Here is a 56822-nt window from a genome sequence, read left to right on the forward strand (position 1 = left end):
GCCTTGGCCTGGTCGTCGACGTAGACGCTCGTGATATTGATCCGCAACATTATTCCTCCAGCCAGCGGTCGGTGAGACCGCGCAGGGGTGCGCGGTCGAGATAGTGGAATTTGTGCCGCCCGTCGCGACGGGCGCGAACCAGGCCCGCGGCGGCCAGCTGGTCGAGATGCTGGGAGATCGCCTGCCGGGTGGACGAGAGTCCGTGTTTCATGGTGAGCCGCCCGCACAGTTCGAACAAGGTCTGCCCATCGCGGTCGGCCAGCTCGTCCAGTATCGCCCGCCGGGTCGGATCGGCGAGCGCTTTGAAGACGAGTCCCTGGTCGGCGTGCACACACCGACTATAGGCAAGTGAGTGCTTGCCTATCAAGTGGCTGGGTAGCGCACCGGTTTCGGCGACCGATCCGCCCGCCGGCGCCGCGCGCGCTCTGCTGTTCGAACAGTCCGGCGGCGAAACCGGTGAAGTGAGCCGAGGCGGGCGGAGCAGTTCCGGGCCGTTCGGTCGCGGGTGTGGTGAGGACGGGGCCGTGCGCCGACCGCCTCGGTGCGGGCCGGGCGGGCGCCCGGTTCACGTTCCCGGGTGGAGACGGCCGCCGTGGGGCAGCACCCAGGACGCTCCCAGCGCGACCCCGGTGTGTGGGTCGGTGACGTCCACCGCGTAGAACCACTCCATCCGAACCCGCTCGGCCGCGATATCGACAACGCCGTAACCGTGCGAATCGAGTTCGGCGTAACGGATATGCGGGTTGAGCGCCCGGATCGAGTCCTCCAGCGCGACGGTGGTGGTACGCGGCGGGCCGGGCAGCAGATCGCCGATACCCGCGGAGGTCACCGACGGCACCACGAACTCCGCTCCCGCGGTGGGACCACCGGGGTAGCTCGCGGCTTCGAGCGGCACATCCGCTGCCCAGGAACTGTGGATATCGCCGGTGAGGTAGACGATATTCGTCAGGTTCCGCTCGACGAGCGCCGACAGCAGGCGCCGGCGGTCGGCGGTGTAGCCGTCCCACTGATCCGTATTGGGTGCCACACCCTCCCGCGGTATCCCGAGTACCGCGGTGACCGCGGCCGCCGCGGCCGGATCCAGCGGCGGAAACGCCAGGGGCGAGAGCATCACCGAATTACCCACCAGCTGCCAGCGCACCGAACCCGACAGCAGTCCGGCGGTGAGCCAGTCCATCTGGGCCGCACCGGTGATCGTGCGGTGGGGGTCGTCGCCCGCACGGGAACCGAGCTGTGGCGCGGCGTCGCGATAGCTGCGCAAATCGAGCATGGACAGTTCCGCGAGGGTGCCGAACCGTAGCCGGCGGTACATCCGCGGTGCTGCGGCGGTGCCCGCCACCCGGACGGGCATCCATTCGAGATACGCGCGGACCGAGGCGGCGCGGCGGGCCGGCCAGTCGCCCTCGGTGGCCGGATCGTGGTTCTCGGCCCCGCCCGACCACGCGTTGTTGGCGGATTCGTGATCGTCCCAGGTGCAGACGAACGGAACCCGGGCGTGCAGGGCCATCAGGTCCGGGTCGGTTTTGTACTGCCCGTGCCGGATCCGGTAATCGGTGAGCGAGACGATCTCGTGGGCCGGCTCGTGCGCCCGGACCGGACCGGAGCCGTCGAACGAACCGGCCGCGTACTCGTAGAGATAATCGCCCAGATGCACGACCGCGTCGAGATCGTCGCGGCCGGCCAGCTGCCGGTACGCCGCGAAGTAGCCGTCTTCCCAGTTCGAGCACGAGACCACCCCGAAACGCAGGCGGCCGGGATCGGTTCCGGGGTCCGGTGCGGTGCGGGTGCGACCCACCGCCGAGACCTCGCCGAGGGCGGTGAACCGGTACCAATAGTCTTGTGCGGAAGCCAAACCCCGCACATCGACCTTCACGGTGTGATCGCTCGCCGCCGTGGCGGTCACCGAACCGGACGCCGCGAGGGTGGTGAAACCGGCGTCCGCGGCCACCTCCCAGCGCACGGCGACCGGACCGCCGATCCCGGATCCCGGCACCGCGTCGGCGTCCACCGTCACCCGTGTCCACACGATCACCCCGTCGGGGAGCGGATCACCCGAGGCGACGCCGTGGCCGAAAACCGGTGTGGCGGCGCGGGCGGCGGGCGCGGCCAGTACACCCGCCGCAGCGACGGCGCCCGCCTGCAGTACCGCGCGCCGGCCCAGCGCGGCCGGTGCGCCGGATGTCGAAACGAATCTGTTTCCGCTCACGTGCACCGATCACAGCCGACGCCGGGCGAATCGGCAAATCGAATCGCGGTAGCGGAGTGCTATGGTTTCGCCCGCCGGACCGCGTGCCGGCCGTGCCGGGCGGGTGTCGCGTACGACGACAGTGCTCACCTCACCACCTGTACCGGGCAGATCATCGAGATCCCGCACGCGGTGCTGCGGCCCGAACAGCCGTCGTCACGAGCACTGGCCGTCGCGGACACAGGCGAGCAGGAGGCGGGTGACATCGGCCCGCGGCGGGGCGGTGGCGCGCGGCTGGGCGGCCAGGGGGATCTCGGCGAAATCCGCCGTATCGGCGGCACCGAGCTGGGTGGCGGAGCGGAAACCGTAGCGCTTCCAGGCGATGTCCTGGATCGCGGGGTCCTGGAGGGCTGTGATCAGTGTGTGCGCGGGCGCGGTGAGGGTGAGTAGCGGGTTGCTGTTGAAGATCGTGGGGTCCGGGTACAGCAGGCGGGTTTTCGCCAGCAGCTCCCCGGTGGAGGCGGTGTCGTCGCGGTAGGCGACCAACTGCTGCAGTATCTGGTTTTCATAGCCCGCGTACAGCGAGGTGGCGCCCTGCACCAGCCATTCGCGGAACCCGCCGTCGGAACTGTCGGACTGCAAACCCTGCGCGTCGTACAGCCCGCGCACCGTGGGCAGCCCGGCCCGGGCCTCGGCGACCGTCGGCGGCTGGAAGACATCACCGGAGGCCACCACCGTCAGTTCGAGTTGCAGCAGGGTGAAACCGGAATTCGAGGATTTCGGGTCGGTGCTGGTGATCCGGACCGGGCCCGCGGGGTTCGTGGTCCCCAGTTCCGCCCACCGGCGTTCGGGCAGCACGTACTCCAGCAGCAGCCTTTTGAAATCGACCACGTGGTAGGCGTTGTCGCGTAGTGCGACGATACCGGCCCGGACCAGAGCGTCGGTGGCGGCGGCGCCCGCGTAGATCACCTCCGGCGTCTCCAGCACGGCTTCCGCGCGGTAGTCCGGGAAATCGGTGAGGTCGTGTTCCTCCTCGAAAATACTGCGGGCACTCGCCGAGGACGGCCACAGACAGTCGATCCGCTGCGCGCGCAGCTGATCGGTGGGTATCTGCACCAGATCGTAGGAGCCCCGTGTGTCGAAGCGCACCTCGAGCCCGTACTCGTCGCGCAGCACCGCGCGGACCCCGGGATCGTCCATCAATGCCGACTTCTCGGATCCGCCCAGGCAGACGAGTTGCCGGAGGGCGGCGGGTGCCCGGTTCTCGCGGAGGATCACCAGCACACCCACGACGAGGACGACCACGGCGAACAGCACCGCGAGGAGGACGGGGAGACGGGATCGCTTCATAGTTCCTCGCTCGGGGGCAACCGGGGCGGATTCATCAGTTCCAGGTGTGCCAGGTCCCGGAAGAAGGATTCGAGATTCGCTTCGCCGATCTGTTCGGCGGCGTGGCCGGCGAAGGATTCGAAGCCGGTGAGCGTCCGGCGACTGTTCGCCAGGAGCCGGTCGGCGTCGCGGTAGGAAGCGGGGTACTCCTGGATCTCGAGATACCGGCGCAGCACCGATTCCACACTGCCGAGATAGCCGGACAATTTGTGCAAGGTCGAGGGCAACGCCGCGGGATCGATTTCCTCGGTCCGCGCCAGCAGTCGCGGCACGGTATCGCAGGCATGCAGCAGGGATGCGCGGGTGGCGGGATGCGATACCTGCGTCGCCAATGCCGCCACCCGGCCGTTCGCCTCGGCCACCGCCCGGGCCAGGCGGCTGCGCCGCATCCGCTGCGAAACCGCCTGCCCGGCAATCCCCGCCAGCACGGCCGCACCCACCGCGACCAGCGCCGCACCCACCGGAGTGCCGAGTACGGCGTAGAGACCGAGGAAGGCGGGAACGAATACCACCAGCGCCGCGATCACCGCGGCATTGTCCGGCACCGCCCGGCCTACCGGTAGCCGGTGGCCTGGCGCAGGGCCGCGACCATATCGTCGCTGGTCGAATAGGAACCGCCGGTGCGCTCGGCGATCTCGCGCAGGGCGTCCTGCTCGATATCGGTACCGAACCCGATCACCACCACGGGGATTCCGGTGGCGGCGGCGACCTCGAGCCCCGGGCCGCCCACGGTATCCGCACCGTCGGTCATGAGCACGATCATGCGTTTCCGTCCCGGCTCGGCCGTGCCGGCGAACCGGTCGGCGGCCGTGCCGAGGCAGCGATAGATTCCGGTGTCGCCGCCGGGCGCCCGGGAGTGCACCTGGTCGCGCAGCGACCGCAGCACCGCCTCGGTATTGCCGCCGGCCCAGGGCGTGGTGGCGGTGTCCTGGTTGAACAGCAGGATCGCGGTCCGGTCCTTCGGGCCGGTCTGCAACAGGTATTTCTTCGACTGCGCCGGGTCGAACAGCAGGTCCGCGGCATGCAGCACCCCGGTCCAGCCGCCGTTGCTGTCCATACTCCCGGACGCGTCGATGCAGTACACCAGGTCAGTCGGGGTGCGATAGACGGTCTGGTAGTCCTCCAGCACCCGGGCGATCACCGGCGCCGCGGGATAGGTGATCGGCTGCTCGTCGAGCGTCGGCCGCACACCCCACGCCGGATCGAACACCTCGGGCGGGGCGTCGGGCAGGGAGAGCCCGATACTGGATATCGGTCGCCGGCCCAGCTGCACCAGCCGCTGCTGGGTATCGGCGGAGAGCAGGAAATCCTGCAGCTTGCGGAAGTTGTTCAGTTTCGCGGGGTTGTCGCCGTGTGGCAGGAAGCCCAGTGGCGCGTCCGCGATCGCCAGCACACCCTTCGGGTAGATCACGTGCAGCGGTTCCCGGCCGGCCGCCACCAGCTGCTTGTTCCGTTCGATCACCAAGTCCTCGTAGGTGAACATCGTCCTGCACTGCTCCGGCGCGGCCAGGCATTCGTCCATGAGCAGGCCGGTGGACGGCGGTGTCCGGGTGACGGCGCGGGCGAACCGGGTGAAGCCGGTGCGGACGGGTTCGGAATCGAGTTGCGCTCGGGTGAGCGGTACGCCCGGGCCGTTCCCGGCGAAATGGTTGAGGAAGCCCAGCAGCGCTGTCGCACCGGAGTTGGACTGGGTGGGGTTGGTGGTCCACACCGTGGTCTTCTCCGCTTCGGCCGCGGCGAGGATCTCCTCGATCCCGACCTCCCGGCCGAGGAAGCCCAGTGCCTCCAGTTCGCTGCGCCGCCCGGCGTACACCACTGGCGTGCTGAACATCGGTTGCACCTCCTGCAGCCGGTGCGTGGTATCGCCGAACTGCTGGAAGACGCTGCTGGCGAACCAGAACGCATCGTAGGGCGCGTCGCCGGTTTCGAGCAGCCGCGCCTGATCCACCGACCCGAGTTTCGTCATGGTGCAGGTCAGCTCCTGGTCCGCGCACCACGGCTGCACGATCTGCTGGAATACCGCTTCGTGCTCGGAACCGGCGACGATGTTCAGCACACCGGCGTCCGGCTCGTACTCGGTGACGGGTTCGGTCCCGGTGCCCGCCCCGCAAGCCGCCAGCACGACACTCAGCGCAACGACTACGGCGGCCGATAACGACCCACGGCGATAAGACAATTCGCCACCTTCCCCTCGATGGGAAGATCGTAGTCACAGAGGCGGGTGGGGCAGGGTGAACCGGTGGTGACGAACCGGCGAATCCTCGGCGAGGCGTGGCGGTTTCGCGATGTCCGGGCTTTCAGCGGTGGGCGTCGCGGATCTCGCGCGCCTGTGTGTGTTTGGGTTTGCGCCGGTAGCTCTTCCCGGACGGGATGGGCTGGGCGGCACTGGAACGGCGCAACTGCTGGCGTCGGCGCCATCCGGTGAGGTCCGGACGTTCGGGTTCAACGGGGGTGGGCATCGGTGCTCCGGGTCGGTGGGGGAGTGCACTGGTTATCGTTCGGGTAGCGGTTCATGCGGTGAATCATGACGACTGCGCCCCGATTACGCCCGTGAATTTCCGCGGCGCCGAGTCGAGCGCCGACGCCGTGCAAAGACCGGCAGCATCGACGCCGGGGCGATCTCCGGCGTTGCGGCTCGACGGAGCGCGCGCTCAGTCCGGGGCGTTCTCCGTGATCCAGGCGGCGATCTGGGCGCGCGAGGTGAAACCGAGTTTGGTGAGGATATGTTCCACGTGGCTCTGCGCGGTGCGCTGGGAGATCACCAGCTTGGCCGCGATCTGTTTGTTGCTGAGCCCCTGCGCCACCAGCTCGGCGACCTGGCGCTCCCGTCGGGTCAGCGTCCTCGCCGCCGCCGAGCCGGTGCGCCCGTCGAGCATCTGCTCGCCGAGGGCATAGGCGAGCGCGTCGTCCATCCGCATCGCCGCGCCGCGGCGGTGGGCGGCCTCGAAGCCGCGCGTGCCCAGCGCCGTGCGGGCCGTATGCTCGCACTCGTCGTGGTACTGCCACATGTTGTGCATGACGGTCATTACTTGACTGCCCGCGGGCGCCAGCCCCTGGGCGGCACCCATCAGCACGGCCGCTCGTTCGGCCTCGCCGCGGGTGTCGAAGGTCCAAGCCAGCGCCTCCAGGCACAGCACGGCGATCACCGTGCTGTGCAGCCCGCTGTTCACCCGCAGCGCCTCGGTGAGCAGTTGCCGGGCGCGGTCACGTGAACCGTTGCGCCACTCCACAACTCCGAGCCCGCGTAGCGCCGCGGCACGATGCAGTACCTCGCCGCGCGGTTCGGTGACCGACAGGACATCCCGGTAGAAGTCGGCGGCGCGGGCGGTATCGCCGCCGATCTCGTAGGCGAAACCGACAAGCGCGAGCGCGCTCATCCTGGGCTGACCGTACGGATCCGATTCGGTCAGCGCCACCATGCGCTCGAAATGCGCACGGGCGATCCCGGCTTCACCCTGGGCGAGGGCGAGCAGGCCCTCGGCGTAGGCGATCTGTGCCCGCACCGGCCGGGGGAGTTCGGCCGTGGCCACTGCCCGCGCCTCCTGGATCCGGGCCGCCGCCGCCGCGAACTCACCGTGCGATGCGGCGAGTTTGCCCGCGGCGCAGAGCGCGTCGACGCGCACCGGTGCCGGCTGTTCTCCGGGACGGGCGAGGAGCCGGTCCAGCCAGGATCGGCCCTCGCCGTACAGGCCGCGGAAGTTCCAGAACTCGTAGAGGCCCGCGGCGGTGCGCAGGCCCGCTTCGGTGGATGCCGTGGAATCCTCGGTGAGGCAGTACTCCAGCGCGTCACGCAGGTTGGCCTGTTCCCGTTCCAGACGCGCGATCCAGTGTGGTTGTTCGGCGCTGATCCAGCCGGCCGCGGCGGCGGATATCAACCGCTGGTACCAGTCGTGGTGCCGGCGACGCAGATCCCGGTACCCGCCGGCGTCGCGTAACTTCTCCCGGCCGTATTCGCGCAGCGTTTCCAGCATCCGGAAGCGGACGACCTCGCCGGATTCCTCCCGGATCAAGATGGATTTGTCGACCAGCGACGACAGGACATCCAGCAGGCTCAGCGGGGCCGGATCGAGATCGCAGATGCCTTCGACGGCGTCCAGTTCGCAGCTGCCGGCGAACACCGCGAGCTGCGACCACAGCTGCTGTTCCACGGTGGTGCACAGATCGAAACTCCAGTCGATACACAGTCGCAGGGTCTGTTGGCGGGTCGGCGCTGTGCGGGCGGAGTGGGTGAGCAGCGAATACCGGTCGTTGAGCCGTTGCAGGATCTGCTGTGGCGACAACGTGCGCATCCGGGCGGCCGCCAGTTCGATCGACAGCGGTATACCGTCGAGCCGGGCACAGATACCGGCAACCGCGCCCTTGTTGTCCTCGTTCAGTTCGAATCCGGGTACCACCGTGGCGGCCCGGTCGGCGAACAGGGCGACGGCGTCGAACTGCGGCATACCTTTCAGGCTCGGCTCCCGGCCCGGTGCCGGGATCGTGAGCGGTGCGATACGCAGGACCGCTTCCCCGGCGATGTTCAACGGCTCCCGGCTGGTCACGAGGAGGTGCAGGTCCGGGCATATCCGCAGCATCTCCTCGTTCAGCTCGGCGACCGCGTGCACCAGTTGTTCGCAGTTGTCGAGCACCAGCAGGGTGTCGCGGGTGCAGAGGAATTCCACCAGGACGTCGAGCAACGGGGTGACCGATTCGTCGCGCACGCCCAGCACGGCGGCGACGACATCGACCAGTAAACCGGGCTCCGACACATCGGCCAGGTCGACCATCCAGGCGCCGTCCGAGTAATCCCGGGACACCTGCGTGGCGGCGCGTAAAGCCAGCCGCGTTTTCCCGACGCCGCCCAGCCCGGTCAAGGTCACCAGCCGGTGAGTGGCGAGCAGATTCTTCACCTCTGCCAGTTCCGTGCGTCTGTTCACGAGGCTGGTGAGTTCGAGGGGCAGGTTGCCGGTGCGATCGGGGCGCGCGGCCGTCCGGGACCGCACTGCCGGCTTCTCCTCCGGTCGCTCGTTGTGCGGCGTGTCCCGCAGCGCCATCGCGCCCAGCGGGTATCCGTGCCGGCGCTGTACTCGCCGGATGTCCTCCCCGAACCCCGCCGCGGCAGGACGTGCCCGCGGATCCCGGTTCATCGTCTCCTCCACCAGCGCCGTGATCTCGCCGGAAATACCGTGTTCCCGCAGATCGGGGACCGGCTGGGTGGTGATCCGCAGGAACTGGGTGACGATTTTCTCGCCGGTCCGGCGTTCGAAGGCCGCGTGACCGGTGAGCGCGCTGAACAGCGTCGCCCCCAATCCGTACACATCGGCGGCCGGTGTCGGACTGCCACCTTCCAGAACCTCGGGCGCCGTGTACGCCGGGGACCCGGTGACCGTGCCCTCCGCCGTCCGGAATCCGCCGGTGATGTGCGCGATACCGAAATCGGTCAGCGCGGGCTCCCCGTAGTCGGTGAACAGGATGTTTCCGGGTTTCACGTCCCGGTGCACCACGCCGAGCCGGTGCGCGCTCTCCAGCGCGCCCGCGATCTTCACCCCGAGGTGCAGGGCGTCGGCCGCGGTCAGTGGCCCGTCACGACGGATGCGCTGGTCGAGCGAACCGGCCGCGCAATAGGGGCTGACCAGGTAGAGGTGACCACCGTCGGTGACACCCGCTTCCAGTACGGGGACGATATTGGGGTGCCCGGTGAGGCGGCCCATCGCCTGCTGCTCGCGCACGAACCGGGCCCGGTTGTCCTCGGTCGGTTCGCCGGTGAGGATCTTGACGGCTACCGTGCGGTCCAGCGTCGGCTGCCTGCAGCGGTAAACGATCCCGAACCCACCGCGCCCGATCTCCGTGGCGTCGGTGAAACCGGCCGCATCGAGTTCCGCGGCGACCGATATCGTCGACTCACGACGGGTTCGCAGCGGTTCTTCGGCGGTCATGACCCGAATCCGGCCCGTCGAGTGTCTGTGTGGGCATCGTGCAACATGTGCGCACCTTCCGGCACCTCAACTGTATCGCCGAGGGGGCGCGGCGGCGAGGCGCACACGCCTGGGCCCGGGCGGAAGGGGGCCGGCGGGTGAACGGCGGTGGCCCGATCCGGCCGGTTATCGCGCGGGGCCGGCCGTCTCCCGCGAGACCGCGAAAACCGGGAAGCGGTCGCCCCGGGGCGGCGTCCGGAACCGGACCCGCACCGGTTCGTCCGCGGTCTGTGGGACGGGTCCCGCGATTGTCGTATACACCCACGGGCCCTCGTCGAGTTCGACGATCGCGATGGTCGCCGAGACCGGTTCGGACAGGGCGTTGGGGGCGCACTCCACGATGCGCCAGCACACGATGGACCCGGTACCCGCCGCCGCCACCGGCGCGAAATCGGCGGACCGGCACGCCGAGCAGCGCGTCACCGCCGGCGCGCACAAGGTGTCGCACGCTACACAGCGACGGATGGTCAGCGCGTCCGTCGCCTGCGCAGGGTCTTCACTTGTCCGACAGGTGTGCTCCGGGTGGAACTGCTGCATCGGCGAGCCTCGGGATCGGTTTCGGAGGTGTTCGGCTACCAGCATCTGCCGTTCTCGCCCGCAGCGCGTCGGCCGAATGGCCCGATACATACCTATTTGTGTCGTAAGCCCAGGTCGGCGGCGTGCGGTCCGGCGGAAGCCGCCGGTTCCGCAGGGGAGCGGACCGGCGGCTTCCGCCGGCGCGGCAACGCCGGATGCCGGTCCGCTACGCCGGTGCCGGCGTGGGACGCGATTCCTGTACGCGTTCGACGCGACCGACCAGCAGCACGTAGGAGGCGATCCCGAGCAGCGTCACGACCGTCATGTACACGAAGGCGGGGGCGAAGCTGGCATCGGTGACCAGGAAACCGATGACGATCGGGGTCGCGATACCGGACAGGTTGCCGATGAAATTGAACATCCCGCCGGTGAGCCCGATCAGCCGTTCCGGCGCCAGCGCCGACACCAACGACCAGGTGATGGAGGCCAGGCCGTTGCCGAAGAACGCCACCGACAGGAACACGATCACCAGCGCGGTGGAATCGGTGAAATTCGCCCCGATCAGCGTGGTGCTCAGCAGCAGCCCGGCGATGATCGGACCCTTGCGCGCGATGCCCACGGAAACCCCGCGACGCAACAGGAAATCGGAGAAGACCCCGGAGAACAGCACACCGACCACCGCGGCGATGAACGGCAGCGAGGCGAGGAAACCGGATTTGATGTAGTCCATATCCCGGTACTCGACCAGGTAGGTAGGGAACCAGGTGAGGAAGAACCACAACGTCGAGGTGAGGCAGAACTGCCCCAGATAGACGCCCCACAGTTTCCGCCGGCCCAGCACGGTGGTGATATCGGACAACGTGACCTTGGTTCGTTCGGGCCGGGACTCGTTGAGGTCCACGAGACCGCCGCCCGCGCTGATATGGGCGATCTCGGCCTCGTTGGCCCGGGAATCGCGCGGTTCCCGGTAGACGAAGTACCACACCAGCCCCCACACCACGCCGATGGCGCCGGTGCAGACGAACACCCAGTGCCAGCTCAGCGCCGACTGCAGCCACGACAGCACCGGGGTGAGCAGGGCCAGGCCGATGAACTGGCCGGAGGTGTAGAAACCGATCACGGTGGCGCGTTCCCGCTCGGGGAACCAGGCGGTCGCGACCCGGTTGTTGATCGGGTAGGCGGGTGCCTCGAACACCCCGACCAGCAACCGCAGCGCGATCAGCGCGACGAAACCGCCGATGATGCCCATGAACACCGTGGCCAGCGACCACAGCACCAGGCACACCGGGTACAGCACCCGCGGCGGCACCCGGTCGACGAACCAGCCGCCGGGGATCTGCAGCGCCGCGTAGGTCCAGCCGAACGCGGACAGCAGCAGACCCTGTTGCGCCGAGGACAGGTCCATCTCGTCGGCGATCGCCGGCGCCGCGATCGACAGGTTGGCGCGGTCCATGTAGTTGATCACCACGGTCACGAACAGCATGACCGCGATAAGGATGCGAGCCCGGCTCGCGGTCGCGGCGAGTGCGGCGTGGGACGCGGCGGGCTTCTCGATCGTTGTTCTCATGCTCACCACTCCGCGAACGAACCGTCGGCGTGCCGCCAGATCGGGTTGCGCCACCGATGCCCGATGGCCGCCCGCTCCGTCACGTATTCCTCGTCGATCTCGATGCCCAGGCCGGGACCGGTCGGGATCTGCACCTGTCCGTCGGCGTAGGTGAACACCGCCGGATCCACCAGGTAGTCGAGCAGTTCGTTGGTGGTGTTGTAGTGGATGCCCAGGCTCTGTTCCTGGATGGTCGCGTTGTAGCAGCCGGCGTCGATCTGCAGGCACGAGGCGAGCGCGATCGGCCCCAGCGGGCAGTGCAGGGCCAGCGCGACATCGTAGGCCTCGGCCATCTGCGCGATCTTGCGGGCTTCGGTGATGCCGCCGCAGTGCGAGGGGTCGGGCTGGATGATATCGACGGCGCCGGAGGCGAGCACCGATGTGAAATCCCATCGGGAGAACAACCGCTCGCCCAGCGCGATCGGTATGGACGAATTGCGCAGCACGTCCACGACACTGTCGACGTGCTCGGAGAGTACGGGTTCCTCGACGAACATCAGGCGGAACGGTTCGAGTTCGCGCAGCAGTACTTTCGCCATGGGTTTGTGCACGCGGCCGTGGAAATCGACGCCGATACCGATATTCGGCCCGACCGCGTCGCGGACCGCCGCGACATTGGCCACGCACCGGTCGATCTTGTCCCAGGTATCGAGGTACTGCAGTTCCTCGGTGCCGTTCATCTTCACCGCGGTGAAACCGCGGTCCACCGCGTCGCGCGCGGCCTTCGCCGTATCGTCCGGCCGGTCGCCGCCGATCCAGGAGTAGACCTTGATCCGATCGCGGACCCGGCCGCCGAGCAGGTCGTGCACCGGCACGCCCAGCGCCTTGCCCTTGATATCCCACAGCGCCTGATCGATCCCGGCCAGCGCGCTCATATGGATACCGCCGCCGCGATAGAACCCGCCGCGGTAGAGCACCGTCCACAGATCCTCGATCCGGCCCGGATCCTGCCCGATCAGATAATCCGACAGTTCCTCGACCGTTGCGGCCACCGACGCCGCCCGGCCTTCCAGCACGGGCTCGCCCCAGCCCACGACGCCGTCGTCGGTTTCGATGCGCACGAACAGCCAGCGCGGCGGCAGCGTGTACGTCGTGATCGACGCGATCTTCATTGATTTTCCTCCTGTGCAGCGGACTGCGTTGTCCGGTGACGAGCGGGTACTACCGGGCCGATGCCCAGACGGCCGCGAGCCTGCGGGCCTTCGTGCGCACTTGTTCCGCGGTATCGCCCGGCCGGTAGACGGTGGTGCCGATACCGGCGCCACCGGCTCCGGCGGCCCGCCATTCGGCCAGATTCGATTCGTCGACGCCGCCGACCGGCAGCATCTCCACGTCGGCGGGCAGTACGGCCCGCAAGGCGCGCATACCGGAGATGCCGAGCGCCTCGGACGGGAACATCTTCAGATTGCGGGCGCCGGCCCGTACCGCCGCGAACGCCTCCGTGGGTGTCGCGACCCCGGGGTACGAGCGCATTCCGCCGGCCACGGTCGCGGCGATCACCTCGACGTTCGTATCCGGGGACACGATGATGGCGGCACCCGCCGCGCGCGCCCGCTGTACCTCGTCGGTGCACAGGACCGTTCCCGCGCCGATGGGGCACACGTCGCCGAACTTCGCGGCCAAGATCTCGAGGGAACGGAACGGGTCCGGCGAGTTCAGGGGCACCTCGATGGCGTGGAAACCCGCCTCGACCAGCGCCGCGCCCACGGCGGCGACTTCACCGGGCGTGATGCCGCGCAGGATCGCGACCAGCCCCGACCCGCTGGTCTCCGGTGATACGCCCATGAGTTCCTCCTCGGTAGTCGTTGTCTGCCGCTGCCCGCTCATCGCCGGTGCCGTTCCGGTGCGACCAGCCCGGCTGCGACGGCGATCGACCACAGCCCGGTGGCGGCGGCGTCCTCGCGCACGATCTCGGCCCGCGCCCCGCACCGTGCCAAGGCGATCGCATAGCGCCGGCACAGGTCGGCGGCACCGCAGAGCACGATCGGGTCCGCCGCGGGATACCGCGGCAGCACATGCCGCACCTCGTCGGCGATGACGACACCGGAGAGGTAGTCGGCCACCGCGGCCGGGGCGAGCAGTTCGTCGAGTACCAGCGCCCGCGCGCCGAACAGGGCGGTGCCGAGCCCCTGGTCCCGGGACGAGAATCCGGCGGTCAGGCCGCGGGCGAACGCCGTGTCGTCGCGCCGCGCGGTGGTCGCGGTATGGCTCAGCAGACCGTACCGGGTGACGAGTCCGTACAGCTCACCGGTCATGGCGGTGGTGAAGGACGCCACCTTGCCGTCTTCGACCCGCACCCACTTGGTATGCGTGCCCGGCAGCACCAGCGTGTGCGCGGCGTCGCGGCGTTCCATCAGCTCGAGCACACCGATGACCTGTGTTTCCTCCCCGCGCAGGACATCGCCGGGGAGGTCGTGCCGGGGCTCCGAGGGGATGCGCAGGCCCGGAACCAGGTGGACGGTGCCCTCGTCGAGCCGGATCGGCGTGAGTTCACGGGCGGTCTGTTCGAGGCGCGCGGGCACGGTTAGGTAGCCCGCCTCGTACCAGCCCTGTGCGCTGCCCACCATGCCGCAGGCCAGGGCCGGGATTCCCGGGTGGTCGCGCAGCCACTCGCCGCAGACCCGCAGATACGCCGCTTCGTAGGCGCGCGCCCGGGCCGCCGGATCGGCGGCGTCGATACCTTCGGCGAGGTCGAGCAGGCCCCCGGCGGGGCGGCGGGTATCGAGGATCCGTCCGTCGTCGCCGAGCAGCCAGGAACGCAGCGATGTCGTGCCCCAGTCGAGTGCGATGAGGCGCGGCGTCGGGAGTCCAGGCCGGTCCGGTGTCATGCCCGTCACTATGAACAGAGCGTCCCGTTATTTCCAACCTGGTCCCTATTTGTGGGACGGTAGGGCAATGAGTAGTTCGCACGACGATGTTCCACCCGGTACCCAGACCCTCGCCCGGGGCCTCGCCGTGATCCGGGCGGTCGCCGACGGCGCACACGGTTTGCGGGAGATCGTCGAACACACCGGCCTGGGTCGCAGCAGTACCCACCGGCTCGCTCAACTGCTGGTGAACCAGGGATTCCTGCGGCACGACAACCGGGGCTACACGCTCGGCCCGGCGCTGATCGAACTCGGCTTCAAAGCGCTGCACGGCAACCCGCTACCGCTGGTGGCGCGGCCGGTGCTCGAAGAACTGTCGGCCACCGTGCTCGATACGGTCCACCTGGCCGTCGAAGACGGCGGTTCGGTGCTCTACCTGGACAAACTGCCGGGATCGCGGGGTGCGGAGATGCGGTCGCGGATCGGCTACCGGATGCCGCTCACTCGTGCCGGCGTCGGCAAAGCGCTGCTGCTCGACGCCGCCGACCGCTGGGCCGATCAGTACGCCGCCGATGAATCGCAGGTTCCGGCCGCCGCCCGCCACGACGACCTGGACGGGTTCCTCACCCGGATGCGCGAGTACGCCAGAACCGGCGCGGCACTGGATCTCGAGGACAACGAACCCGGTATCCGCTGCGTCGCGGCGCCGATCCGCGATGCGTCCCGCGCCATCGTGGGTGCCGTGAGCGTTTCGGCGACCACGCCGTACATGCCCGGCGAACGGATGCGGGGCCTGATCCCCGTCGTCCGGCGGGCGGCCGGACGGATCTCCGCCGCACTCGGCTACCAGGCGACCTGATCGGCTGTCCGCACCCGTCCCGGGCCCGCCCCTGTTCCGGTGCGCGGACATGATGGGTGTGCTACGCGCCGCGTGTACCGCCCCCTGCCGAAAGGATCTCGCCGAAATGTACGAACTGGACGAAGACGAAACCGCGGTGGTCGCGCTGGTGGCGGACTTCGTCGACCGCGAAGTCGCCCCCGTCGTCCGCGAACTCGAACACGGCAACACCTATCCGGAATCCCTCGTCGAGCAGATGAAAACGATGGGCATCTTCGGGCTGGCGATCCCCGAACCCTGGGGCGAGGCCGCGGTCTCGGCGCCCTGCTACGCCGCGGTGACCGAGGAACTGGCGCGCGGCTGGATGAGCCTGGCGGGCGCGATGGGCGGGCATACGGTGGTCGCGAAATTGCTGCTGGCGTTCGGGACCCAGCAACAGAAGGACCACTATCTCCCGCGCATGGCCACGGGCGAGATCCGGGCGACCATGGCGTTGACCGAACCCGGCGGCGGCTCCGATCTGCAGGCCATCCGCACCTGGGCCCGCCGCGACGGCGACCGCTACGTGATCAACGGCGCCAAGACCTGGATCACCAACGCCCGGCGCTCCCAGCTGATCGCCTTGCTGTGCAAAACCGACCGGGACGCGGTGCCCCCGCACCGCGGAGTGAGCATTCTGCTGGTGGAACACGGGCCCGGTTTCGACGTCTCGCGTGATCTGCCGAAACTCGGCTACAAGGGCGTCGAGAGCTGTGAGCTGTCCTTCGCCGATTTCGAGGTACCCGCCACCGCGCTGCTCGGCACGGAGGAAGGCAAGGGTTTCGCACAGATGATGCGCGGTCTGGAAATAGGCCGTATCCAAGTGGCGTCGCGGGCGCTGGGTGTCGGCCGGGCCGCGCTGGAGGATTCGCTGCGGTATGCCCAGCAGCGGGAGAGCTTCGGCCGCCCGATCTGGGAGCACCAGTCCATCGGGAACTACCTCGCCGAGATGGCGACGAAACTCACCGCGGCCCGCCAGCTGGTGATGTACGCGGCGCGCCGCTACGAATCGGGGCAGCGCGCCGATATGGAGGCCGGTATGGCGAAACTGTTCGCCTCGGAAACCGCGATGCAGATCGCACTCGACGCGGTCCGGATCCACGGCGGCTACGGCTATTCCACCGAATTCGATGTCGAACGGTATTTCCGTGATGCCCCGCTGATGATCGTCGGCGAGGGCACCAACGAAATCCAGAAGAACGTGATCACCCGCCAGCTGATCGCCCGGAGCAAGAATCGGTGAGGTCGTGGACCGGTGCCCGGCCCGCCGTTTCGGCCGTGTGCCGCGGTGACGACCCGGCACACGGGCGCGTAACAGTCCTGCCGCCGGGAAAGCGCCGCGCCGCAACGTCTTCCCGCGCCGACCCTGTCCGGGTAGCATTCCGGCCGGGCGGGAGTTGTCCCGCGTGCCGGGTCCGGACTATCTGGGAGTTCTCATGGGGAGTGCACCGGCAGACCTCGCGCAGTTGGCCGCCCGCGCGGTTCTGATCATGGCCGACGGGGAACTCGCCGACTTCGAAGCGGTATTCCATCCCGAGGCGCGCAACCGCGAAAGCGCCGCGGAACCACCCGATTGCCGCGAGCCCGGCCCGGCGGGCTTCTACGCCACGGCGCGCTGGCTGCGGGCGACCTACGCCGATCTCCGCTGGGAGATCCACGAGACCGCCGCCTCGGCCGGCGTGGTGGCCGTGCACACCACCATGTCCGGCCGCCAGATCGGCACGTTCGTCGTGTACGACGAGAGCGGCGCCGTGGAACAGGCCTTCCCGGCGACCGGAAAGTCGTTCGCCACCACTCAGACGCATTGGTTCCGTTGCACCGACGCAACAGTGCGCGAGCACTGGGCGAACCGGGACGACCTCGGCCTCGCCCGGCAACTCGGCTGGGTGCCGCCCACCCCGCCCTATCTGTTCCGGATGTGGCGCGCGACCCGCGCCGCCCGCCGTGCGACGAGCCGGCTGCCGGCCGGGCGGTAGCCGCAACTGCCGCGGCGGTTCCGGTCGGCTCCCGTCCGGGTCGCCGGGCGCCGGGTGCTCACGGCATCGCGATGCGGATGTTCTTGACCTGCTGGAATTCGTGCAAACCTTCGAGTCCGCCCGCGCGGCCGGTGCCGCTGTGTTTGTATCCCCCGTAGGGGCTTTGGGGTGAGAGGTCGCTGTTGCGGTTGATCCAGACGGATCCGGCGGCGAGCCGGCGGGCCACCCCGTGGGCGCGGGTGAGGTCGCGGGTCTGGATGAAGGCGTTGAGGCCGTAGGTGGTGTCGTTGGCGAGCGCGATGGCCTGGTCTTCGTCGTCGAATCGCATGATCGAGACGACCGGGCCGAAGGTTTCCTCCCGTGCCAGCGGCGACCGGTTGTCGACGTCGGTGAAGACGGTGGGTTCGAGGTAGTAGCCGGCGGCGAGTTCGCCGCCGAGGCGACGGCCGCCGGTGACCAGTTCGCCCATACCTTCGGTCCGCGCGCGGTCGATGGTGTGCAGTATCCGGTCGGTGGCGGCCTGGCTGATCACCGGGCCGACGAGGATCTGGGGGTCGAACGGGTCGCCGATCGGCGCGGCGTTGACCATTGCCAGGAACTTTTCCATGAAGCGGTCATAGATCGAGTTCTGCACCAGGATCCGGCTACCGCAGGCGCAGCTCTGCCCGGATTGGCCGAGCGGCCCCTGGAATGCGGCCAGCTGTGCGGCGCTGTCCAGGTCGGCGTCGGCAAAGACCAGGTTCGCCGATTTGCCGCCGAGTTCGGTGCTGACCGGGGTGAGGTTGTGCGCGGCGGCGGCGAGAATGGTGTGGGCGGTGTGCCCGCCACCGGTGAAGTGGATTTTGCCGATACCGGGATGACGGACCAGTGCTTCCCCGCCTTCGGGGCCCGAGGGCACGACATTCACCAGGCCGGGTGGCATCCCGGCGTCGAGGCAGAGCTGCCCGAATCGCAGTGGCGTGAACGGTGCGTACTCCGAGGGTTTGAGCACGACGGCGTTTCCGGCCGCCAGCGCGGCCGCCACCCCGAGGCCGATGACGACCAGCGGCCCGTTCCACGGCGCGATCACCCCGACCACGCCGTACGGTTCGCGTTCGATCAGGTTGATATCGAATTTGTCGGAAACCGGTGTGCTGGAGCCGTTGGCTTTGTCGATATGGCCGGCGTAATAGCGGATGTACTTCTCGGCGAGCGCGGCGTGGCCGGGGCTCATCAGGATCGGCACCGCGAAGTCGTGCACGTTCAGCCGGCCCAGGAGTTCGGTATCGGCGCGCACCGCGTCGGCGAGGTCGATCATGAGGTCGCGGCGTCGCTCGGGGGTGTAAGAGATCCATTCGCGCTGAGCTTCGGCAGCGGAGCGGACCGCGCGGTCGATATCGGTGGCGCCGGCCATCTCGACGGTCGCGTTGGGCCGGCCGTTCGCGGGGTAGATGTGCTGGTGGGTGCTGCCGGACGCGCTTTTGGCCGAGTCGCCCGCAATGAGCAGGCCGGTGGGCAGGGTGTCCGGTGGCAGGGGTGTGGCGGGGCTGGTGGTCATGGCAGTCTCTGCTCGTCGGTGTGCGTGACCGGCCGTGCGGTCAGCGGATCATGAATCCCGCGTCCAGGGGCCATTGGACGCCGGTGATGAATTTCGCTTCGTCGGAGACGAGGAAGGCGACGGCGTTCGCGATGTCCTCGGCCTCGAGCATCTGCAGGGGGAGGGCGTTCTGCATACCGGAGATCGAATTCTGGCCGCCGGCGGCGGCTTGTTCCATCAGTTCGCGCATGGCGTCGTTGAGGGTCATCCCGCTGGCGACACCGGTCGGGTGGATGGTGTTCACGCGGATCCATTCGGGTGCGAGGTAGCCGGCGAGTCCCTGCATCAGTGCGACGACACCGCGTTTGGCGGCGGCGTAGGCGTTACCGCTGGCGTTGAGCGAGGGAGAGGCCTTGAGCCCGGCGGTGGAGCTGGTGATGACGATGGACCCGCCGCGGCCACCTTCGCGCAGGGCCGGGAGCGCGGCGCGGATCGTGTGATAGACGCCGGTGAGGTTGGTGTCGATGACATCGTTCCAGTCGGCGAGGAAATCGTCGGATTCGGGGCCCATCCGGATGATGCCGGCGTTGGCGACGATGATGTCGAGACGGCCGAAGTGCTCGTATCCGTCCCGGAAGGCCGTGCCGAGTGCGTCGTAGTCGCGCACGTCGGCCTTGCGGGCGATCATGGTGCGGCCCAGTTCCCGGACCATTTTCTCGGTTTCGGCGAGATCGGCTTCGCTCGCATTGGGGTAGGTCATCGAGGCGACGTTCGCGCAGATATCGATACCGATGATATCGGCGCCTTCGCGGGCGAGGCGTACGGCGTGGGCGCGGCCTTGACCGCGACCGGCTCCGGTGATGAATGCGACGCGTCCGTCCAGTTTCGACATGGTGCTGTGTCCTTTCTCAGTGGCCCAGCCGGGCCCAGGCGGTTTCGGCCGTGGAATGCAGGGCCTCGCCTTTGGCGAAACCGGAGTAGGCCGCGAGTTGCAGGACCACCTCGTCCATTTCGGCCTTGGTGATATCGCCGGATTCCAGTGCGGAGCCCACATGGGAGGCCAGCGGCAGGGCGGAATCGCAGACGGCGACGGAGGCGACGGTGATGAACCGGCGATCCCGCCGGCTCAGGCCGGGCCGCTGCCAGACGTGGCCGAAGACGAAGTTCAGGATTCCGGCGTGGATGTAGGGGGTTTCCGGCGTGGGGGCGGGAATGAGGTTGACGTCGATGAATTCGCGGGTGCCTTCCGCGATTCGTTCGGCCCAATCGGTCGAGCCCAGGCTGGCGTTGTCCGGCGGCCGGATGGTCGCCTCGAGCCCCCGCTCGCTCTGCACCCGGGCCCATTGCCGGCGGATGACGCCTTCCAGGTGCGACGCCTTGGGCCAGCCGTTGTACACCGCGAAATGCAGGACGAATTCGAGCATCTCGTCGATGGAGATGTCGTCGCTGTTGAGGGCGGCATAGACCTGGTCTTCGATCGGCTGCGGTGCGTCCGCCGCGCCGACACAGGTCAGCGTGACCCAGCGCCGTTCGCGCCGCGGCAATCCGGGACGTGACCACACCTGATCGATGACGAAGTCGCGGGCCGCGCGCTCGAACGGAGTGGCTGCTTCGGGTGGGTCGACGGTCATCACGGACCGGTAGCTCCCCATATGACTGCCTAACTACTTAAAATTAATGTGAGTGATTTGACATTAAGGCGTATGCCTTAGAAAGTCCAGGGGGTGGTTTGATGAACCCATGACCGAGTCGGCACCCCCCGTTGGCCTCTCCGCCAAACAGCAGCTCGTGCTCACCGCGGAACGGCTCTACGCGATACACGGCCTCGACGGAGTACCGCTGCGCCGGATCGGTGACGAAGCCGGAATGGGTAACAAATCGGCGGTGCAGTACCACTTCGGGTCCAAACAGGGTCTGATCGAGGCGATTCTGCTGAACCGCGTCGAGGATCTGACACGGCGCCGCCGGCTGCTGGAGGCCCGGGTCCCGGCGGGTGATCTGCGACGCGTCGTCGAAGCCCATCAGTTGCCGTTGATGGAACTGGCCGAGGACGACAACTGCTACTACCTCTCGTTCCTCCAGCAGCTCGTGCGTGAGACACACCCGCTGGACAAACTGCCTGCCACCCACCGCGACTCCGAGCGTGCCTACTACGCCCGCGTCGGGGCTCTGATCGAGCATGTTCCCCAGCCCTTGCGGGATATCCGCATCCATCAGGCGTCGGCGATCTGCCTGCATATCTGCGCGGATCGGCACCGTATGCGCCGGATGGGGTCGGTGGTCGCCCCGTTCGCGGTGCATGTCGGCCAACTGCTGGATACCCTGGTCGCCCAGCTGGCCACGCCGCCGTCGGCCGAGACGCTGGCCGCAGTGGAAACCTCCGGGCTCGAACGACCCACGCTGCGTACCCTTCCGTAACGGCACTGTGGCCGTGTCGCGTCACCTTCATTCGTCGAACTACGTTGAGCGGACACACCTTCCGGGCATCCGGGCAGGGGCCGGCCACATCCTGTGGTGGGACCGGCCTGCTGCCGGGATCCTCCTCCCTCGGGAGTTCAGGCGGGTGTGAAAGTGATGTGGAGGTCGCGCAAACCACGCAGGAGGAATGTCGGCTCGTACTCGAAATGGTGCGTGGTGCCGTGCGCGCTCTCGTCGATCGCGATATCGCGCATCCGGTCGAGCATCCGATTGAGCGTGACCTGACCCTCCACCCGGGCCAGCGGCGCCCCGGCGCAGGTGTGGATACCGCGGCCGAAGGCGATGTGCTCGCGGGCATTGCGGCGGTCGAGCCGGAACTCGCCGGGGTCGTCGAATTTGCGGGGATCGCGGTTGGCGGCGCCGATGCAGAGCATGAGCACGGTGCCGGCGGGGATATCGACACCGCCGAGCGAGGTGGACCGGCGGGCGAGCCGGAAATCGACCTTGGTCGGGCTTTCGATCCGCAGCGCTTCCTCCATGAAATTACCGACGAGGCTGCGGTCGGCGCGGAGCCGTTCCTGGAGATCCGGCCGCTCGGCCAGCACTCGTACCGCGGAACTGAGCAGTTTCGTCACCGTTTCCTGGCCGGCTGCGAAGAGGAACGTCGCGGGGCGTACGACGTCGATGATCTCGGGCAGTGTGCCGTCCGGGTAGTGAGTGGTCGCCAGGGTGCCGAGGACATCGGTGCGGGGGGTGCGGCGGCGATCGGCGATATAGGCGCTGAACGTCTCGTCCAGCCATTCCAGTGGATTGCGGCCGACCGGTTCGTGGTCCAGGGCGCCGGGGCGCCGGCCGGACCGGTCGTCGCCGGCCAGGGTCTCGCGGAACCGCTCCCGGTCGGCTTCGGGTACGCCGAGCAGATCGGTGATCACCAGGGTGGCGAACGGTTTCGCGTAGTCGCCGAGGAATTCGCACCGTCCGGCGTCCAGGAATTCGTCGAGCTGGCGGTCGACCTGCCGCCACATATAGTCCTCGTTCTCCTTCAGCCGTTTCGGGGTGAGCAGGCGATTGAGCAGGGACCGTGCGCGAGTGTGCTCCGGCGGGTCCATGGTCACCATGTGCTCGAAGATCGGGAACAAATGGCGGTGTGCGGCGATCTGGGCGGAGATGTCGTCACCGGCCGGCTCGAACGGTAGTGGCGGGAACGGTCCGCCGATGGAGATGCACGCCGAGAAGTCCGCGGTGTTGCGGAAGGCTTCGTTGGCTTCCTCGTAGCCGGTCACCGCGACAACCCCGTAGTGGGGTTCCCGGAATACCGGGTTCCGGCTGCGCAGCCGGTCGAGGTACTCGTAGGGGTCCTGGGCGATGGCTTCGTCGGAGAAGAAATCCCGTGCGGCAAGGTCGGTCATCGGCTCGCAGCCTTTCGATGCAGGCCCGCGCGGTGACACCGCGGGACCGTTCGCTGTCTCGTCGATCCGTGCGAGGTGCCGGTCCGCCGGGCCTCGCCGAAAGTTGATCGATCGATAAAATGTTAGAGTGCACCATGGTTACCATGTGGCATTTCGGGCCGTCAAGGATTGCGACCCGCCTCGTGACGGGGCCGGTCGGCCGTGAATTCGGGCGGTGCCGCTGAATGCCGGCGAAGCGTGCGGCCAAAACCGACGACACCGGGACCCGGCTGCGGCTCATGGAGGCGACCGCTCAGATCATCCGGGAGGAGGGGTACGCCGCGGCGACCTCCCGCCGGGTCGCGGCCGTGGCCGGGGTGAAATCGACTCTGGTGTACTACTACTTCCCGACGATGGACGACCTGTTCGTCGCGGTGCTGCGCGCCGGTGCGGAGCGGGCGCTCGAGCGGATGCGCCAGGCGCTGACCGCCGATGACCCGCTGCAGGTGTTGTGGGAGATCAACACCGATGCCCGGTTCACCCAGCTGAACACCGAGTTCATGGCGCTGGCCAACCATCGCAAGGCGGTGGGAGCGGAGCTGAAGGTGTTCGCCGAACGGGTCCGCGATATCGAAACCGCCGCGGTCACCCTCGTCCTGCGCTCGTGCGGGGTCGACCTCGCCGAGTTCCCGCCGGTCGTCGTGTCGATGTTGCTCACCGGCGCGGCCCGGATCCTCTGCAACGAAGGCGCGGTGGGTATGCGCCGAGGGCACGACGAGCTGCGAGTTTTCGTCGAGGATCTGATGAGCCGCTATCGGCCACCGGTCGCGACCACCCGGGGCGCCCGCCGGCCCGAATAGCCGGTTCGTCGTTGACAGTTCCCGTCGCCGCTGTCACAGTTTTATCGATCGATCAACATTTGATCGATCTCCACGGCCGCCGGTTCTGCGTGGTGGCCGTTCGACGACAGAACGAGGTGGAATATGGCCGGGCGGGTCGAAGGCAAAGTCGCCTTCATCACGGGAGCAGCACGCGGGCAGGGCCGCAGCCACGCGGTCCGGCTGGCGCAGGAAGGTGCCGACATCATTGCGGTCGACGTCTGTGCGCCGGTCAGTGGCAGTGACGATATCGCCCCGTCGACGCCGGAAGATCTGGCCGAGACCGCCGACCTGGTCAAGAACCACGGCCGGCGGATCGTGACCGAACAGGTCGACGTCCGCGACTACGACGCCCTGAAAACCGCACTCGACAACGGGGTGGAACAACTGGGCCGCCTCGACGTCATCGTGGCCAACGCCGGTATCGGCAACGGCGGCGAAACCCTGGACAAGACCAGTGAACCGGACTGGCAGACCATGATCGACATCAATCTGTCCGGTGTGTGGAAAACGGTGAAGGCCGGTGTTCCGCATCTCCTGACCGCGGGCGGGGGATCGATCGTCCTCACCAGCTCGGTCGGCGGTCTCAAGGCCTATCCCAACACCGGCCACTACATCGCCGCCAAACACGGAGTCATCGGCCTGATGCGCAGCTTCGCCGTGGAGCTCGGCCAGCACTTCATCCGGGTGAACTCGGTCCTGCCCACCAACGTGAACACCCCGATGTTCATGAACGAGGGGACGATGAAGTTGTTCCGTCCCGACCTGGAGAACCCCGGACCCGACGATTTCGCCCCGGTAGCCCAGCTCATGCACGTCCTGCCGGTGGGCTGGGTCGAACCGGTGGATATCAGCAACGCGGTACTCTTCCTCGCCTCCGACGAAGCCCGCTACATCACCGGGCTTCCGCTTCCGGTGGATGCCGGAAGTCTCCTGAAATAGGCACGGGCAGAACGGATACAGCCGCGAACACAGGGATGGGTCGGTCGCCGCTCGTGGCGGCGACCGCCGAACCCCGCGCGGCGGTGAACGCGTATCAGCAGAGCCGGAAATCCAGCGGTGCCGCCTCGAGGTGCCGGCCCCGCGGCGTGGCGTCGACCAGGTTTCCGTCGTGCACGACGACCGTACCCCTGACGAGCACGGTGACCGGTTTCCCGCGCACCCGCAGTCCTTCGTACGGCGTGTAATCGGTCGCCATATGCAAGGCCTCGGTGGTGACGGTCCATTCGAGGTCGGGATCCCAGAGGACGATATCGGCGTCCGCGCCGGGCATCAGTGACCCCTTCCTCGGATACAAACCGTTGGTGCGGGCCGGGTTCGCCGCGGTGAGTTCGACGAATCGGCTCGGGGTCAACCCCAGCCCGCCGACGTAGTGCGAGAAGATCACCGGTAGACGCGTTTCGACACCGGGCAGGCCGTTCGGCATATGCCGGACATCGTGCCGGTGCAGTTGCTTCTGCGCCGTGTCGTAACAGCAGTGGTCGGACCCGACGGTGGTGATCTGGCCGGTGAACAGGTGGCGGCCGAGCCCTTCGACGATCTCCGCCGAACGCAGCGGCGGGCAGCAGACGAAACGTTCCGGATCACTGCCGCTGTAGGCGGTGTCGTCCAGGGTCAGATGATGGGCTACCGCTTCGGTGAACGCGATCAACCCGCGCTTACGCGCGTCCGCGACCAATTCGACGGCCGCCGCCGTCGATTGGTGCACGAAGTAGACAGGCGCTTGCTGTGATTCGGCAATCGCCAGAATCGCGGCGACAGAGGCGGTTTCGGCCAGCTCCGGCCGGGTCTTCGCCATATGCGTGGCATCGATACCGGCGGAAGCCGCCGCGAACCGCTGGGCGTCGGTGACAATGGCATCGGATTCGCAATGGATGACCACCATGCCGCCGAGGTCGCGGGTGGTCTGCATCGTATTGAGGATGGTGTGTTCGTCGGCCATCGTCTCGCCCGCGTACGTGGTGAACATCTTCACGGTGCGGATACCGGCATCGGCCAGGGTGGCCAGCTGGCCGGCTGTGGTGTCGTCCCATTCGACGACGCAGGCGTGCAAGGCCGAATCGCACAGCCCGTCACCGGCTTTCGCGCGTTGGATCTCGGCGGCCTCGAGAGGCTGCTGACCCGGACGGGGAATGGCGAAGTCGATGATGGTGGTCGTCCCCCCGAACACCGCCGCCGTGGTGCATTCGCGGTAGGAATCCAGCGAGGTGAACTCACCGGAGGTGAACCCGACATGGCAGTGCGGGTCGACACCCCCGGGTAGGACGAGTTTGCCGGTGGCATCGATGATCTCGGCCGCGGGGTCGGCCTCGGCGCCGGGGGCGAGCACGGCCACGATCGTTTCGCCGTCGATCAGCAGATCCGCCGGACCCGACCAGTGTGCTTCGACAACGGTTCCGCCGCGTACGACCTTCATCGCGTTGCCCCCCGGTAGGCGACCCATCCACCGCGATCGCTGATATCGATGACGCCCGGGGCGTCCAGTGACTCCTTGCGCATCCGCATCGATAGGGATCCGCGCCCGTCTGCCAGTTCGATGACCCCCAGTTCGAGTTCTTCCGGCTCCCGCGGAAGCAGTTCCTCGCGCAGGACGTCGTATTCGACTTCGTAGAGTTCGCCCGGCACGACGAAGCCGCCGGTGCCGACCGGGTGCAGGCCGGGGAATTCATCGCGCACCGAATAGAACCGGTAGCGCGGTGCCGTCTCGACCGGGCCGAGGAAACGCGCGCGATGCAGCGCGTCGTGCAGCGTGCCGCCGGACATTGCCTGCCCGTTGACGAACATCGTGACAACTGCCATGGAAATCTGCTCCTTCAGTGAGCGTGTGGTTGGACGAGACGGGCCGGCGTGAAGGCCGATACGTCGATACCGGGCGCCTTCTCGTGCACCATCGCGGTGAGGATCTGTGCCCACAGCGGTGCGAAGGTGAAGGAATAGGTGCCGCCCGCGACGAAAAGTCCCGGCGCCGCGTCCAGCCGGCCGATCACGGGCATCTCGTCCGGTGTCGTGACGACCGGTCCGGTCCAGGCGTCGAGCAATGGTCCGTGTAATGCGGGGAGCAGACGTTCTACCTGCGCGAGATTGCCGGCCGTGCTGTCGTCGCGCAGGGGTGCCGCTGCTCGGTCGTGGAACGCGCCCGCCGGCCATCCGCCGCCCAGGACGAGCCGGTTACGCCGATCCTGTTTGATCGACATTCCCTCGCCGACGTGTTGTACCAGCACCTCGAGGGTGTTCGGTGCGGCGTCGAGCGAGTGCATCTGCAGTGACCGGGGTGTCAGGTCCAGGGCGACACCCGCCAGCGCGGCGATCGCGGCCATCCAGGGGCCGGCGGCATTGATGACCACGGGAGTCGACCAGGTCTGCGCCGCGGTGGTCACCTGCCATCCGCCGCTCGTGCGGTCGAGGCCGGTGACCGGGGTATCGGGATGCAGGCTCGCGCCTTCGGCGACCGCTTGCCGGAGCATGGCCGGCCCGGCCAGATCGGGTTCGGCGAAACCGTCCCAGGCGCACCAGGTGGCGGCTTCGACCGTGGGCCCGAGCAAGGGGAGCGCGCGCCGGGCCTCGGCGCCGGTGAGCACCTCGGTGGGTATGCCCGCCGCCTGTTCCCAGCGCTGTTTGGTGTGCAGCGCGCGCACCTGGTCCTCGGTTTCGGCGACCATGAAACCACCGCAGCGATTGAGGCCGAGACCGGACACGGTCTCGCCGAGCATATCCCACAGACCACTCGTGGCCTTCTGGAGCGGAAGCAGTTTCTCGACGTCGACGGCCGTGCCCTGACCGGGGCGCCGGGTGTGAATGGTCTGGATGTGCAGATTGCCGGCGGTGGTTCCCGACCCCGCGGTATTGGGGACCGTGCGGTCGAGTACGGCGACCCGGAGACCCGATCGGGTCAGCGCCAGCGCGGTGGCCGCGCCCACGATTCCCGCGCCGACGACGACGGCGTCCACTTCAGCCGGCACGGCCCGCTCCTACGGTGAGTTCGGAGGCTTCCGCGATCCCGGACTCGGCGATGACGGCACGAAGCGCGTCGAGCGTCGGCGCATCCGTCACCGGCAGCAGCGGTTCCCGCACCGCGCCGCCCGGTTGGCCCAGCAGATTCATCACAGCCTTCAGCTGCGGAATGGGGGAGGCGTAGACGCCGCTGTAGTCGGGATTGATCAGCCGTCCGGAGAGAGCCCGGTACTTGTCCGCCCAGGTACGGGCCGTATCCGCGTCCCGGGCCGCGACCGCCCGATAGAACGGCACCGCGAAGGGGGCGCCGACACCCCCGCCGTCGATATTGCCGTCGCCGCCCAGTTCGAGCAGCGTCGCGAGACCCCGGCGGTGCAGGAAACTTCCGAACACCCGGACCCGGTCCGAGACGGCCTCGACGGTGTCGAGCATGGACAGCCAGTCGCCGGTGCTGTCCTTGATCGCCACGACATTGCCGAGGCCGGCCAGCCGGGCGAACAGTCCCGGAATCGTCCCCATGTCCAGGGAGACGCCGCGCGGCCAGTTGTAGACCATGAACGGCAGGGCGGTCGCGGTGGACACGGTGTGGAAGAACTGCACCGTTTCCTCCGCCGAGGTGTGGACATACGGCGGCGGGGTGGCCAGGACCCCGTCGGCTCCCGCGGCCGCGGCGTGCTTCGCCAGGTCGGCGGACTCCCGCGCGGTATAGGCGCTCACGCCGACGACGACCGGGAAGCGTCCCGCCACCGCATCGACGGCCACCTCGGCGACCGTGCGGCGTTCGTCGCCGGTCTGGCTGAACCACTCGCCGGTGCTTCCGTTGACGAGCACCCCGTCCACCCCCATGCGCGCGTAGAGCTGCATCAGTTCGGCGAGGGCGTCGGTATCGAGGTCACCCGAGCGGGTGAAGGGGGTGGGGGCCGCGGGCCAGTATCCGGACCACGCGACATCATCGCGGTTCATGGGCTGCCTTCCGAGCGGGCGGAATTCGAAATTCCGTCGATTACCGAACATCTATGGGATCGATTGCATAGACTGCCGTCGACAGCGCCACCCAGTCAAGCCCGGAAACGCAGTCGTAACGCGGGCCCTGTCGAATGTGGGTGTCCGGAGTACGGACCGAGAGAAATGGAGGACCGATGGCGGTCACTTTGGTCGACGTGGCGGTCGCTGCGGGTGTTTCGCGCAGTACGGCGTCGCGCGCGCTGAGCGGATCGTCGTTGATCTCCCCGCAGACGCGGGCGGCGGTGGAAGACGCCGCGCGCACACTCGGCTATCGCCCCAACCGGGCGGCCAGCGCGTTGCGCTCGAACCGCTCGCACCTGCTCGGGCTGGTGATGAACAACCTGATCAACGCGTCTTTCCATGCCATCGCCGAGGTCGTGCACAAACGGGCGTCGGCCGCCGGATTCCAGGTCCTGCTGTGCATCACCGATGCCGATCCGGCCCGGGAGAACGATGTGCTGGCGATGCTGGGCGAACACGGGGTGGACGGGACCATCGTCATCGGCAGCGGGCGGAGTGCGCAGGCATCGAATGCCCTGCTGAAGCAGGGCCGGGCGGTGGTCAACCTCATCCGGTCGGTCCAGGGCAGCAGGGCCTCGACGGTGCTCGCCGACGACGTCGAGGGCGCCCGGGACGCGACAGCGCACCTGGTGGCGCTCGGGCACCGGCGCATCGGGTACATCGGCGGCACCGCGGAGGCCACCTCGGGCCGGGAGCGGTTCGCGGGTTACCGGTCGGCCCTGGCCGATGCCGGGATCGAGGTGGACGACGCGATCGTGCGGAAGGGCCCGTTCACCACCGAGTTCGGCGCCGAAGCGGTGAATTCGCTGCTCGACAGCGGGGAACCGATGACGGCGCTCTACGCGGCCAATCACGAAGCCGTGTTCGGCATTCTGCCCACGCTGGTGAGCCGGGGCGTCTCCGTCCCGGGGGAGTTGTCGCTGATCTGCCACGAGGATATGCCGTGGCTGGCGATGTGGCAGCCGGCGATCACGGTGGTCGACAACGGTGCCGCGCAACTGGCCAACCTGGCCATGGACCTGCTGTTCCAGCAGATCAACGACTCCGCGGAACCGGACGGGCGGACGTACCGGATCGGGGCCCGGCTGGTGGAACGCGCCTCGTGCCGCGCCGTGGGGAGTGGCTTGTGAATACGCGCGAGCGGCGGGCTTCCACGGCCGGATCGTTAAAAGATGATTCCTCCCGTGTCGGGCGTGTTAACGGTATTGACGGCCCCCGCCCGTTCTGTCAGTCTTCATGCAATCGATCCCATGGATGGTCGAAGAATTTCCCTGGGCATATTCGCCCGATCGCTGCTGCCGGGCAGTCGATATCGAAAGGTTCGTCAATGCGCAAAATCATCGGAATCGCCGCTGCCGTGGTAGTGGCCGCCGGTCTCACCGGATGTAGTTCGGCGGCGGACGAGAATGCCGCCCCGACAGGTTGCACCCCGGCGCTGGGTGCCGCCGATCTCGCCGAGGAGGGCACATTGACGATCGCGACCAATGCGACCCTCCCGCCGATGCAGTACGTCGACGCCGACGGCGAGGTGATCGGGATGCGCGTCGACCTGGGCCGCGAAATCGCGAAGCGACTGTGCCTGGCAACCGAATTCGTCAATATCGAATTCGAGGCACAGATCCCGGGCGTGCAGAGTGGCCGCTGGGACATGATCGACACCGGCATGTTCTACACGCCGGCCCGCGCCGAAACCATCGACCTGGTGCCCTATGAAGTGCAGGCGGTCTCCATCTCGGTGCCCTCCGGTAACCCGGAGTCGATCTCGACCGTCGACGATCTCGCCGGGAAGACCATCGGCGTCGAAGCCCCCGGATACGAGTTCGACACCCTCACCGCACTCGCGGAACAGTTCGCCGCCGCGGGCAAACCGCCGCTGAAGGTGCAGACGTTCAAGACCAACGCCGATGCCTACCAGGCGCTTTCGGCCGGCCAGATCGACGGCGCCTCGATCGTCGAATCGGTCACCTCCTTCTATCAGAAGGACGGCCGCTTCGAGACCGCCGTCGGCGGTATCAACGAGGCCCCGCTCGCCCTGGGCTTCGCCAAGGGCAGTAAGGCCGCGACCGAGGTCGCCCGGGTGCTGTCGGAGATGCGCAGCGACGGCTCACTGCAAGAACTGTTCGATCAGTACGGTGTCCCCGCCTACGACGGAGAAATCGCCGTCAGTACCGGACCACTCGAGAGCTGAACGCGCGTACTAGTCGAAAGGCATCCCCATGTGGTCCTGGGACGCATTCTTTTCCATCCTCACGAGTGACCAGCTGCTGGAAGGGGCATGGGTCACCATCTGGCTCACCGTCGTCAGCATGGTGCTGGGCCTGGCGCTGGCCATCGTGGTCGCCGGTGCGCGCTCGTCGAAATTCCTGCCGCTGCGGGCGGTATCCGGTTTCTATGTCTGGCTCATGCGCGGCACCCCGTTGCTGGTGCAGTTGGTGATCATCTACACGGGATTGCCGCAGGTCGGTATCAAACTGGGTGTTATCCAGGCCGCGTTGCTCGGCTTGGTGCTCAACGAAGCGGCCTATCTGTCCGAGATCGTCCGGTCGGGTCTGCTCGCGGTCCCCGCCGGTCAAACCGAGGCGGCCCGGGCCCTGGGAATGTCGCCCGCCAAGGTGTTCCGGGTCGTGGTCCTCCCGCAAGCGCTGCGGGTGATGATCCCGCCGCTGGGCAACAGTTTCAACGGCCTGCTGAAAACGACGACCCTCGTCTCGGTGATCTCGGTACAGGAACTTCTGCGCCGGACCCAGTTCCTGGTGCAAGTGAACTTCCGGGTACTCGAGGGGCTCTGCGCGGCCGCGCTCTACTTCCTGGTGCTCACCACCCTGTGGGGGTTGATCCAGCGCATGCTCGAAGCGCGCGTCGGCCGCGGCTACGACCGCAACTATCGCCGCAAGGGCGCACCGGCGACAAAAGTCCTGGAGGACAGTGCGATGGAAGCCGAGGCTGTGAACCGATGACGAGCGCGATACAACAGGCCACGACCATGATCGAGGTCCGGAATCTGACCAAGGCCTTCAACGATCTCGTCGTCCTCGACGATATCGACTTCTCGGTCGGGAAGGGTGAGGTCGTCCTGCTGCTGGGGCCCTCGGGAAGCGGGAAGAGCACCTTGCTGCGGACCCTGAACTGCCTCGAGACCGTCGATGCCGGCACCGTCCGGGTATGTGGCGAAATGATGGGTTTCTCCGACGACGGTAAACGAACGGCCTTGTCGGAGGCGCAAATCGCCAAACAGCGCCATCACACGGGAATGGTGTTCCAGAATTTCAATCTGTTTCCGATGATGACGGCGCTCGACAACATCGCGGCAGGCCCACGGCATGTGCGCGGCACCCGGGTGGACGACGCCCGGCGCCAGGCGCGTGAACTGCTCGAGCTGGTCGGTCTCGGCGACAAGGGCGAGAACTACCCGTCGCAGCTGTCCGGCGGTCAGCAGCAGCGGGTCGCCATCGCCCGGGCGCTGGCGATGAAACCGGAGGTCATGCTGTTCGACGAACCCACCTCCGCGCTGGACCCCGAAATGGTCAACGAGGTGCTCGAGGTGATGCTGCGGTTGCGCGACGAGGGGATGACGATGGTGGTGGTGAGTCACGAAATGGGTTTCGCGAAGGCCGCCGCCGACCGGGTGGTCTTCATGAGCGACGGGAAGATCGTCGAGGATGCGCCGCCGCACCAGTTCTTCGACAACCCCCGGCACCCGCGAACACAGCAGTTCCTGAGCCGGATTCTGTGACCCGGATCGGAGAGTTTCGCTCCGCAGAATGAGAGTCGTGTTCTACCGTGAAGCGAGTCACATTCTTGAGTGGGAGATTGCCGTGCCGCATTCGAAACTGGATCAACTGCCCGCGGGCGGCGGTGGCCGCTGGCCCACCTGCGGGGCCGGGTTCCGCTCCGCGCAGTGGGGCGATATGGAAATCGGCTACACCGTCACCGCGGGAGCACGTGATTGCACCGAGCTGTACAAAGCGGCGGGGTTTCCGGGCGGCGTCTGCCAATGTCCGCACTACGGTTACGTTTTCACCGGAACGGTTCGCGCCACCTATCCGGATACCGGCCTGCCGGACGAAGTGGCGACCGCGGGTGAGGCGTACTTCTTTCCGGCCGGGCACATCCTGATCTATGAAGAGACCACCGAGGCGCTGGAACTGAACCCGGCCTTCGCGCTGCAGCAGACGATGGACGCGATCGAACGGGTGGCGAGCAAGGCTGTGCAATAACTTCGAAAGCAGGCCACTCGTCGCCGGCATCGACTCGTCCACGCAGTCCTGCAAGGGCGTCGTGCGCGATGCCGAGACTGTTGCCTTGATCCGGCACGGCCGGCGCCTCCGCGGTGCGCGGAGCGGGGTTAGTGTTTCGGCTGGAGAGCGGATTCGGTCTCGGATTTCTTATCGGCTTTGGCCTTCTTGTCGGCCCGCTTTTCCTTCAGCGTCTTACCGGATTTCTTCGATGTGGAACTGCGCGGAGACTTATCGGACATCGGCGCGTCCTTCTGCCGGGGGACCCGGACGGCCCCGTTGGAAAGACCGTACGCGGTATCGGCTGATAAACGACGCAGCGTGATGCCGAGTGTTCTGCCGACACGACGTGAAACGCGGATTACGGAACCGGCGAGTGGGTCGGCCGGTGCCGAAGCGGCATGAAGAGGCGCGGATCGGTCGCCCGACACATCGGAGCCGGCGGCCAACGGCGGCCGATACCGTCACCGCGGCCCCGGGCTCGGGCGCCGGAGAAATCAGCTACGGGTGCGAGAAGACCGGCCGACGGCCAGCGCTCTGAGCCGCTGCAGGGATTCTCTGTTACGCGGTACCAGCACGAGGTCCTGCGCGGCGGACGGTAACAGGCGTCCGGGTCCGTCGCTGATCTGCTCGGCCATCCGTACCTCGGTGAGGTCCGGTTCCAGTTCGACCAGGTCCAGGCGGATATCGGCTTTGCCGGCAGGCCACAGCCGGGCGACGAGCTCGAGCCGATGCGGTGGGTCCACCGCGCGCACTTCCGTGGTGTCCTGCCGGGTGAGCGGCCACCCTCCGACGCTGTGGTGGATACGCGTGCCCACCTCCGGCCAGCCCTCGTCGACGTCGCGAATATGGGTGGCACCGACAACCCACAACCCGTACAGCCAGCCATCGGCGAGGGTCGTGAAGACGTCCTCGACGGGCAAGGGAATGCGCACACTCGGTTCAGCAGGCATCGCTCCTCCGATCGTCCGGGCCCGGCTGACTTCACGACCCGGGCACGGTCGCCACTACCGGGCCGGAGTCACTCCGCGCGATACCCCCGCCCCGAACCGCCAAACGTGCCACGTTCGGCGCCGATGCTCCGGCGCCCGCAGCGTCCGCCGCCGCGGTTCCGGAATCCGGATCGTCGCTGCGTCGCGGTCAGCGCGCGCAGTCCGGGACACCGGATCGACGATCCCGGACCCCGAGGAGACCGAGGGCGAATCCGGCGTACTCGACGGCGATCTGTTCGGGAGTCGCGGGCCCGTCGAGACGGAACCATTGGGGTAGTGAGGTGCACATCGTCGTGATGGCGCGGCCCGCGACCCGGGCCCGGCCGGTCGGCAGGTTCTCCTCGTTCAGGGCGGCGTCGATATCCGCGTCGAGGATGTATTGGATTTCGTTGCGTGAGTTGGTGATTCGTATCCGGTTGTCCGGGTTCAGACTGCGCATCTCGCTGGCTCCGATGAACGCGAGCTCGCGACGGTGGGTGTGGAACAGCGCCAAGGCCTCGACGACGTGGGATACCCGGGCCCATCCGGTGTCCGCTTCGCGCCGGGCCGCGCGCACCCGCCAGTGCAATTCGGCCATGGTCAGATCGAGCGCCCGCACCAGCAACTCTTGCTTGTCGTGGTAGTGGTGATACACGCCGGGAACGCTCATCCCCGCGCGCCGCGCGATCGAGCGCATGGTGGCGCCGTGGTACCCGGTCTCGACGAACGAGGCGATGGCCGCGGCGAGGACCGGGTCGATATCCATCGGCGGGAACTTCCGCCAGGCGTCGGGCGACCCGGTGTCCGATCCAGCAATGTCCGCGCCGCCGCTGTTCGGCCGCGCGGCCGCGGTCATGGTCGATTCCTGTTCGCCGACCAGCCAGGACACCGTGGTGCCGAGGGCGGTCGCCAGTGTGCGCAGCCGCGGAACGGAGATGCCGGTCCTGTCGTTCTCCACGGCGCTGAGGGTCGCCGGGCTGACCCCGATCCGTTGCGCGGCCGCGCGCAACGAGAGACCGGCCGCGCTTCTGGCCTGCCGCACTCTTGCCCCCACGCTCTGTGGATCCCTGTCCGTGTCGCCCATGGTGTTCAGGATAGCTGAACACGGGCGCTTGATGCCGACCTGCGATTGACAGCAATTATCTTGCCATGTCACCCTGTCAACACGGTGGTTGCCGAGCGAGCGTTCGGCGAACGAGATGGAGGATTCAACCCGTGGCGATCGATCTTTCCCTACCCGGCGAGGTGCAAGCGCTTGTCGATCGGACCCGGAACTTCATCCGTGAACACGTCGTCCCGCTGGAGGACGCGCACGACGGCGATATCGCCGCCGCGGGTGGTGACAAGTTCCGCGTGGAGTTGCAGCAGGCGGCCAAAGACGCGGGCGTATTCGCGCCACATGCACCGGTCGAATACGGCGGGCACGGCCTGGGGATGTCGGACCGGGCACCGGTCTTCGAGGAGGCCGGGTACTCCCTGTTCGGGCCGACGGCACTGAATATCGCTGCCCCCGACGAAGGCAATGTGCACATGCTCGCCCATATTGCGAACCCGGAGCAGAAAGCGCAGTACCTCGCTCCCCTCGCGCACGGTGACGTCCGGTCGGCGTTCGCGATGACCGAACCCGCTCCCGGCGCCGGATCGGATCCCGCCGCGCTGACCACCCGCGCGGTCCGGGCCGAGGGCGGCTGGCGCATCAACGGCACCAAATGGTTCATCACCGGCGCGGATGGTGCGGGTTTCTTCATCATCATGGCGCGTACCTCGGGCGAACCGGGGGACCGGGGCGGCGCGACGATGTTCCTGGCCCCGGCCGGCACCCCGGGCATCCGGGTGGGCCGCCATCTCGACACGCTGGACCGGTCGATGGTCGGCGGCCACTGCGAGGTGTTCTTCGAGGATCTGCTGGTGCCCGACTCGGCGGTGCTGGGTGAGGTGGACCGCGGTTTCGAATACGCGCAGGTCCGGCTCGGGCCGGCCCGGATGACGCATGTGATGCGGTGGCTCGGTGCCGCCCGCCGCGGACACGATGTGGCGGTGGCCCAAGTCGCCCGCCGCGAGGGGTTCGGGTCGAAGCTGGGCGATCTCGGCATGATCCAGAAGATGGTCGCCGACAACGAAATCGATATCGCCGCCACCCGGGCTCTGCTGACCCGCGCCTGCTGGGAACTCGATCGCGGCGAATCCGCCGGTAACGCCACCTCGATCGCGAAAACCTATGCGGCCGAGGCGATCTTCCGGATCGTCGACCGCAGTATGCAGATGTGCGGCGGGCTCGGGGTCTCCGGTGACCTGCCGCTGGCACGGCTCTCGCGTGAGGTGCGCCCCTTCCGGATCTACGACGGACCCTCGGAGGTCCATCGGTGGGCGATCGCCAAACGCACCGTCGGTGCCGCCAAACGCGCGCTGCGGGACAGCGAATGAACCTGCCGGGCATGGACGTAACCGCGCTCGAGCGCTTCCTGCGCGATCAGGGTGTCGAGGTCCGCGGTGAATTACGAGTGGAACTGATCAGCGGTGGCCGGTCGAACCTGACCTTCACCGCGGCCGACGACGTCTCGCGCTGGGTGGTCCGCCGCCCACCGGTGGCCGGGCTCACCCCGTCCGCGCACGATATGGCACGCGAATACACGGTGACCGATGCGCTCCAGCACTCCGCGGTACCCGTGGCGAAAACGATCGCGTTCGACGCGGAAGGCACCGCGCTCGGCGCGCCGATGACCGTCGTCGAATTCGTCGACGGGGCCGTGATCCGCGACCAGGACGACCTCGCCACGCTCGGCGACGAGCAGGTGAACACCGCTGTCACGGAGTTGGTGCGGGTACTCGCCGAGTTGCATGCGGTGGACCCCGCGGCGGTGGGCCTGGAGAAGTTCGGCCGGCCCGCCGGATTCCTCACCCGGCAGGTGAATCTCTGGGCCTCGCAATGGGAACGGGTCAAGACCCGCGAGCTCGCCGATGTCGCGGCCCTGCACGCGGCACTGGTGGACGCGGTGCCGGCGGAATCGGCGGCCTCGATCGTGCACGGCGACTACCGCATCGACAACACCATCCTCGACACGGCCGACCCCGGCCGGGTGCGGGCCGTGGTCGACTGGGAACTGTCCACCCTCGGCGATCCGCTCACCGATGCCGCGCTGATGTGTGTGTACCGGAGCCCGGTGTTCGACCTGGTGCTCGGCTCCCGCGCCGCCTGGACCAGCGACCGGATGCCCGCACCCGACGCGCTCGCCCAGACCTATGCCACGGCGTCGGGTCGCGACCTCGGCGACTGGGGCTTCTACCTCGCCCTCGCCAATTTCAAACTCGGCGTGATCGGCGAAGGTATCACCCACCGCGCCCGGCACGGTTCCGACGCGGGTTCGGCCGCCGGCCGGGCGGCCGAGGCCACCCCGGAATTCATGGCAGCAGGACTACGTGCTCTGAAGGGCGGCCGTTAGCGCGGTCAGCACCCGGGGTGCCGGGCGATCATGGCGAGTTCGACGGCCTCGGCCATCGCGCGGTACCCGTGTGGGCTGGGGTGCAGGCGGTCGGGGCTGGAGTAGTCGGCCCGCAGCGTCGCGGGGTTGTGCGGATCGCGCAGGGCGGCGTCGAAATCCGCGATGCCGTCGGCGAGTTGCTGGGTGCGTATCCAGGTGTTGATCTCCTGGCGATGCTGTTCGCTCTCGGGCGTCAGCAGCACACCGTTGACGAGGGCGTCCGAGGCAGGTAGCAGAGTGCCGAGCCAGATCTTCTTCCCGGCGCGGTGTGCCGCGGTGATCAGCTGCTCGTAGCCGGCGATCACCTGGTCGGCGGTGGCCGGCGGTGGCAGCCCGAGGTCGTTGATGCCCTCCTGCACCAGGACACCGCTGACACCTGCCTGATTCAGCGCGTCGCGTTCGAATCGGGCGACGGCGCTGGGACCGAAGAGGAACGGTTCGCCGCCGGTGACCACCCGGTTGCTGCCGATACCCGCGTTGACCACCGAGACGGGTATGCCCGCGTCGTCGAGTCTGCGCTGGAGGAAATCGGGGTACCGGGTGTCGGTGTCGGCGACAGCTCGGTCGGCCGGAATCCCCGCGGGGGTCGTCCCGACGAACCCGTCGGTGATGGAGTCGCCGAACGCCACCACGGCATGCGTGCCGGCCGGTGCGAGCACGTCCAGGGCGTGGATGTAGAGCCAGGACCCGGTCCGGGCGGTGAACGGGCCGGCCGCCGGCGAGCCGGTGAGGTTGCCACTGCCCGCGGGGGAGTAGTAGGAGGTCGCGTTGGCGTTCCAGTGCTTGGTGGGCGGACCGGCCCGGCCGGCAACGTGGATACCGACGACCAGGGGCTGTGCGGAGGTGGTTCGCAATGGTAACGGGTCGCTGACAATATCGGCCCCCGCGGGAACGGTGACCGATCGGTTGCCGCCGAAGGTGACCGGCTGGATGCGGGTCGCGCCTGCTCCTTCGGTTTGTTCCCCGACGGTGACCTCGCCGAAGGTGACCGGTCCCTGCCCGAAGCGGTTGGTGAGATGCAGCCGTAGCTGCTCGCCGCCGAGGTTCGGGGTGATGACCATGCGGAATGTCTGGTCGTCGACGGCCAGTGGCACCGGCCCTCCGGAAGCATCCACCGGGGTCAGCGAATCGGTGGGGCTGGCGGTCCACGCCGCGACGAATCGGTCCCGGTCGCAGTGTCGATCACCCGGCTGCGCGGTGGCGGTGGTGGAGCCGGTCAGCACCGATGCCGCGATGGCGAGTGTGATGACGGCTGCGCATCGCCCGGCCGGTGCGGTGCGTTTCGGCGCGGTACGCGAATCGGTCGATCTCACCGCATCCACCTCGCTGCCGGTCGTGGGGACCACACGACGGGCGTCGTGGACCGGGCCGCAGGTGCATGACAACTGTGCATTTCGCCTACTCTTCGTCGAGCCGGTGGACGGGCATACATCCGCGCCCGATGCGGCCGTTCTACCGGCCGCCGTGGTGGAAACCGTTCGTCCTACGATCACGCACTCGTTCGCGAGCCGGGGTGCCGGCCGGAGCGGCCCGAAGGCCCGGGCGGTGCTCGTCGTGTACTGGGCGGCGCGGGAGACAGTGGGGTGGTACCGGCTCCGTCGGCCGAATCACGGATGCTGCCACGATGGCGGCGTCGCATCGAGGACACCTGTTGCGGTTACTTCCTCGCCGGCAAACGTAGGCGAACCGGGCGTGGGCGAAGCGCTGTCCCGATGCCGCCTTCGGTGAGTGTCACGGATTCTGCGGTGAACGGTCGGTTTCGGCGGCCGAGTGGCGTCCCCGGCCGGCGGCCGCTCAGTTCTCCGTTCGATCCGGTGCCCGGAAAGGTGTTGCGAGCGAGGCGATCACCGTCGAGTCGGGGCCGGATTGCCGGTTCTCACCGGATATGGCGGCGGCCGCCTCGGCGGCGTTGTCGTGGGTCAGGCGATAGACCGCGCGGTCGAGGATGGGCAGGATTTCGGTGATCTCGAGGCTGTGATCGGCGAAGCGGCCGATCAGCGCGTAGGTGAGGTTGTTCAGCACCAGCGAGATGTCTTCGACGTAGGTGGGGTCCGCCCGCTCGAAGAGCGCGGTGAGGATCGGTTGCATCGCCTCGACGCCCTTGGCGTCGAGGCGATGTCCGCAGGGACCGGTGCGCGCGCGATGGTAGGCCTCGAGCATGCGTGGGTTGCGCTCCCACGGCTGGAACACGTATCCGAGCACCCGCATCAGGCCTGCGTACAGCGTTTCTCCCGGCTGCGGTCGTTGCATGGCGGTGAAACTGTGGGTGGCCATCCAGTGCTGGACCGCGGCGACGATCAGTTCGTCGCGATCGGCGAAATGCTTGTACACGGTGGCCAGTGATACGTGCGCGCGGCGTGCGACTTCGCGGAGCTGGACCGCCTCGTAACCTTCGTTTTGCAGCAGGTCGAGGACCACATCGACGATCTGATCGGCGGGTGCTGCTTTCGGTACTCGACTCACCTGTACACGGTAACGAGCCCGGGTGGCTACCGGCGCGTCGGAGCAGCGCGATACTCGGCGCGACCGGGTGGACAGATCGGGTAACTATGTTACTGTCCGGTACGCCGCAGCTGTGACGCGCTTCATCGGGACACGGCTGCGTGACTCGGGACACCCGGACACCGGGTCCTGGGTAGAGGTTCACGGAGAGGTTTCGATGTACCAGCAGTACCGGCAGAATTCACGGCGGAGAGTGCTACCCCGCGGCGTTCGGATGGCAGCGGCCGCGGTGGCCGTCGTCTGTGCGGCCGCGGTAGCGGTGGTGACGACGCATCAGCCCGAGGCCGCGGCCGCGCCGGACGGGTTCTACACCCCGCCCGGGCAGATCCCGGCCGAGCCCGGCACGGTGATCCGGACCCAGCCGATGTCGCTGCTGGCCACGCTGCCGTCCGACCAGGGGTGGCCGGGCAAGGCGGAGCACATCATGTACACCACCCGGTTGCAGGACGGTTCCCCGGTCGCGGTCACCGGGACCTATATCGATGCGGCGGGCCCGTGGCTGGGGGCGGGTCCGCGGCCGACGGTCGTGATCGGTCCCGGCACCTCGGGCCAGGGTGACCGGTGCGCGATGTCGAAGGCCTTCTCGACGGGGGTCACGATCACCACCGACCCCTCGCCGTCCCTGTCGGCGAACCAGGAATTGCCGTCGTCGGCGGTGTGGAGCCGCCTCGGCGCGCGGGTGCTGGTGACCGACTACGTCGGATTGGGCACGCCGGGTGTCCATACGTACGCGAACCGCATCGAGGAGGCGCATGCCGTTCTCGACGGCGCGCGGGCGGCCAACAACCTCGCGGGCACCGGCCCCGATACCCCGCTGGTGTTCTGGGGCTACTCCCAGGGCGGCGGAGCGGTCGCCGCGGCGGCCGAGATGGCGCCGGACTATGCGCCCGAACTGAATCTGAAGGGCACCTGGGCGGGTGGTCCGGTGGCCGACCTGGCGGCGATTCTCGAGCGGATCGACGGGGCTCTCATCGGCGGGGCGATCGGTTTCGCCATCAACGGTTTGCTGGCGCGCTATCCCGACCTGGAAAAAGCGGTCGACCGGGTGACCAGCCAGTACGGTCGCGACACGCTGGCGGCACTGAGCGACGCCTGTATCGGCGACATCATCACCCGCTACCCCTTCCTGAAGACCAGTTCGCTGACCCACGACGGGCAACCCCTCGGCGCCCATCTGCAAGCCATGCCGGAAGCCGCGCCGGCCCTGGCCGATCTCCGGGTGGGCACGCTCACCCCGGCCTCGCCGGTGCTGATCACCAGCGGACGCAACGATGACACCGTGCCCTACAACCAGGCCCGGCAGCTGGCCGACGACTGGTGCGCCAAGGGTGCGACGGTCGAATTCCGCACAAACGAGTTGCCGCCGCTGCTGCCCGGAACCACGATCCCGAACCATTTCGGGCCGGAGATGATCGACGGATTCGGTCCCGACAACGCAATCACCTATCTCTTGGATCGTTTGGCCGGCAAGCCGGTCTCCGGCTGCACCATCGACTGACGATCCGGCGCCGAACCGCCTGACCCGGCACGAGAAATGGTGCCGGGCAGGTTCCCGCTCCGCGGTCACAGCCTCGTAGTACCACGCGCATCGCCGGCCGGTGGTGTGCGCTACAGCCGTGCCCATTTTCGCGGATCCGGCGGCGCCTCTCCGAGAACACGAAGCACCGAAGGATTGATTGATGAAGCAAATCACGCGCCGATCACTGCTGGCCGGCGCCGCCGTCGCCGGCGCGGGTCTCATCGGGTCACGCGCGATCGGGTCACCGGCGCCGGCCGCGGCCCAGGCCGGCCCTGTGCCACTCACTCGGGAAGAACATCGGGTGGTGGTGATCGGCTCCGGCTTCGGGGGCGGTGTCAGCGCTTTGCGATTGGCGCAGGCAGGAGTGCCGGTGACCGTGCTGGAACGGGGATTGCGCTGGCCCACCGGCCCGAATTCGGAGACGTTTCCGCGGGCCACCGCGCCGGACAAGCGGCTGCTGTGGTGCCGCTCCAGCCCGAACCTGTTCGGCCGGCCGCTGGCTTTCGAGTCCTATACCGGTCTCGTGGAGGCGATCCCGGGCGAGAATATGACCGCCCTGTGCGCGGCCGGTGTGGGCGGTGGCTCGCTGGTCTATCAGGGGATGTCGCTGCAACCGTCGGAAGAAGTGTTCAACACCCATTTCCCGCAGGAACTGGACTGGCAGAACATGAACCGGGTGCACTACCCGCGGGTGGCGAAGATGCTGCGGCTGGCCGAAGCACCCGACGAACTGGTTGCCTCCGAGAACTATCGCGCGGCACGGGTTTTCGCCGATCGCGTGCGGCGGGCCGGAATGCCCTTGTCGAAGATTCCGATGCCGATCGACTGGGATTTCGCCTTGGCCGAGTTACGCGGCGAAATGAAACCCTCGTACACCAACGGTGACGGAGCGATGGGCGTGAACAACGGCGGCAAACATTCCGTCGATGTCACCTACATCGCCGCGGCCGAAGCCACGGGTCTGGTGCGCGTGGAGACCTTGCACGAGGTGACCGATATCGAGCGGGCACCCGACGGCCGCTGGACCGTCCGGGTGCAGCGTCTGGACACCACCGGTGCGGTGGTGGAGCACAAGGTTCTCACCACCGGCGCACTGATCCTGGCGGCGGGCAGCCTGAACACCACCCGGTTGCTCGTGCGTGCGGGCGCCAAGGGCCTGATCCCCGATCTGCCGGACCGCCTCGGCACGGGCTGGGGTACCAACGCCGACCGCATCTACGTCTGGGCCGACCCGTCGGCGGAATTCGGTGCGCCGCAAGGTGGTCCGGTGGTCTACGGCAGCCTGAACTGGGACGACCCGCAGACCGCGCATACCGTCATCCAGGCCTCGATCCCACCGCTGGCCCTGGATCCGCGCAGCACGATGATGGTCGGCTACGGGGTCAGCGCGGGCCGCGGGGAGTTCCGCTACGACGCCGCCCGCGACGACGCGGTGCTGCATTGGCCGCGTGAGGGCGACAGTGTCATCCAGAACGAGCACATCGGGCCGGCCGTCCACCGGATCGCCGGGCCGGATGGTGCGCTGGTGGATACGAACGCACTGTTCCCCTCCACCTGGCATCCGCTGGGCGGCGCGAGTATGGGCACGGTCTGCGATCTGGACGGCCGCGTGCAGGGCCAGCGCGGCCTCTACGTTCTCGACGGGGCGCTGATGCCCGGCAACACCGCTGCCTGCAACCCGTCGATGACGATCGCCGCGGTCGCCGAACGAGCGCTGGACAACCTCGTCGCCCAGGACGTAGGAACGCTCATCTGACCCACTCGGGAAACCCGGCCGTTCACCGTGCTGATCTGCGCCGCACGGTGAACGGCCGGCGGGGGGTGGTGCTGTTCCGGCCGCCTGCGGCGTCCGCCGGCTGTGTCCGGTATGGATCAGGGCAGGACGGCCGGCATGGTTTCCCAGCCGCGGACCGTCGACGTTGTCGACATCCGCGCCGCGGTGAGGTCGACGTCCCATTCCGGGAAGCGTCGCAGTAGCTCTTCGAGGGCGATTCGTCCTTCGAGCCGGGCCAGTGCGGCGCCGAGGCAGAAATGCGCTCCGATTCCGAACCCGAGATGAGACTGCGACGGGCGATGGATATCGAAAAGGTCGGCGTCCGGCGGGAATCGGCGGTGATCATGGTTGGCTGCCCCGATGAGGAGCATCATGACGCTGCCCGCGGGTACTCGCCGCCCGTAGTGTTCGACGTCGCGGGTGACATAGCGTGCGGCATGGGGCGCCGGTGGTTCGAGACGGAGCAATTCCTCGATTGCCCGGGGGATCAGTTGCGGGTCTTCGGCGAGTTCGCGGCGTTGCTCGGGATACTCGGCGAGGACCTTGCCGGCCCAGCCGATCAGCCGCGTCGTGGTTTCGTTTCCGGCCCCGGCGACCACGTTCACATACATCAGCAGTTCGTCGCGGGTGAGCCGCCGGACGGCTCCGGTTTCGTCCTCGAACTCCACCTGGAGCAATTCGGTCACGATGTCGTCGGAGGGGTGTTTCTCCCGCCAGTCGATGTACTCGGCGAAGATCCGGCCGTCGTCCAGCCCCTCGGAGGCCGCTGCCATGGGGCGGCCGTCTTCGGTGGACACCTGGGCATTGGAGTGGTCCCGGACTGCTTCCTGTATTTCTTCGGGGATGCCCAGGAGCATGCAGATCACCCGCATCGGCATGGGCGCGCCCAGGTCGGCGATGAAGTCGAATCCGGTGCCGCCGGCCAAGGGGTCGAGGCTGCGGGCGCAGAATTCGCGCACCATCGGTTCCAGCCGGCTGATCATGCGGGGCGTGAACATCCGTGCCACCAGCCGGCGGTGGATGTCGTGGCGGGGCGGGTCCTCCATCACCAGGAGACCCGGCGGGATCTCGATACCGGCCTTGATCAGTTCCAGGACATTTCCGCGGCCGGAACTGTAGGTGGCGGTGTCGGTGAGGCAGCTGTTCACGTCGGAGTACCGGCTCAGCGCGTAGAAGTCGTGCTGCTCGTTGTAGTACAGCGGCTTCTCTTCGCGGAGCCGGGCGAACATCGGGTACGGGTCGGCGATGAGACCCGTGTCGTAGGGATCGAAGAAGACTTCGCTGGTAGCGGAGACGGTCATGGCCGTCACTCCTCTCCGGGAGATACACCCCCAAGAGCATCGATTCACACCGAGGTGGCCTGGTGGGCACCTACGGCGACGCGGCCGGTCGGCCGCCGTAGGTGCCGGTCCGCATATCAGATACGGACACGTTATTAACATACGTGCTCGTATGTGGGATTGTCAGCCGTATGCGACTTTTCGCTTTGACAGGATGGTGCGATGGTGGAGCGCTGGACCCGGGAACGACGCACCGAGCACACGCGTAACCTGCTCGTCGACGCGGCGCGGGAGGTCTTCGCCGCCAAGGGCTTCGGCGCGGCGAGTCTCGACGATATCGCCGCTGCGGCCGGATACACCCGCGGTGCTATCTATGTGCACTTCACGGCCAAGGAAGACCTCTTCCTGGCCGTCCATCAACGGTATTGGCGTCGCTTCTTCGACAACTTCACCGAGCTGCTGGCCTCGGTCACCGAGATCGGCGAGCGCGAACTCGCCGATATCGCGGCGCGCTGGCGCCGGCTCGCCGAAAGCGGCGGTGCGCAACAGGCCGCGCTGGGTTACGAATTCACCCTGTACCTGCTCCGGAACCCCGACGCCCGGGCCCGCGTGGCGCCACAGCAGCAGCAGGTCCACGACGAACTCGCCGCCTTCATCGCCGAAAGCCTCGGCAGGCTCGGTGCCACACTCGCGATGCCGGCCTCCGTGTTCGCGCAGTTGCTGATCGCCACCAGCGACAGCATCATGCTGGCCGCCGAACTGAACGACACCGACCTGTACCGGCCGGTACTCGAGCTGTACACGGCTGTCATCACCGTGCCCTGAGGGCGCCGCAGCCGGCCGGACCCGGCGGAGGTGGCTGCGGTCTGTCCCGGGCGGCGTTCACCTGGAGCGATGCCACAGTATCCGGGTTACTGTACGGTCGGATTGCCTCGGTTCGTACTCCTTCGATGCGCCTGTGGAGAGCACGGCGGTCCGGTTACGTGCCCGGGGTGTGTCACCTTCGGCAGCGAATGAAACAGGAGTCCGATGCGCGCGGTTCACCGGGAGCGTTTCCACCACGACCTACATTCGGTGATGCCGGCGCCCCGCGCGATCGCCCGCGCGCAGGAGCATGTGCTGCGATACCGGCTCGTGGTCGTGTCCCGGACCGTGCCCGAGGTGGTCGGCCTCGCCGGCGGATGGCTGTTCGACCGCGCGATGTCCGGCTGGGAGGTCACGGTTCTGAGCGAAGATGTGGCCGACCCCCTACCGGCTCGCGTTCTGGGCGCGTATGTCGTGTGCTGGGACAGCGTGCCCGCGTCGGCCGAGGGGCCGGATCCGCAAGCTTTGGCGATTGTCGGCGACCCGCGGGATTTCGACGAGCGGATGCGGCGCTGGGTTACCGACTATGCGCACCGCGGGCGCGAGACAACGCTCTGGGGTGAGAGCGCCGGACTGGGTCCGCAACCGCACGCCGAGCCCGCGATATTCCGCCCGAGCCGCTCCGCGCTGCTGTTCAAGGCCCACGCGCTCAACCGGACCGCCGGACCGCCCGCCGCGGTACCCGTCGAGGAAACCTTCCGTGCTGTCGGGCCGGCCGCGCGAGGCGTCACGCATCTGCGAGCCCATCGGCTCACCGGCGGCTCCGGACGGGCCGCGGAACCCGGGACCTGAGGCGTGGGCGCCGCGGAGAGCGGCGCTCTGCTCCCGACGTTTTGCTACGGGGAAGGATTCCAGAATCCCATTGTCCTGCTAGATACCCGTTGGTATCTTGAGCTAGGGGATGCCGGAAGGAGTCGGACTTCGTTGTGGAGCGCGGATTTCCGATTGTCCCGGCGGAGCTGCCCGAACGCATCCGGCCGTCGGCCCGGGACGGCCTGGAGCTCGGTACCGGATCGCGGCCGGGATGTAGCGCTCCCATTCGAAAGGAAACACCAGTGGACGCAGGACACCCCTCGACAGATTCCGGCCGGACACGCCCGCTTTTCCATTTCGACCGCCACACCCCGGAGTACCGGGGCCGGTTCGCCTCGATCACCCGGGAAATGCACGAGAAATGCCCGGTGGCCTGGTCGGACACCCACGGCGGCCATTGGGTCGCGGCCGGTCATCGCGAAGTGTTCGAGCTCGCACGGTGCCCGCACGTCTCCAATGATCGCGACTACAAGAACGAGCGCCGCGGGTATCTCGGCATCACCATTCCGTTCGCCGAGACCCCGATGCCCATGCGCAACGGCATCCTCGAAATGGACGACCCAGAGCACCGGTTGTTCCGGGCAGTGCTCAACCCGTATCTGTCGCCGAGTGCCGTGCGCCGGTGGGAACCCTTCATCGATGAGCTGGTGCGCGCCTGCCTCGACGACAGAATCGAGTCCGGACGGATCGACTTCGTCGACGATCTCGCCAATATCGTCCCCGCCGTCGTGACTCTGGGGATGCTCGGGATACCGCTGGCGAAATGGGTCGTCTACAACGAGCCCTCACACGCGGTGGTGTACACGCCGCCGGATTCACCCGACCGGCCGCGGGTCCAGGAACTGAACATGGCGATGGGTCTGGACCTCTTGGCGAACCTGCACGAGATCCGCGAGAACCCGCGCCCCGGACTGATCGACGGGCTGGCCCGGCTGGAGATCGACGGCGAAAAGCCCGAGGACATCGATCTGCTGGGCATGCTGGGGCTGTTGATCGGCGGCGGCTTCGATACGACCACCGCGCTGACCGCGCACGCACTGGAATGGTTGTCCGAGCACCCCGCCGAGCGGGAAACCCTCAGTAGTGAACGCGAACTCCTGCTGAACTCCGCCACCGAGGAATTCCTGCGCTACTTCACCCCCGCGCCCGGCGACGGCCGCACCATCTCCGCGAACTGCGAAATCGCCGGTCAGCAATTCGAGGAAGGTGAGCGGCTGTGGCTGTCCTGGGCGATGGCCAACCGGGACCCGGCGGTGTTCCCCGATCCCGACACCGTCGTACTCGACCGGAAAGGTAACCGGCACACCAGTTTCGGGCTCGGGATCCACCGTTGTATCGGGTCCAATCTCGCCCGCACGGTATTCAAGCGGATGCTGATCGCCGTTCTCGACCGTATACCCGACTTCCGGTGCGACCCCGAAGCGACGGTGCACTACGACACCATCGGGGTGATCCAGGGGATGCGTAAACTGCCCGCGACATTCACGCCGGCCCGCCGGTCGGGGCCGGGGCTGGACGACACACTGGTCGAACTGGAGCGGATGATCGACGAGCAAGGACTCGCCGCCCCCGTGACCGCGGGATCCTGATCGCAGATCCCCCACTCGGAAGCCGGCCGATTCGCGCCTCGGTTCCGGGTAGCGCCGGGGCTGTGCTTCACACGGGTAACGTCGCTCGCGTAGCGCGATTCCCGGACACCGCGACGTGCGGAAAGAAGCGACCGAGCTGATGAAGGTATTCGTCACCGGCGCCACCGGATCCCGCGGTAGTCACGCCGTTCCGGCTCTGATCCGGGCCGGCGGCGAATCTCGCCACCGCGTTGCCGCCCTCCTCGAAGTCCGGTTGTGATCGTCGGTGAGGCTCCGTGCTATTTGTGGGTGCTGTCGTAGTCCTGTTGTGCGGCAGTGATTTCGGAGATATTCGATTCGAGTACGTCGATCAGCGCGCGGAGGTGCTCGGCGACGCGTGCGCCCAGTGGTGTGAGGCTGTATTCCACCTTGGGCGGGATGGTGTTCTCGGCCCGCCGCGATACCAATCCGTCGCGCTCGAGCTGCTGCAAGGTCTGTGCGAGCATGCGCTCGCTGACTCCGTCGACGTGCCGTCGCAGTTCACCGAACCGGTGCGGGCCCTCGCCGAGCGCGGCGAGAGCGAGCACGCCCCAGCGGCCGGTCGCGTTCTGCAGCACCTGCCGGGACGTGCACGCGCGTGCGAATACGTTCGCTTCGAGTGCGGGTTGCGACGTCACGCACGTCAGGATACACGGACGAACGCAGCATAAGTAACTTACTGAATAGTTTGCACTTACTATTAGTAAGTGGTTTGATGGCGCCGTACCCGACCTTCACACTCGAGGAGTTTCATGACCATCGCTGTCACCGGTGCCACCGGCCATCTCGGACGCCTGGTCGTCGCCGCGCTGATCGAGCGCGGCGTCGAGCCGTCCACTGTCGTCGCGGTGGTCCGCGATGCCGCCAAGGCCACCGATCTCGCCGCACAGGGCGTACAGGTGCGCGTCGCCGACTACACCGATCGGGACGCGCTGACCGCTGCGCTGGACGGTGTCGGCAAGTTGCTGCTGATCTCCGGCAGCGAGGTGGGGCAACGCGTCGCGCAGCACGCCAACGTCGTCGAGGCGGCGAAGGCTGCCGGTGTGCGGTTCGTCGCCTACACGAGCCTGCTGGACGCGCAGCGCAGCCCGCTGTCGTTGGCCGCCGAACACAAGGCCACCGAGGATCTGCTCACCGAATCCGGGCTGGGCGTCGCGTTGCTGCGCAACGGCTGGTACTGGGAGAACTATGCCTCCGCCGTCGACACCGCCGAAGCCACGGGCACGCTGTTCGGTTCCGGGGGCACCGGCCGAATCGCCGGCGCCGCCCGCAAGGATTACGCCGAGGCCGCGGCGGAGGTGTTGCTCGCCGACGACCAGGCCGGCAAGGTCTACGAACTCGGCGGCGACGAACGGTTGACCTACAAGGAGTTCGCCGAGGTCCTGTCGGGCATTGTCGGCAAGTCCGTCGCTTACCAGGACCTGCCCGGCGACGAGTATGCGAAGGTCCTCGAGAACGGGGGAGTGCCCGCGCCGATGGCCGCCTTCCTCGCCGCTACCGACGCCGGTATCGCTGTCGGCGCCCTCGACACCGACAGCGGCGATCTGCAGCGGCTCCTCGGCCGTGCCAGTACCCCGGCCGCGCTGGTCCTCGCTCGCTGACCAGAGATGTGCCGCCGGGGCAGCACGGGCGCTGCTCTCGGCCCGATCGCCGCCGCCGTCACGGATGGAAGGCGGGCAGTTCCGCCCGGCGTCCGGGTTGCCGTGACACGTATGTGGATTCGATCGGCGGAGTGGAAGGCGCTGTGGCGCCCGATATTACGCGTGTGTCGGCCCCGGTGGCCGCCGCTGTTCCGGTATCGACGATGACCGCGCGGCGGGGCAAGATGTGACGGGTAAGTCGTGAATTCCGCGCGGAGGGCGAATATGAGCCAGTCGTTTCGTATCGATCCCGACGCTGTGCGCGCCCTGACCGCAGAATTGCGTGATATCGCCGAGGGTGCGGCCCGCACGGCCCGCGACCTGCAGGACGGGCTTGCCGCCGCCGGAATGAACGAAACCGCGGCCGCGTGGGGCGATGACGAGATGGGCAGGGCGTTCGCGGAGTACTACGTGCCGAGCGCCGAAGAAGGCGTCGGCGCACTGGAGAGCAGTGCCGGCGCCATTCGCGACATGGGTGCACTGTTCGCCGGAGCACTCTCGCTTGTCGAAGACCTGGACACTGCCGGTGCGGGGTCCGTGCGTGATGCGACCGCAGTGCCGGAGTCGCCGTTCCCGGACGCCGACGCGTGGACGGCACGCGACCGGATACGCCCTCCAGTACACCTCCGTCCTGCGCGAACTCCTCACGACCTCGACCGGGGGACGCCGACAGCGCGCCCCGCCGCTACACCCGGGGCCGGCGATGCGGTGGAATCCCGGATCGCCGCTTCCCGGACGGAACCCGCGACGGATGCGGGCGTATCCGCGATCACGACTCCACCCGGTTCGGTGGGCGGCCGTTCCGGTGAGAGTCACCCACCCACCGGACCGGCGGTTCCCACCCGGTCTGCGCTCGGCCCCGTCCATCCGGAAACCCCGCCAGGACAGGCACTCCGCGGTAGCGAGCGGTCCGCACCCGGAGACCAGAGTTCTGGCCGCTCGCCGTGGTCCGGGCACACGCCGGCCGCGCAAACACCTACCGAAACCCGACGTGCCCCGGCCGCCCCGCCGAACACTTCGGCACCGAATAAGCAGGGCAGCGCACCTCGGGCCGATCAACCCAGCCACCCGGGCCGCGCACCTCGCGGCACACGACCGGGACGCAGCGACGGGCGCAAGCACGATCGGCGGCCTGCGGCCGTCACACCGAAACCGAACAAGTCGAGCCCCCAGCGGGAACGAGTGGCGCCGCAACCGGTCACCGATCCTGCCGCCCTGCGCGTACTCGACGAGCTGGGGGCCCGGTATGGACTCCGGATCACCGGATTCGACACCGCGGGACTGGACGAACCGACCGCACAGGAGATCGCCGCGGCCGTCGGCCACGTGCTGGAACGGCATCACCACATCGACCTGCGGGGGCTGGAAATCGCCGACCTGGACGATGCGCTGCCCGCCCGCCTGGAACGGCCGATCGTCTCCGGAGCCGGTCGGCCGGAAATCCGGGCGGCGCATATCGTGCTCGACCGGGCCGCGACCACCGACCCTGCCACCGGGGTCGCCTCCATCGAGGTGGCGACAAAAGGCCGGCGCCCGGCTCCCGGTTCCACCGAACGCCCGCTCTACGCGAACCTGATCCGGGAACTCGGCCGCGCGTTGGCCGCCGAGGGGCACTACGCGGCACACCGGCGGGCGCAGCGCACACTGATCGCCGAATACCTGCGAATCGCAGGACCGGAGCAGGCGAGCGATCCGCTCGGCCGGATAGTCAGGGGCTACCGGAACTGGCGCGACCAGCTCACCGGATGTTCCCCGACCGCGCGATTCGACCCGGCCGTCGCGTTGGTGGAGGCGTTCACCGAGGTCGAGCTACGCGCGGATCGGGCCAGCGCGCCTGCTGTTGCGCTGCACCGGCTGCTGGTGGACACCGCGCGACAGGGAACCTGATACGCCACCCCGGACAGTCGGCCTGGTAAGTCTCGGCTGCGTCTTCCGGCGCCCCGCGTGGATGCCTGATCCGGCTCGAAAGGATGTCGATATGGACCGCAACCACTTCGCGGACTACGGTTCGGCCGCTCGTGATCTGCGCTCGCGGATGCACGAAATGCTGGATGCCTACGAGCAACAGCAGACACAGGTTGCCGAGGTGCAGCGGCAGTTGGCCGATCTGCGGGTGCAGGCGGCCACGTCCGACGGCTCGGTCCATGTGATCGTGGATTCGGCCGGGTCGGTACTCGAGATCTGCGTGACCCCGGCAGCCATGCGCGGCACCGCCGGACAGCTGAGTGGGCTGCTCACCGATACCGCGCGTGAGGCGGCCCGGCTGGCGAAAGAGCAGGCCGCTGCCGTGGTGGCGCCGCTGGCCGGCCTCGCCGGCGGTATGCCCGATCTCTCCGAGCTCGTTCCGGGAACCTCGGCGGCAGACCACGAGGTCACCGTCGAGTCCTGATCCCGCAACCCGGCACGATGACGGATATCCCGGCTTGTCCATCCACCGGCCGGATCGGTGTCACTTGCCCCCGCAGCAGCGGCAGGCGTCGAGGACCGTGGGTTTCTCAGTGCTGGGCGGCCGGGACGAGGTGTGAGACCTTGTGCCCCGCCGGTGTCGAGTCTGTTGTCGGGTCGATGGTCATGTCGAGGTGAGTCGGTTGGTCGCACTGCCGGAGGGCTTTCCGCTGGAGGTGTGCGAGCAGGTACTGGGCCCCTTTCCGCGAGGCAACCCGGAGGCGTTGCGGGCAGGGGGCGATGCCTGGGAGCGGGCGGCACGACGGTGTCTTTCGGAGGCCGAGGGGCTCGAGAGCGTGGCGTCCTCTGTGCCGGGGTGTTCGACCGGTGACACAGCGGCCGAGGCGCAGCGGGCGCTGGTCGGCGCGGCGGCCCACAAGCGCGATCTGGCTGTGTATTGCGAGAGCAAAGCGGTGGAGTGCCGCGAGACGGCCAACGCCATCGAGCTGGGGCAGTTCACGTGGATTGTCATGGGTTCGGCACTGGTGGTGGAATTGCTGGCGTCGCTGGCGATGCCCGCGGGCGGGATGGTTGCGGCCGCCGGGGTGCGGGCGGCCGCACGTAAAGGATGGCAACTGGCGTGGTTGCAGTTGATCGAATCGGTGATGGCGCTGTGTGCCCGGTTGTCGGCGTCGCGTGCGGCATTGATCGGTCAAGGCATCGTGGTGGGTGGGGTATTCGGCGGTGGCATCACCTGGGCCGGACAGGTGTGGCAGCAGCATCGAGGGGATCGGGACGGGATCGACTGGGAAGCGGTGACCGTGTCCGGTGCCGGGGGTGCCGGCGGCGGTTTGGGCGCGGGAGTGCTGTACACGCGGCCGGTGGCGGGGGCATTGGCGCAATTACAGGCGACCGGGACCCGGGGCGCCGGTGCGATGGCGATGCTGCTGGCCGGTGGTGCGGCCGGGGTAGCCGGTGGGGTGACCGGCACCTTGGGGGGCGCGGTGGCCGCGAGTGCGTACAGCGGGGGACCCGCGATCCCCGACGGGTCGGAGTTCTATCCGGGCGCGGTCAGCGGCGCTTTGGAAGGTTTGCTGTCCGGGGGCGTGCACACCATCGGCCATTCGGCTGTCCCACCGCAGCCGCCGGCCGGGTTGCCCGGCCGCACCGCCCGGCCCCCGAAACCCGGTGACCTGAGCGAAATCACCACCACACCGGACGATGTCCCACGCCAGGCTGTCAGCGCCCCGGTCACCACGCCGCCCCACCTCGCCAGTCCCTGGCACTCGCCCCGTACGAGCCCATACCCGTCCGTCCTCACCGGAGCCGGGACTTCCACCGACGGCGGTTCCGCCGAGGGCATCGATCCGGCCCGGGCCGAGCCGGTCGCCGGGCGCGAGCAATCGAGGGTCGTACCCGATGATTCCGTTGCGCGGAGACCGGGCGACGCTCCGGCCGGACCGGCGAATCCGGCGCGGGAACGTGATGACCGTGATCCGCTCTTCGGGCAGGAAACGCCTCGCCTGCAGGGGATCAGGGATATCGATGAGCCGCCCGTGGCCCGCCGGGAGCACGAGGCGAACCCGCCGATGTCCGGGGAAACCGTGCCGGCCGACGAGCGAGGGTGGCGGCACCGGCGTATCCAGGAGGAGTCCGAGCTGGCGCGAATGCTCTATCACCGGCCGGAGACCGGACAAGCCGTCATCGCCGTGATCGACAGGTTGCGCGAAGTTCTTTCGGCCCTTCATCCGCAAGCGACTCACGAACAGATCGACAATGCCTTCTATACGCCCGAGGAGACGATTTCGGGCGGAATGGTATTGCGGTCTGTGCCGTTGGACGAGTTGCGGCGAGACGGCAATGTGCGTGAGCTGATGGCCGCCGTGCAGAATGCGATGTGGCGCAGCCGGGAGCTGCCGAACCCTTCGGGCACGACGCTGGACGACGGTCTGTCGACATTGCTCAGCCAACCGGACTGGCACGAGCGGGCAGAGCGGCTGGGGCTGAACGCCGACGCGCTGGACCGGTTGCGTGAAACGATCACCGGCGGCGACCCGGACGTGCCGATCGTCGCAGCAGATCTCCGCCAGGGGCGTAATGCCATGAGCGATCCCGGGTTCATCGCAATACGAGAGGAGATCACCCACAGCGGCGCGGACAGAATGCTGCGTGAAATACCCGAGCAAGCACGTCTGAGCCTCACCGTTCAAGACTGGAGTCTGCTCGGTATGCCGTTGTCGATCCGGGAATTGGAAGCGATTCCCGGCGGCCTGGTCGCGCTCCGGAAGACCCGGCTCGACCCACGTCTGCCGTTACCGCGTGACACTCGTGGACAAGTCGATGTGAGAACGCTGGAAACTCGGCTCGCCGCGGAGGACCGCGCATTTCGCAATGTCATTCCGCTCTACCGGTACGACGAGCACGGCCGCCGGCTGAGAGATGAATCAGGGCACGCCGTCGTGGACAGGATACTGGCATATCACGAGGAAGGGCCCGTGGACGCCGCCACCGCGCTGCGTCTCGACCCGCAGCGATTCGCTGTTCCACTGCCGTGGCGGCCGGGTGCGGCACGATTCGAATTCGACAGCGGCAGTGAATGGTTCCGGCAGGCTGCGGTCGAGCGTGGAGTTCCTGTTGTCTCCGGGGTTTCGGGAACGGCGGCGAGAATCGCGTCGAAATTCCTCTGGATCATGCCTGCGGATGTTTCGAAGCTCGATTTCGCGGGAGCGATTCTGTCCATCCTCCTGCCGGCGCATCACTCGCTCTACGAAACGGTAGGGGGGTTGGCGCTGGTCGGATTGATGGATGAAGCGATTTTCCGAGCCCCGGACCGCACGGTCGCAGATCTGTATGAAGCGGTTTCCGGCCTGTTCGGACTCCCGGTGCGCGGCGGGTTGTCAGGGGACGGTCGCGAGAACGGACAGATCACCGGCCTCATCGGTGTGTCGGACCCGACCGATACACCGGCGGCGAATGCATCCGACATCGCGACGGAAGCACCTCCTGCGGAGGGTGCTCCGGGGCGAGGTCCACACTCGCGCAGCCGTGCCAACTATGCGACGACGGAGCCCGAGCTGCTGCCCCGCACCGGAGAATTCGAGCTGAATGATCGCCGAATCCGGTCGCTATTCGACGAGCAAGTAAAGCCGGCGCTCCTCACCGACCGGCCGGGGCGCCCCCTGAAACAGGTGGAAGAGCCTGTCCTCTACGTGGTCGGCGGACAGCCCGGTGCGGGAAAATCGACACTGGTGGAGCAGATTTGCGATCGCTTGGCCGACCGGGGTGGTGCGGCATTGATTCAGGCCGACGAGCTCGAAAAATTCCATCCAGCATACTCCCGCCTTTATCGGGAGAACGATTTCACGGCCCACGACTACCTGGTTCCGACGGCGCAGAAGCTACGCAACATGTTCGAGGAGTTCCTGATACCGCTGTCGCACAATGTGCTTCTGGAAGGCGGTAACTCGGATCCCGGGGGTACGCTCGCCCGAATACAGCGAATAGCGGAAAGCCGCAGTCGGACGATTATGGAAGTTATCGCTCTGCCGAGGGAGCAGAGTGACCTGGCTCGGCTGGAACGCTTCGTGTCCGGTCGTGAAGCCGATGGATTCGGCCGCTATCTCACACGCCGGACGCACGACAGGCTGTATCTCGGCTCATCGGAGCTGGTCGGGCTGGTCGAATCCGCAAAGCCTGTTCCAGTGGATTCGTTGCGAATACGCACCCGCACCGATCTCCTTTACGAGAACTATCGGGGCCCCGATGGGCAGTGGCACGATCCGCCGCGTGCCCGGGCGGTATTGGAGGACGAAAGAAATCGGGAGTGGACAAGAGAAGAGTGCAGGTCGTTCGAGGACCGAATCGCTGGCTTGAGCAAGCTCGTGAACTCGAAAATGGCTCAGGACCCTGCTCGCTGGGCGCCGCTGGTGCATGAGATCGATGAGTTGCGATTCCTCGCGGCGCCCAAGTTGTCCCGGCCTGCAACGTAGGCCGACGGGCTGCCGAGGTTCGCATCGGGGCTGGAAGTCGACCTCACGGCCCTACCGCCGGTTGCAACATAGCCATACATGATGTTGCCGTGTTACCGTCGAGGTGCCTTGTGTGAGGGGCGACCGCCCGGTTTGTGAGGAGACGTGATGGTGGCCAGTGGCGCCGCACCGATCGGGACCCACTCTGTGGGAGGAGACTTCGCCCGGCCCAGCGTTGCCCGTGTCTACGACTACAGCCTGGGCGGCAAGGACTGCTACGAGGTGGACCGCCGGGCGTTCGAGCGGATCAGGCGAATTGCGCCGCGACAAGGCGATGTTCATGTCATGAACCGGCGATGGCTGGCCCGTGCTGTCCGGATGCTGGCCGAGCGCAACGGGATCGGGCAGTTTCTCGATCTCGGTGCCGGACTGCCCACGCGCGACCCACTCCATATCGTCGCGCAGGAATGCGGTCGCCGGGAGGTTCGGGTTGTCTATGTGGACAACGACCCGTTGTGCGTGGCCTACGGGCGGGCGATGTTGGAACGCAACGAGAACACCTGGTGCCTGCCGTCCGATCTCACCGATGTCGCGGCGACGCTGGAGACGGCCGGGCGCTATCTCGATCTGCGGGAACCGGTCGGGGTCCTTTTCGGCGCGGTGCTGCACCACATCTCCGACCAGCAGTGCCCGGCCGCGATTGTCGCCCGCTATATCGACCTGTTGCCCGCCGGGTCGTATGTGGCGATCAGCCACTACTGCGATCCCGGTCCCGCACGCCCTGAGCTGCACACGCTGGCCCGCCGGCTCGAAGGTGCGCATCTGGAAGCAGGTTTGGGACCGGGGCGGTTCCGGAGCCCGGAGGAGATTCGTGCTCTGTTCGGGTCGCTCGAACTCGTCGAGCCGGGCTTGACCGAGCTCGACGACTGGTGGCCGCCGGGACCGCCGAGCGGCACCCGGGCGCCCGAAGCGCACCTCATGCTCGGTGGGCTCGGCCGGAAATCGCGGCCGGGGAACGTGCGGGTGCTGCCGTCGCGGCAGTGAGACCGGTGGTTGCTCGCTCGAACCGAGCAGGTCAGGGAAGACCGAAGGCCAGCAGGACATTGCCCGGCATACCGGTGGTGATCTGCCGGCCGTAACCGGAATTGGTGAACAGCATTCCGTTCGCGACGACGGCGCCGTGCCCGTTGATACCGCCGCCGGCGCCCGGCACCCCGTTCACGGTGTGGAAATGCCGTGCCGTGTTGTATTCCCAGAGAATGGCACCGGTCTCGGCGGAGAAAACGCGCATCTTTCCG

The 56822-nt window shown here is 67.8% G+C and carries 52 protein-coding genes and 1 pseudogene (2 of these 53 running past the window's edge); 23 read left to right on the top strand and 30 right to left on the bottom strand.

Annotated elements, in window-relative coordinates; all coding sequences use genetic code 11:
* From ACQEVO_RS08870 to ACQEVO_RS08930, 13 genes are all read right to left on the bottom strand, one after another.
* A protein-coding gene (locus ACQEVO_RS08870) for a VOC family protein (protein WP_432922501.1) crosses the window boundary here: on the bottom strand, positions 1–47 show its 5' end (the start). 352 nt of this gene lie to the left of the window's left edge; 47 of the gene's 399 nt are visible here — the first part of the coding sequence; its start codon is at positions 45–47; the stop codon falls past the left edge of the window.
* A 2-nt stretch (positions 48–49) separates the two neighbouring features.
* Complete coding sequence (locus ACQEVO_RS08875; RefSeq protein ID WP_432910820.1) at positions 50–331, bottom strand: ArsR/SmtB family transcription factor; 282 nt, start codon at positions 329–331, stop codon at positions 50–52.
* Positions 332–565: 234 nt separating this feature from the next.
* Positions 566–2206 carry an alkaline phosphatase D family protein gene (locus ACQEVO_RS08880; protein ID WP_432910823.1) on the bottom strand — a complete coding sequence of 547 codons (1641 nt, stop codon included), beginning with the start codon at positions 2204–2206 and terminating at the stop codon, positions 566–568.
* 195 nt (positions 2207–2401) lie between these two features.
* Positions 2402–3535, bottom strand: a complete 1134-nt coding sequence (locus ACQEVO_RS08885) for a hypothetical protein (RefSeq protein ID WP_432910825.1) — start codon at positions 3533–3535, stop codon at positions 2402–2404.
* Positions 3532–4119 (bottom strand): hypothetical protein, encoded by a 588-nt coding sequence (locus tag ACQEVO_RS08890; protein ID WP_432910827.1) that lies wholly within the window; start codon positions 4117–4119, stop codon positions 3532–3534. Before ACQEVO_RS08890 ends, ACQEVO_RS08885 begins: the two co-directional genes overlap by 4 nt.
* A gap of 8 nt (positions 4120–4127) precedes the next feature.
* A complete protein-coding gene (locus ACQEVO_RS08895; RefSeq protein ID WP_432910829.1) occupies positions 4128–5750 on the bottom strand; it encodes a VWA domain-containing protein in 1623 nt (540 codons plus the stop codon).
* Between the two features lie 121 nt (positions 5751–5871).
* On the bottom strand, positions 5872–6033 hold the full coding sequence (locus ACQEVO_RS08900; RefSeq protein ID WP_432910831.1) for a hypothetical protein: 162 nt from the start codon (positions 6031–6033) through the stop codon (positions 5872–5874).
* A 192-nt stretch (positions 6034–6225) separates the two neighbouring features.
* Complete coding sequence (locus ACQEVO_RS08905; protein ID WP_432910834.1) at positions 6226–9489, bottom strand: protein kinase domain-containing protein; 3264 nt, start codon at positions 9487–9489, stop codon at positions 6226–6228.
* 165 nt (positions 9490–9654) lie between these two features.
* On the bottom strand, positions 9655–9966 hold the full coding sequence (locus ACQEVO_RS08910) for a Zn-ribbon domain-containing OB-fold protein (protein WP_432910836.1): 312 nt from the start codon (positions 9964–9966) through the stop codon (positions 9655–9657).
* A 304-nt stretch (positions 9967–10270) separates the two neighbouring features.
* Entirely contained in the window at positions 10271–11611 is a 1341-nt protein-coding gene (locus ACQEVO_RS08915; RefSeq protein WP_432910838.1) for an MFS transporter, read from the bottom strand.
* A 2-nt stretch (positions 11612–11613) separates the two neighbouring features.
* Positions 11614–12762 carry a galactonate dehydratase gene (gene dgoD / locus ACQEVO_RS08920; protein ID WP_432910840.1) on the bottom strand — a complete coding sequence of 383 codons (1149 nt, stop codon included), beginning with the start codon at positions 12760–12762 and terminating at the stop codon, positions 11614–11616.
* 49 nt (positions 12763–12811) lie between these two features.
* Positions 12812–13435: a 2-dehydro-3-deoxy-6-phosphogalactonate aldolase gene (locus ACQEVO_RS08925; RefSeq protein WP_432910843.1), complete on the bottom strand. Its 624-nt coding sequence runs from the start codon at positions 13433–13435 to the stop codon at positions 12812–12814.
* 38 nt (positions 13436–13473) lie between these two features.
* Positions 13474–14478, bottom strand: coding sequence for a 2-dehydro-3-deoxygalactonokinase (locus tag ACQEVO_RS08930; RefSeq protein ID WP_432910844.1), 1005 nt, complete (start codon positions 14476–14478; stop codon positions 13474–13476).
* A 67-nt stretch (positions 14479–14545) separates the two neighbouring features.
* Between ACQEVO_RS08930 and ACQEVO_RS08935 the strand changes: the two genes are divergently transcribed.
* From ACQEVO_RS08935 to ACQEVO_RS08945, 3 genes are all read left to right on the top strand, one after another.
* On the top strand, positions 14546–15316 hold the full coding sequence (locus ACQEVO_RS08935) for an IclR family transcriptional regulator (protein WP_432910846.1): 771 nt from the start codon (positions 14546–14548) through the stop codon (positions 15314–15316).
* Between the two features lie 106 nt (positions 15317–15422).
* Positions 15423–16577: an acyl-CoA dehydrogenase family protein gene (locus tag ACQEVO_RS08940; RefSeq protein WP_432910848.1), complete on the top strand. Its 1155-nt coding sequence runs from the start codon at positions 15423–15425 to the stop codon at positions 16575–16577.
* Between the two features lie 193 nt (positions 16578–16770).
* Positions 16771–17310 carry an ester cyclase gene (locus ACQEVO_RS08945; RefSeq protein ID WP_432910850.1) on the top strand — a complete coding sequence of 180 codons (540 nt, stop codon included), beginning with the start codon at positions 16771–16773 and terminating at the stop codon, positions 17308–17310.
* Between the two features lie 58 nt (positions 17311–17368).
* On the opposite strand, the gene ACQEVO_RS08950 is transcribed toward ACQEVO_RS08945, so the two are convergent.
* From ACQEVO_RS08950 to ACQEVO_RS08960, 3 genes are read right to left on the bottom strand one after another with little or no spacing between them, the layout of a single operon-like run.
* A complete protein-coding gene (locus ACQEVO_RS08950) occupies positions 17369–18847 on the bottom strand; it encodes an aldehyde dehydrogenase family protein (RefSeq protein WP_432910852.1) in 1479 nt (492 codons plus the stop codon).
* Between the two features lie 40 nt (positions 18848–18887).
* On the bottom strand, positions 18888–19718 hold the full coding sequence (locus ACQEVO_RS08955) for a mycofactocin-coupled SDR family oxidoreductase (protein WP_432910854.1): 831 nt from the start codon (positions 19716–19718) through the stop codon (positions 18888–18890).
* Between the two features lie 16 nt (positions 19719–19734).
* Complete coding sequence (locus ACQEVO_RS08960) at positions 19735–20457, bottom strand: carboxymuconolactone decarboxylase family protein (protein WP_432910856.1); 723 nt, start codon at positions 20455–20457, stop codon at positions 19735–19737.
* A gap of 109 nt (positions 20458–20566) precedes the next feature.
* Here ACQEVO_RS08960 and ACQEVO_RS08965 point away from each other — a divergent pair, with 109 nt between their 5' ends.
* The gene (locus ACQEVO_RS08965; protein WP_432910857.1) at positions 20567–21244 is read left to right on the top strand and encodes a TetR/AcrR family transcriptional regulator; all 678 of its coding nucleotides are present in this window, start codon (positions 20567–20569) and stop codon (positions 21242–21244) included.
* A gap of 137 nt (positions 21245–21381) precedes the next feature.
* On the opposite strand, the gene ACQEVO_RS08970 is transcribed toward ACQEVO_RS08965, so the two are convergent.
* On the bottom strand, positions 21382–22653 hold the full coding sequence (locus ACQEVO_RS08970) for a cytochrome P450 (RefSeq protein ID WP_432910859.1): 1272 nt from the start codon (positions 22651–22653) through the stop codon (positions 21382–21384).
* Positions 22654–22877: 224 nt separating this feature from the next.
* Here ACQEVO_RS08970 and ACQEVO_RS08975 point away from each other — a divergent pair, with 224 nt between their 5' ends.
* Both ACQEVO_RS08975 and ACQEVO_RS08980 read left to right on the top strand, forming a co-directional pair.
* Positions 22878–23492, top strand: coding sequence for a TetR/AcrR family transcriptional regulator (locus ACQEVO_RS08975; RefSeq protein WP_432910862.1), 615 nt, complete (start codon positions 22878–22880; stop codon positions 23490–23492).
* A gap of 123 nt (positions 23493–23615) precedes the next feature.
* Positions 23616–24452: a mycofactocin-coupled SDR family oxidoreductase gene (locus tag ACQEVO_RS08980; RefSeq protein ID WP_280436096.1), complete on the top strand. Its 837-nt coding sequence runs from the start codon at positions 23616–23618 to the stop codon at positions 24450–24452.
* Between the two features lie 94 nt (positions 24453–24546).
* Here the strand turns inward: ACQEVO_RS08980 and hydA are convergent, their stop codons facing one another.
* From hydA to ACQEVO_RS09000, 4 genes are read right to left on the bottom strand one after another with little or no spacing between them, the layout of a single operon-like run.
* The gene (gene hydA, locus ACQEVO_RS08985) at positions 24547–25926 is read right to left on the bottom strand and encodes a dihydropyrimidinase (protein WP_432910865.1); all 1380 of its coding nucleotides are present in this window, start codon (positions 25924–25926) and stop codon (positions 24547–24549) included.
* Positions 25923–26309, bottom strand: a complete 387-nt coding sequence (locus ACQEVO_RS08990; RefSeq protein ID WP_432910867.1) for an allophanate hydrolase-related protein — start codon at positions 26307–26309, stop codon at positions 25923–25925. The genes hydA and ACQEVO_RS08990 overlap by 4 nt, the downstream gene beginning before the upstream one ends.
* Before the next feature lie 14 nt (positions 26310–26323).
* Entirely contained in the window at positions 26324–27469 is a 1146-nt protein-coding gene (locus ACQEVO_RS08995; RefSeq protein WP_432910869.1) for an NAD(P)/FAD-dependent oxidoreductase, read from the bottom strand.
* A complete protein-coding gene (locus ACQEVO_RS09000) occupies positions 27459–28424 on the bottom strand; it encodes a dihydrodipicolinate synthase family protein (protein WP_432910871.1) in 966 nt (321 codons plus the stop codon). Before ACQEVO_RS09000 ends, ACQEVO_RS08995 begins: the two co-directional genes overlap by 11 nt.
* Positions 28425–28600: 176 nt before the next feature.
* Between ACQEVO_RS09000 and ACQEVO_RS09005 the strand changes: the two genes are divergently transcribed.
* The 5 genes from ACQEVO_RS09005 (at position 28601) to ACQEVO_RS09025 (ending at position 32704) form a co-directional block, all read left to right on the top strand.
* Positions 28601–29617, top strand: coding sequence for a LacI family DNA-binding transcriptional regulator (locus ACQEVO_RS09005; RefSeq protein ID WP_432910874.1), 1017 nt, complete (start codon positions 28601–28603; stop codon positions 29615–29617).
* Positions 29618–29814: 197 nt separating this feature from the next.
* Positions 29815–30675, top strand: a complete 861-nt coding sequence (locus ACQEVO_RS09010; protein WP_432910876.1) for an ABC transporter substrate-binding protein — start codon at positions 29815–29817, stop codon at positions 30673–30675.
* Between the two features lie 28 nt (positions 30676–30703).
* Positions 30704–31444: an amino acid ABC transporter permease gene (locus tag ACQEVO_RS09015; protein WP_432910879.1), complete on the top strand. Its 741-nt coding sequence runs from the start codon at positions 30704–30706 to the stop codon at positions 31442–31444.
* Positions 31441–32220, top strand: a complete 780-nt coding sequence (locus ACQEVO_RS09020) for an amino acid ABC transporter ATP-binding protein (protein WP_432910881.1) — start codon at positions 31441–31443, stop codon at positions 32218–32220. Before ACQEVO_RS09015 ends, ACQEVO_RS09020 begins: the two co-directional genes overlap by 4 nt.
* A gap of 82 nt (positions 32221–32302) precedes the next feature.
* A complete protein-coding gene (locus tag ACQEVO_RS09025) occupies positions 32303–32704 on the top strand; it encodes a hypothetical protein (protein ID WP_432910884.1) in 402 nt (133 codons plus the stop codon).
* Between the two features lie 128 nt (positions 32705–32832).
* On the opposite strand, the gene ACQEVO_RS09030 is transcribed toward ACQEVO_RS09025, so the two are convergent.
* From ACQEVO_RS09030 to ACQEVO_RS09040, 3 genes are all read right to left on the bottom strand, one after another.
* Positions 32833–32964: a hypothetical protein gene (locus tag ACQEVO_RS09030; protein WP_432910886.1), complete on the bottom strand. Its 132-nt coding sequence runs from the start codon at positions 32962–32964 to the stop codon at positions 32833–32835.
* Between the two features lie 255 nt (positions 32965–33219).
* The gene (locus ACQEVO_RS09035; protein WP_432910888.1) at positions 33220–33675 is read right to left on the bottom strand and encodes an SRPBCC family protein; all 456 of its coding nucleotides are present in this window, start codon (positions 33673–33675) and stop codon (positions 33220–33222) included.
* A 187-nt stretch (positions 33676–33862) separates the two neighbouring features.
* Positions 33863–34777: a TetR family transcriptional regulator gene (locus tag ACQEVO_RS09040; RefSeq protein ID WP_432910890.1), complete on the bottom strand. Its 915-nt coding sequence runs from the start codon at positions 34775–34777 to the stop codon at positions 33863–33865.
* A gap of 131 nt (positions 34778–34908) precedes the next feature.
* On the opposite strand from ACQEVO_RS09040, the gene ACQEVO_RS09045 reads away from it, so the two are divergent.
* Positions 34909–36117 carry an acyl-CoA dehydrogenase family protein gene (locus tag ACQEVO_RS09045; RefSeq protein WP_432910892.1) on the top strand — a complete coding sequence of 403 codons (1209 nt, stop codon included), beginning with the start codon at positions 34909–34911 and terminating at the stop codon, positions 36115–36117.
* A gap of 11 nt (positions 36118–36128) precedes the next feature.
* Positions 36129–37133: a phosphotransferase family protein gene (locus tag ACQEVO_RS09050; protein WP_432910894.1), complete on the top strand. Its 1005-nt coding sequence runs from the start codon at positions 36129–36131 to the stop codon at positions 37131–37133.
* A gap of 5 nt (positions 37134–37138) precedes the next feature.
* Here ACQEVO_RS09050 and ACQEVO_RS09055 read toward each other — a convergent pair whose 3' ends face one another.
* Positions 37139–38485, bottom strand: coding sequence for a GDSL-type esterase/lipase family protein (locus ACQEVO_RS09055; protein ID WP_432910895.1), 1347 nt, complete (start codon positions 38483–38485; stop codon positions 37139–37141).
* A 481-nt stretch (positions 38486–38966) separates the two neighbouring features.
* Positions 38967–39635: a TetR family transcriptional regulator gene (locus ACQEVO_RS09060; RefSeq protein ID WP_432910896.1), complete on the bottom strand. Its 669-nt coding sequence runs from the start codon at positions 39633–39635 to the stop codon at positions 38967–38969.
* A 253-nt stretch (positions 39636–39888) separates the two neighbouring features.
* On the opposite strand from ACQEVO_RS09060, the gene ACQEVO_RS09065 reads away from it, so the two are divergent.
* Positions 39889–41172 (top strand): lipase family protein, encoded by a 1284-nt coding sequence (locus ACQEVO_RS09065; RefSeq protein ID WP_432910897.1) that lies wholly within the window; start codon positions 39889–39891, stop codon positions 41170–41172.
* Between the two features lie 568 nt (positions 41173–41740).
* A pseudogene (locus tag ACQEVO_RS09070) lies at positions 41741–42838 on the top strand (GMC family oxidoreductase N-terminal domain-containing protein); the annotation flags it as partial.
* On the opposite strand, the gene ACQEVO_RS09075 reads toward ACQEVO_RS09070, so the two are convergent.
* Together ACQEVO_RS09075 and ACQEVO_RS09080 are read right to left on the bottom strand one after the other, a co-directional pair.
* Positions 42823–42945, bottom strand: a complete 123-nt coding sequence (locus ACQEVO_RS09075) for a hypothetical protein (protein ID WP_432922504.1) — start codon at positions 42943–42945, stop codon at positions 42823–42825. The pseudogene ACQEVO_RS09070 and the gene ACQEVO_RS09075 sit on opposite strands and share 16 nt — an antisense overlap.
* Positions 42946–43065: 120 nt before the next feature.
* On the bottom strand, positions 43066–44268 hold the full coding sequence (locus tag ACQEVO_RS09080) for a cytochrome P450 (protein ID WP_432910900.1): 1203 nt from the start codon (positions 44266–44268) through the stop codon (positions 43066–43068).
* A gap of 201 nt (positions 44269–44469) precedes the next feature.
* Here ACQEVO_RS09080 and ACQEVO_RS09085 point away from each other — a divergent pair, with 201 nt between their 5' ends.
* The 3 genes from ACQEVO_RS09085 (at position 44470) to ACQEVO_RS09095 (ending at position 47513) form a co-directional block, all read left to right on the top strand.
* Positions 44470–45072, top strand: a complete 603-nt coding sequence (locus tag ACQEVO_RS09085; protein ID WP_432910902.1) for a TetR/AcrR family transcriptional regulator — start codon at positions 44470–44472, stop codon at positions 45070–45072.
* Positions 45073–45276: 204 nt separating this feature from the next.
* Complete coding sequence (locus ACQEVO_RS09090; protein WP_432910904.1) at positions 45277–45903, top strand: hypothetical protein; 627 nt, start codon at positions 45277–45279, stop codon at positions 45901–45903.
* Positions 45904–46166: 263 nt separating this feature from the next.
* Positions 46167–47513: a cytochrome P450 gene (locus ACQEVO_RS09095; RefSeq protein WP_432910906.1), complete on the top strand. Its 1347-nt coding sequence runs from the start codon at positions 46167–46169 to the stop codon at positions 47511–47513.
* Positions 47514–47791: 278 nt separating this feature from the next.
* Here ACQEVO_RS09095 and ACQEVO_RS09100 read toward each other — a convergent pair whose 3' ends face one another.
* Entirely contained in the window at positions 47792–48169 is a 378-nt protein-coding gene (locus ACQEVO_RS09100) for a winged helix-turn-helix transcriptional regulator (RefSeq protein ID WP_432910907.1), read from the bottom strand.
* A 114-nt stretch (positions 48170–48283) separates the two neighbouring features.
* Between ACQEVO_RS09100 and ACQEVO_RS09105 the strand changes: the two genes are divergently transcribed.
* The 5 genes from ACQEVO_RS09105 (at position 48284) to ACQEVO_RS09125 (ending at position 56568) form a co-directional block, all read left to right on the top strand.
* Positions 48284–49132: an SDR family oxidoreductase gene (locus ACQEVO_RS09105; RefSeq protein WP_432910909.1), complete on the top strand. Its 849-nt coding sequence runs from the start codon at positions 48284–48286 to the stop codon at positions 49130–49132.
* Positions 49133–49396: 264 nt separating this feature from the next.
* Positions 49397–51058 carry a hypothetical protein gene (locus ACQEVO_RS09110; protein ID WP_432910912.1) on the top strand — a complete coding sequence of 554 codons (1662 nt, stop codon included), beginning with the start codon at positions 49397–49399 and terminating at the stop codon, positions 51056–51058.
* Positions 51059–51149: 91 nt separating this feature from the next.
* Positions 51150–51560, top strand: coding sequence for a YbaB/EbfC family nucleoid-associated protein (locus ACQEVO_RS09115; protein ID WP_432910914.1), 411 nt, complete (start codon positions 51150–51152; stop codon positions 51558–51560).
* A 1552-nt stretch (positions 51561–53112) separates the two neighbouring features.
* Positions 53113–55545 (top strand): zeta toxin family protein, encoded by a 2433-nt coding sequence (locus ACQEVO_RS09120; protein WP_432910916.1) that lies wholly within the window; start codon positions 53113–53115, stop codon positions 55543–55545.
* 147 nt (positions 55546–55692) lie between these two features.
* Positions 55693–56568, top strand: a complete 876-nt coding sequence (locus ACQEVO_RS09125) for an SAM-dependent methyltransferase (RefSeq protein WP_432910918.1) — start codon at positions 55693–55695, stop codon at positions 56566–56568.
* Positions 56569–56599: 31 nt separating this feature from the next.
* Here ACQEVO_RS09125 and ACQEVO_RS09130 read toward each other — a convergent pair whose 3' ends face one another.
* On the bottom strand, positions 56600–56822 hold the 3' portion of the coding sequence (locus ACQEVO_RS09130) for a PQQ-binding-like beta-propeller repeat protein (protein WP_432910920.1). The gene runs 1337 nt beyond the window's last position; the window shows 223 of its 1560 coding nt (coding positions 1338–1560); the start codon falls outside the window, past its right edge; it ends in the stop codon at positions 56600–56602.

The sequence above is a fragment of the Nocardia sp. CA-290969 genome (assembly GCF_050936135.1).
Lineage (GTDB): Bacteria > Actinomycetota > Actinomycetes > Mycobacteriales > Mycobacteriaceae > Nocardia.

Bases quoted from the DNA above. Each gene is read 5' to 3' on its own strand.
- ACQEVO_RS08915 (WP_432910838.1), bottom strand. From the start codon at position 11,611: ATGAGAACAACGATCGAGAAGCCCGCCGCGTCCCACGCCGCACTCGCC.
- ACQEVO_RS09050 (WP_432910894.1), top strand. From the start codon at position 36,129: ATGGACGTAACCGCGCTCGAGCGCTTCCTGCGCGATCAGGGTGTCGAG.
- ACQEVO_RS09110 (WP_432910912.1), top strand. From the start codon at position 49,397: ATGAGCCAGTCGTTTCGTATCGATCCCGACGCTGTGCGCGCCCTGACC.
- ACQEVO_RS08945 (WP_432910850.1), top strand. From the start codon at position 16,771: ATGGGGAGTGCACCGGCAGACCTCGCGCAGTTGGCCGCCCGCGCGGTT.
- ACQEVO_RS09065 (WP_432910897.1), top strand. From the start codon at position 39,889: ATGGCAGCGGCCGCGGTGGCCGTCGTCTGTGCGGCCGCGGTAGCGGTG.
- ACQEVO_RS09000 (WP_432910871.1), bottom strand. From the start codon at position 28,424: ATGAACCGCGATGATGTCGCGTGGTCCGGATACTGGCCCGCGGCCCCC.
- ACQEVO_RS09115 (WP_432910914.1), top strand. From the start codon at position 51,150: ATGGACCGCAACCACTTCGCGGACTACGGTTCGGCCGCTCGTGATCTG.
- ACQEVO_RS08930 (WP_432910844.1), bottom strand. From the start codon at position 14,478: ATGACACCGGACCGGCCTGGACTCCCGACGCCGCGCCTCATCGCACTC.
- ACQEVO_RS09125 (WP_432910918.1), top strand. From the start codon at position 55,693: ATGGTGGCCAGTGGCGCCGCACCGATCGGGACCCACTCTGTGGGAGGA.
- ACQEVO_RS08970 (WP_432910859.1), bottom strand. From the start codon at position 22,653: ATGACCGACCTTGCCGCACGGGATTTCTTCTCCGACGAAGCCATCGCC.
- ACQEVO_RS08955 (WP_432910854.1), bottom strand. From the start codon at position 19,718: ATGTCGAAACTGGACGGACGCGTCGCATTCATCACCGGAGCCGGTCGC.
- ACQEVO_RS09035 (WP_432910888.1), bottom strand. From the start codon at position 33,675: ATGCCTGCTGAACCGAGTGTGCGCATTCCCTTGCCCGTCGAGGACGTC.
- ACQEVO_RS09010 (WP_432910876.1), top strand. From the start codon at position 29,815: ATGCGCAAAATCATCGGAATCGCCGCTGCCGTGGTAGTGGCCGCCGGT.
- ACQEVO_RS09030 (WP_432910886.1), bottom strand. From the start codon at position 32,964: ATGTCCGATAAGTCTCCGCGCAGTTCCACATCGAAGAAATCCGGTAAG.
- ACQEVO_RS08975 (WP_432910862.1), top strand. From the start codon at position 22,878: ATGCCGGCGAAGCGTGCGGCCAAAACCGACGACACCGGGACCCGGCTG.
- ACQEVO_RS08965 (WP_432910857.1), top strand. From the start codon at position 20,567: ATGACCGAGTCGGCACCCCCCGTTGGCCTCTCCGCCAAACAGCAGCTC.
- ACQEVO_RS08900 (WP_432910831.1), bottom strand. From the start codon at position 6,033: ATGCCCACCCCCGTTGAACCCGAACGTCCGGACCTCACCGGATGGCGC.
- ACQEVO_RS08980 (WP_280436096.1), top strand. From the start codon at position 23,616: ATGGCCGGGCGGGTCGAAGGCAAAGTCGCCTTCATCACGGGAGCAGCA.
- ACQEVO_RS09005 (WP_432910874.1), top strand. From the start codon at position 28,601: ATGGCGGTCACTTTGGTCGACGTGGCGGTCGCTGCGGGTGTTTCGCGC.
- ACQEVO_RS09090 (WP_432910904.1), top strand. From the start codon at position 45,277: ATGCGCGCGGTTCACCGGGAGCGTTTCCACCACGACCTACATTCGGTG.
- ACQEVO_RS08940 (WP_432910848.1), top strand. From the start codon at position 15,423: ATGTACGAACTGGACGAAGACGAAACCGCGGTGGTCGCGCTGGTGGCG.
- ACQEVO_RS08885 (WP_432910825.1), bottom strand. From the start codon at position 3,535: ATGAAGCGATCCCGTCTCCCCGTCCTCCTCGCGGTGCTGTTCGCCGTG.
- ACQEVO_RS08935 (WP_432910846.1), top strand. From the start codon at position 14,546: ATGAGTAGTTCGCACGACGATGTTCCACCCGGTACCCAGACCCTCGCC.
- ACQEVO_RS08960 (WP_432910856.1), bottom strand. From the start codon at position 20,457: ATGACCGTCGACCCACCCGAAGCAGCCACTCCGTTCGAGCGCGCGGCC.
- ACQEVO_RS09020 (WP_432910881.1), top strand. From the start codon at position 31,441: ATGACGAGCGCGATACAACAGGCCACGACCATGATCGAGGTCCGGAAT.
- ACQEVO_RS09085 (WP_432910902.1), top strand. From the start codon at position 44,470: ATGGTGGAGCGCTGGACCCGGGAACGACGCACCGAGCACACGCGTAAC.
- hydA (WP_432910865.1), bottom strand. From the start codon at position 25,926: ATGAAGGTCGTACGCGGCGGAACCGTTGTCGAAGCACACTGGTCGGGT.
- ACQEVO_RS09105 (WP_432910909.1), top strand. From the start codon at position 48,284: ATGACCATCGCTGTCACCGGTGCCACCGGCCATCTCGGACGCCTGGTC.
- dgoD (WP_432910840.1), bottom strand. From the start codon at position 12,762: ATGAAGATCGCGTCGATCACGACGTACACGCTGCCGCCGCGCTGGCTG.
- ACQEVO_RS08950 (WP_432910852.1), bottom strand. From the start codon at position 18,847: ATGACCACCAGCCCCGCCACACCCCTGCCACCGGACACCCTGCCCACC.
- ACQEVO_RS09040 (WP_432910890.1), bottom strand. From the start codon at position 34,777: ATGGGCGACACGGACAGGGATCCACAGAGCGTGGGGGCAAGAGTGCGG.
- ACQEVO_RS09015 (WP_432910879.1), top strand. From the start codon at position 30,704: ATGTGGTCCTGGGACGCATTCTTTTCCATCCTCACGAGTGACCAGCTG.
- ACQEVO_RS08905 (WP_432910834.1), bottom strand. From the start codon at position 9,489: ATGACCGCCGAAGAACCGCTGCGAACCCGTCGTGAGTCGACGATATCG.
- ACQEVO_RS08925 (WP_432910843.1), bottom strand. From the start codon at position 13,435: ATGGGCGTATCACCGGAGACCAGCGGGTCGGGGCTGGTCGCGATCCTG.
- ACQEVO_RS09075 (WP_432922504.1), bottom strand. From the start codon at position 42,945: ATGAGCGTTCCTACGTCCTGGGCGACGAGGTTGTCCAGCGCTCGTTCG.
- ACQEVO_RS08990 (WP_432910867.1), bottom strand. From the start codon at position 26,309: ATGGCAGTTGTCACGATGTTCGTCAACGGGCAGGCAATGTCCGGCGGC.
- ACQEVO_RS09080 (WP_432910900.1), bottom strand. From the start codon at position 44,268: ATGACCGTCTCCGCTACCAGCGAAGTCTTCTTCGATCCCTACGACACG.